56 protein-coding genes and 1 pseudogene (1 of these 57 cut by a window edge) are annotated in these 57502 nt (G+C 54.6%); 46 read left to right on the top strand and 11 right to left on the bottom strand.

Going from position 1 to position 57502, the window contains the following annotated elements; translation table 11 throughout:
- From J7J49_RS00285 to J7J49_RS00230, 12 genes are all read left to right on the top strand, one after another.
- On the top strand, window positions 1–372 hold the 3' portion of the coding sequence (locus J7J49_RS00285; protein WP_215089253.1) for a class I SAM-dependent methyltransferase. Its footprint begins 273 nt before the window's first position; 372 of the gene's 645 nt are visible here — the last part of the coding sequence; the start codon falls outside the window, past its left edge; the stop codon is at window positions 370–372.
- Window positions 373–553: 181 nt separating this feature from the next.
- Window positions 554–1927 (top strand): MFS transporter, encoded by a 1374-nt coding sequence (locus J7J49_RS00280; protein WP_215089252.1) that lies wholly within the window; start codon window positions 554–556, stop codon window positions 1925–1927.
- A gap of 124 nt (window positions 1928–2051) precedes the next feature.
- A complete protein-coding gene (locus J7J49_RS00275; RefSeq protein ID WP_215089250.1) occupies window positions 2052–3839 on the top strand; it encodes an acyl-CoA dehydrogenase in 1788 nt (595 codons plus the stop codon).
- A gap of 139 nt (window positions 3840–3978) precedes the next feature.
- Complete coding sequence (locus J7J49_RS00270; protein ID WP_215089248.1) at window positions 3979–5607, top strand: acyl-CoA synthetase; 1629 nt, start codon at window positions 3979–3981, stop codon at window positions 5605–5607.
- A gap of 24 nt (window positions 5608–5631) precedes the next feature.
- Window positions 5632–6480, top strand: coding sequence for a 3-hydroxybutyryl-CoA dehydrogenase (locus J7J49_RS00265; RefSeq protein ID WP_064234604.1), 849 nt, complete (start codon window positions 5632–5634; stop codon window positions 6478–6480).
- Between the two features lie 117 nt (window positions 6481–6597).
- Window positions 6598–7371, top strand: coding sequence for an enoyl-CoA hydratase/isomerase family protein (locus tag J7J49_RS00260; RefSeq protein WP_215089246.1), 774 nt, complete (start codon window positions 6598–6600; stop codon window positions 7369–7371).
- Window positions 7372–7514: 143 nt separating this feature from the next.
- A complete protein-coding gene (locus tag J7J49_RS00255; protein WP_215089244.1) occupies window positions 7515–8132 on the top strand; it encodes a LysE family translocator in 618 nt (205 codons plus the stop codon).
- Between the two features lie 51 nt (window positions 8133–8183).
- Window positions 8184–8885 (top strand): glutathione S-transferase family protein, encoded by a 702-nt coding sequence (locus J7J49_RS00250; RefSeq protein WP_215089243.1) that lies wholly within the window; start codon window positions 8184–8186, stop codon window positions 8883–8885.
- A gap of 70 nt (window positions 8886–8955) precedes the next feature.
- A complete protein-coding gene (locus tag J7J49_RS00245; protein ID WP_064234608.1) occupies window positions 8956–9495 on the top strand; it encodes a YaeQ family protein in 540 nt (179 codons plus the stop codon).
- A 250-nt stretch (window positions 9496–9745) separates the two neighbouring features.
- Window positions 9746–10735: a lipid A deacylase LpxR family protein gene (locus tag J7J49_RS00240; protein ID WP_215089242.1), complete on the top strand. Its 990-nt coding sequence runs from the start codon at window positions 9746–9748 to the stop codon at window positions 10733–10735.
- Window positions 10736–10884: 149 nt separating this feature from the next.
- Window positions 10885–11418: a DUF421 domain-containing protein gene (locus J7J49_RS00235; protein ID WP_215089240.1), complete on the top strand. Its 534-nt coding sequence runs from the start codon at window positions 10885–10887 to the stop codon at window positions 11416–11418.
- Between the two features lie 72 nt (window positions 11419–11490).
- Window positions 11491–11805 carry a DUF6693 family protein gene (locus J7J49_RS00230; protein WP_064234611.1) on the top strand — a complete coding sequence of 105 codons (315 nt, stop codon included), beginning with the start codon at window positions 11491–11493 and terminating at the stop codon, window positions 11803–11805.
- Between the two features lie 123 nt (window positions 11806–11928).
- On the opposite strand, the gene yghU is transcribed toward J7J49_RS00230, so the two are convergent.
- Entirely contained in the window at window positions 11929–12801 is an 873-nt protein-coding gene (yghU, locus tag J7J49_RS00225) for a glutathione-dependent disulfide-bond oxidoreductase (protein WP_215089238.1), read from the bottom strand.
- Window positions 12802–12910: 109 nt separating this feature from the next.
- Between yghU and J7J49_RS00220 the strand changes: the two genes are divergently transcribed.
- Window positions 12911–13606 carry an aspartate/glutamate racemase family protein gene (locus J7J49_RS00220; protein WP_215089236.1) on the top strand — a complete coding sequence of 232 codons (696 nt, stop codon included), beginning with the start codon at window positions 12911–12913 and terminating at the stop codon, window positions 13604–13606.
- Window positions 13607–13619: 13 nt separating this feature from the next.
- On the opposite strand, the gene J7J49_RS00215 is transcribed toward J7J49_RS00220, so the two are convergent.
- Window positions 13620–14054: an organic hydroperoxide resistance protein gene (locus tag J7J49_RS00215; RefSeq protein ID WP_064234614.1), complete on the bottom strand. Its 435-nt coding sequence runs from the start codon at window positions 14052–14054 to the stop codon at window positions 13620–13622.
- Window positions 14055–14173: 119 nt separating this feature from the next.
- The gene (locus J7J49_RS00210; RefSeq protein ID WP_064234615.1) at window positions 14174–14617 is read right to left on the bottom strand and encodes a MarR family winged helix-turn-helix transcriptional regulator; all 444 of its coding nucleotides are present in this window, start codon (window positions 14615–14617) and stop codon (window positions 14174–14176) included.
- 236 nt (window positions 14618–14853) lie between these two features.
- Between J7J49_RS00210 and J7J49_RS00205 the strand changes: the two genes are divergently transcribed.
- The 9 genes and pseudogenes from J7J49_RS00205 (at window position 14854) to J7J49_RS00165 (ending at window position 22833) form a co-directional block, all read left to right on the top strand.
- Window positions 14854–15927, top strand: coding sequence for a TRAP transporter substrate-binding protein (locus J7J49_RS00205; RefSeq protein WP_215089234.1), 1074 nt, complete (start codon window positions 14854–14856; stop codon window positions 15925–15927).
- Window positions 15928–16000: 73 nt separating this feature from the next.
- Complete coding sequence (locus tag J7J49_RS00200) at window positions 16001–16606, top strand: TRAP transporter small permease (protein ID WP_064234617.1); 606 nt, start codon at window positions 16001–16003, stop codon at window positions 16604–16606.
- A gap of 2 nt (window positions 16607–16608) precedes the next feature.
- The gene (locus tag J7J49_RS00195) at window positions 16609–17889 is read left to right on the top strand and encodes a TRAP transporter large permease (protein ID WP_064234618.1); all 1281 of its coding nucleotides are present in this window, start codon (window positions 16609–16611) and stop codon (window positions 17887–17889) included.
- Window positions 17890–17904: 15 nt separating this feature from the next.
- The gene (locus tag J7J49_RS00190) at window positions 17905–18432 is read left to right on the top strand and encodes a gluconokinase (RefSeq protein ID WP_121499388.1); all 528 of its coding nucleotides are present in this window, start codon (window positions 17905–17907) and stop codon (window positions 18430–18432) included.
- A gap of 103 nt (window positions 18433–18535) precedes the next feature.
- Window positions 18536–19531, top strand: coding sequence for a gluconate operon transcriptional repressor GntR (gene gntR, locus J7J49_RS00185; protein WP_064234619.1), 996 nt, complete (start codon window positions 18536–18538; stop codon window positions 19529–19531).
- 71 nt (window positions 19532–19602) lie between these two features.
- Window positions 19603–20451: an MOSC domain-containing protein gene (locus J7J49_RS00180; protein ID WP_215089386.1), complete on the top strand. Its 849-nt coding sequence runs from the start codon at window positions 19603–19605 to the stop codon at window positions 20449–20451.
- Between the two features lie 147 nt (window positions 20452–20598).
- Window positions 20599–21387, top strand: a pseudogene (locus tag J7J49_RS00175) (MotA/TolQ/ExbB proton channel family protein).
- A 3-nt stretch (window positions 21388–21390) separates the two neighbouring features.
- On the top strand, window positions 21391–22260 hold the full coding sequence (locus tag J7J49_RS00170; protein WP_215089232.1) for a flagellar motor protein MotB: 870 nt from the start codon (window positions 21391–21393) through the stop codon (window positions 22258–22260).
- Between the two features lie 150 nt (window positions 22261–22410).
- Window positions 22411–22833 (top strand): OsmC family protein, encoded by a 423-nt coding sequence (locus tag J7J49_RS00165; RefSeq protein WP_064234622.1) that lies wholly within the window; start codon window positions 22411–22413, stop codon window positions 22831–22833.
- 191 nt (window positions 22834–23024) lie between these two features.
- Here the strand turns inward: J7J49_RS00165 and J7J49_RS00160 are convergent, their stop codons facing one another.
- Complete coding sequence (locus tag J7J49_RS00160) at window positions 23025–23444, bottom strand: PRC-barrel domain-containing protein (protein ID WP_064234623.1); 420 nt, start codon at window positions 23442–23444, stop codon at window positions 23025–23027.
- Between the two features lie 437 nt (window positions 23445–23881).
- Between J7J49_RS00160 and J7J49_RS00155 the strand changes: the two genes are divergently transcribed.
- Complete coding sequence (locus J7J49_RS00155; protein ID WP_064234624.1) at window positions 23882–24838, top strand: L,D-transpeptidase family protein; 957 nt, start codon at window positions 23882–23884, stop codon at window positions 24836–24838.
- A 46-nt stretch (window positions 24839–24884) separates the two neighbouring features.
- Here J7J49_RS00155 and J7J49_RS00150 read toward each other — a convergent pair whose 3' ends face one another.
- Window positions 24885–25553 carry a 2OG-Fe(II) oxygenase gene (locus tag J7J49_RS00150; protein WP_215089229.1) on the bottom strand — a complete coding sequence of 223 codons (669 nt, stop codon included), beginning with the start codon at window positions 25551–25553 and terminating at the stop codon, window positions 24885–24887.
- Window positions 25550–26221, bottom strand: coding sequence for a CoA pyrophosphatase (locus tag J7J49_RS00145; protein WP_215089227.1), 672 nt, complete (start codon window positions 26219–26221; stop codon window positions 25550–25552). Before J7J49_RS00145 ends, J7J49_RS00150 begins: the two co-directional genes overlap by 4 nt.
- 94 nt (window positions 26222–26315) lie before the next feature.
- On the opposite strand from J7J49_RS00145, the gene J7J49_RS00140 reads away from it, so the two are divergent.
- Complete coding sequence (locus J7J49_RS00140; protein WP_215089225.1) at window positions 26316–26873, top strand: NUDIX hydrolase; 558 nt, start codon at window positions 26316–26318, stop codon at window positions 26871–26873.
- A 16-nt stretch (window positions 26874–26889) separates the two neighbouring features.
- On the opposite strand, the gene J7J49_RS00135 is transcribed toward J7J49_RS00140, so the two are convergent.
- A complete protein-coding gene (locus J7J49_RS00135) occupies window positions 26890–27201 on the bottom strand; it encodes a YqfO family protein (RefSeq protein WP_064234627.1) in 312 nt (103 codons plus the stop codon).
- A gap of 167 nt (window positions 27202–27368) precedes the next feature.
- On the opposite strand from J7J49_RS00135, the gene J7J49_RS00130 reads away from it, so the two are divergent.
- The 15 genes from J7J49_RS00130 (at window position 27369) to J7J49_RS00060 (ending at window position 41874) form a co-directional block, all read left to right on the top strand.
- On the top strand, window positions 27369–28319 hold the full coding sequence (locus J7J49_RS00130; RefSeq protein WP_215089223.1) for a sugar-binding transcriptional regulator: 951 nt from the start codon (window positions 27369–27371) through the stop codon (window positions 28317–28319).
- A 180-nt stretch (window positions 28320–28499) separates the two neighbouring features.
- A complete protein-coding gene (locus tag J7J49_RS00125; protein ID WP_215089221.1) occupies window positions 28500–29819 on the top strand; it encodes an ABC transporter substrate-binding protein in 1320 nt (439 codons plus the stop codon).
- 67 nt (window positions 29820–29886) lie between these two features.
- Window positions 29887–30777, top strand: coding sequence for a carbohydrate ABC transporter permease (locus J7J49_RS00120; RefSeq protein WP_064234630.1), 891 nt, complete (start codon window positions 29887–29889; stop codon window positions 30775–30777).
- Window positions 30778–30806: 29 nt separating this feature from the next.
- Window positions 30807–31673, top strand: coding sequence for a carbohydrate ABC transporter permease (locus J7J49_RS00115; RefSeq protein ID WP_215089219.1), 867 nt, complete (start codon window positions 30807–30809; stop codon window positions 31671–31673).
- Window positions 31674–31685: 12 nt separating this feature from the next.
- The gene (locus J7J49_RS00110) at window positions 31686–32837 is read left to right on the top strand and encodes an ABC transporter ATP-binding protein (protein WP_215089217.1); all 1152 of its coding nucleotides are present in this window, start codon (window positions 31686–31688) and stop codon (window positions 32835–32837) included.
- On the top strand, window positions 32834–33505 hold the full coding sequence (locus tag J7J49_RS00105) for an HAD family hydrolase (RefSeq protein ID WP_215089215.1): 672 nt from the start codon (window positions 32834–32836) through the stop codon (window positions 33503–33505). The genes J7J49_RS00110 and J7J49_RS00105 overlap by 4 nt, the downstream gene beginning before the upstream one ends.
- A gap of 42 nt (window positions 33506–33547) precedes the next feature.
- Entirely contained in the window at window positions 33548–34333 is a 786-nt protein-coding gene (locus J7J49_RS00100) for an L-iditol 2-dehydrogenase (protein WP_064234634.1), read from the top strand.
- A 7-nt stretch (window positions 34334–34340) separates the two neighbouring features.
- Window positions 34341–34961: a nucleoside/nucleotide kinase family protein gene (locus J7J49_RS00095; protein WP_215089213.1), complete on the top strand. Its 621-nt coding sequence runs from the start codon at window positions 34341–34343 to the stop codon at window positions 34959–34961.
- A gap of 70 nt (window positions 34962–35031) precedes the next feature.
- Window positions 35032–36519, top strand: a complete 1488-nt coding sequence (locus J7J49_RS00090; RefSeq protein WP_215089211.1) for a mannitol dehydrogenase family protein — start codon at window positions 35032–35034, stop codon at window positions 36517–36519.
- Complete coding sequence (gene xylB, locus J7J49_RS00085; RefSeq protein WP_215089209.1) at window positions 36519–38009, top strand: xylulokinase; 1491 nt, start codon at window positions 36519–36521, stop codon at window positions 38007–38009. The genes J7J49_RS00090 and xylB overlap by 1 nt, the downstream gene beginning before the upstream one ends.
- Before the next feature lie 34 nt (window positions 38010–38043).
- Entirely contained in the window at window positions 38044–38997 is a 954-nt protein-coding gene (gene tal / locus J7J49_RS00080) for a transaldolase (protein ID WP_215089207.1), read from the top strand.
- Between the two features lie 84 nt (window positions 38998–39081).
- Window positions 39082–39924 carry a fructosamine kinase family protein gene (locus tag J7J49_RS00075; protein WP_215089204.1) on the top strand — a complete coding sequence of 281 codons (843 nt, stop codon included), beginning with the start codon at window positions 39082–39084 and terminating at the stop codon, window positions 39922–39924.
- A gap of 350 nt (window positions 39925–40274) precedes the next feature.
- Window positions 40275–40544 (top strand): helix-turn-helix domain-containing protein, encoded by a 270-nt coding sequence (locus J7J49_RS00070; RefSeq protein ID WP_165603378.1) that lies wholly within the window; start codon window positions 40275–40277, stop codon window positions 40542–40544.
- Window positions 40541–40864, top strand: a complete 324-nt coding sequence (locus J7J49_RS00065; RefSeq protein ID WP_215089202.1) for a HipA N-terminal domain-containing protein — start codon at window positions 40541–40543, stop codon at window positions 40862–40864. The genes J7J49_RS00070 and J7J49_RS00065 overlap by 4 nt, the downstream gene beginning before the upstream one ends.
- Window positions 40861–41874: a HipA domain-containing protein gene (locus tag J7J49_RS00060; RefSeq protein WP_215089200.1), complete on the top strand. Its 1014-nt coding sequence runs from the start codon at window positions 40861–40863 to the stop codon at window positions 41872–41874. The genes J7J49_RS00065 and J7J49_RS00060 overlap by 4 nt, the downstream gene beginning before the upstream one ends.
- 149 nt (window positions 41875–42023) lie before the next feature.
- Here the strand turns inward: J7J49_RS00060 and cynS are convergent, their stop codons facing one another.
- Together cynS and J7J49_RS00050 are read right to left on the bottom strand one after the other, a co-directional pair.
- Window positions 42024–42464, bottom strand: coding sequence for a cyanase (gene cynS, locus J7J49_RS00055; RefSeq protein ID WP_064234643.1), 441 nt, complete (start codon window positions 42462–42464; stop codon window positions 42024–42026).
- A 58-nt stretch (window positions 42465–42522) separates the two neighbouring features.
- The gene (locus J7J49_RS00050) at window positions 42523–43335 is read right to left on the bottom strand and encodes a formate/nitrite transporter family protein (protein WP_215089198.1); all 813 of its coding nucleotides are present in this window, start codon (window positions 43333–43335) and stop codon (window positions 42523–42525) included.
- Window positions 43336–43685: 350 nt separating this feature from the next.
- Here J7J49_RS00050 and J7J49_RS00045 point away from each other — a divergent pair, with 350 nt between their 5' ends.
- The 5 genes from J7J49_RS00045 (at window position 43686) to J7J49_RS00025 (ending at window position 52696) form a co-directional block, all read left to right on the top strand.
- A complete protein-coding gene (locus tag J7J49_RS00045; RefSeq protein ID WP_215089196.1) occupies window positions 43686–45605 on the top strand; it encodes a sigma-54 interaction domain-containing protein in 1920 nt (639 codons plus the stop codon).
- A gap of 228 nt (window positions 45606–45833) precedes the next feature.
- Complete coding sequence (locus tag J7J49_RS00040) at window positions 45834–47303, top strand: TolC family outer membrane protein (RefSeq protein ID WP_215089194.1); 1470 nt, start codon at window positions 45834–45836, stop codon at window positions 47301–47303.
- Window positions 47304–47380: 77 nt separating this feature from the next.
- Entirely contained in the window at window positions 47381–48652 is a 1272-nt protein-coding gene (locus J7J49_RS00035) for an efflux RND transporter periplasmic adaptor subunit (protein ID WP_215089192.1), read from the top strand.
- The gene (locus J7J49_RS00030; protein WP_215089190.1) at window positions 48652–51840 is read left to right on the top strand and encodes an efflux RND transporter permease subunit; all 3189 of its coding nucleotides are present in this window, start codon (window positions 48652–48654) and stop codon (window positions 51838–51840) included. The genes J7J49_RS00035 and J7J49_RS00030 overlap by 1 nt, the downstream gene beginning before the upstream one ends.
- A gap of 169 nt (window positions 51841–52009) precedes the next feature.
- Complete coding sequence (locus J7J49_RS00025; protein WP_215089188.1) at window positions 52010–52696, top strand: hypothetical protein; 687 nt, start codon at window positions 52010–52012, stop codon at window positions 52694–52696.
- Window positions 52697–52747: 51 nt separating this feature from the next.
- Here the strand turns inward: J7J49_RS00025 and J7J49_RS00020 are convergent, their stop codons facing one another.
- Together J7J49_RS00020 and J7J49_RS00015 are read right to left on the bottom strand one after the other, a co-directional pair.
- Window positions 52748–53680, bottom strand: a complete 933-nt coding sequence (locus tag J7J49_RS00020) for an alpha/beta fold hydrolase (RefSeq protein WP_215089186.1) — start codon at window positions 53678–53680, stop codon at window positions 52748–52750.
- Between the two features lie 77 nt (window positions 53681–53757).
- Window positions 53758–54369 (bottom strand): TetR family transcriptional regulator, encoded by a 612-nt coding sequence (locus J7J49_RS00015; protein ID WP_064234650.1) that lies wholly within the window; start codon window positions 54367–54369, stop codon window positions 53758–53760.
- A 215-nt stretch (window positions 54370–54584) separates the two neighbouring features.
- Here J7J49_RS00015 and J7J49_RS00010 point away from each other — a divergent pair, with 215 nt between their 5' ends.
- On the top strand, window positions 54585–55616 hold the full coding sequence (locus J7J49_RS00010; RefSeq protein WP_064234651.1) for a succinylglutamate desuccinylase/aspartoacylase family protein: 1032 nt from the start codon (window positions 54585–54587) through the stop codon (window positions 55614–55616).
- Window positions 55617–55825: 209 nt separating this feature from the next.
- The gene (locus tag J7J49_RS00005; RefSeq protein WP_215089184.1) at window positions 55826–57295 is read left to right on the top strand and encodes a catalase; all 1470 of its coding nucleotides are present in this window, start codon (window positions 55826–55828) and stop codon (window positions 57293–57295) included.
- Window positions 57296–57502: the final 207 nt, after the last annotated feature.

The following is a 57502-nucleotide window of genomic DNA, read 5'->3' as shown; positions in this document are numbered from 1 at the left end:
CCGACGCTGTCGGTGATGTTCGCAGAGCAAGGCTTCCCGATGGCTATCTACGACCCTTTTTACGACCCTGATGCCTCGGTTCTCACCCAGACGTTTGATTTTATCACCGCCACAGAAGTCGTTGAGCACTTGTCGCAGCCTGGTCAAGTGCTTGCTCAATTAGTCGCTCAACTGGCACCCGGCGGCTATCTGGGGCTGATGACCAAGCGCGTTGCTTCGCCAGAAGCGTTTGCCCGCTGGCACTATATTAGCGATCCCACGCATATCAGCTTTTTTAGTGAGGAGACCTTTCGTTGGTGGGCACAAAAGAATAGTTTAGTAGTGGAATTTCCTGGGCCCGATACCGTTATTCTATACAAAACGCTAACGTGAATAATTGTAACGTTAGAAAAGCATTGACTTTGCTCGCTTGAGGGCAATAATTGCGCGCCGCTATCCCTGCCTAACTCGATGTGCTAGGTGAGATAACGGTTCCTGTGAACACGTTTATCAGCGTTTTCACGCCTGTTTTCAGCCCCTGTTTTTCACCACTTTTAGGCAAGACGAGGTTTTCATGTCGCGGCAACTGCTAGCCATGGCGCTGGCGCCCCTTTTAGGGCTCTTCATTCTCGGGATTGGCAATGGTTTTCTCGCCACCTTAATTACTGTGCGCTTGGATGCCGCCGGTGAGTCGGCTACGGTCATCGGTATCGTATCGTCGGCTTACTTTATCGGCTTAGCCCTAGGCGCGTTGGTGAATGACCGTTTGCTGCTGCGAATTGGCCATATTCGCGCCTATGGCAGTTTTGCCTCATTAGTGGCCGTCACGGTGCTGCTACAAGGCTTGTTCTTCGACCCCTGGGCCTGGTTTGTACTGCGCTTAATTGGCGGCTGGGCAACGGTTGGGGTTTATCTGGTCATCGAGAGCTGGCTGCTTACGTCAGGTGATCAGAAGGTTCGTGGCCGCCTACTGGCGTTATATATGATTTCACTGTACGCCGCCGGTGTGTTGGGCCAACTGCTGCTGGGCGTTACCAATGCCATGGGTGTAACCGCACCCTTTATGGTAATTGGCCTGCTGGCCTCGCTCTCTGTACTGCCCATGGCGATGATCCCCCGCGTATCGCCAATTATAGAACACGCCGAGCCGCTTCCTCCGCATCGTCTGATTACTCTGACGCCTACTGGCGTAATGGGCAGCTTAGGTTCTGGCATGGTAGTAGCCGCGGCGTACTCACTGTTGCCGCTTTATCTTCAGCGTATTGGCATGACGGTCAGTCAAGTGGGCCAGATGATGGCGGTGGTGATTCTGGGTGCCATGCTACTGCAGTACCCGATTGGCCGCTGGTCGGATCGCCATGATCGACAGATGGTACTGATCGGTATTAGCGGTTTCTGCGTGCTGATCTCGGCGGCGATGCTCTGGTTGCCGCTGTCGACGCCAATGCTGGCGGTGCTACTGTTCTTACTTGGCGGTGGGGTATTTGCGCTCTACCCGGTGGCGGTGAGTCACGCGGCCGATCGCGCTCCCGCAGGGGCGCTTGTGCGCATGAGCCAAGGCTTGCTGCTGATCAACTCGATTGGCGCCACCATCAGCCCGCTAATGATTTCCCCGGTGATGACCGTGATGGGCGATGCGGGTTTGTTCTGGGCCTTCGGCTCACTCAGTCTCTTCTTCTTAATGTTCTTCTCCTGGCGGCGTAGCGTACGTCCAGCACCGGTACCCGTGGCACCGTTTACGCCGACTACGCCAATGACAGCGGCAGGTGCTGAGCTGGTGGTGACAGAAGAGCTGATGCAAGGGGCGCTAGAGCATGAGCATTTAGAAGATTTATCCGATGCCGTGTGGGACGTTGAAGCTGCCGAGCCAGTTGTTGGGCCTCCTGCGCAAGATGAAAGCCACATCGCTTACTATGATGATGTGGATCAAGCTGGTGAGCGAAAATAAAACCGAGAGGAGACGTTATCGGTAGCGGGTGATACCTTGGGCTAATGGTGTACGTGAGAGAGTATTACTACTATCTAGGGCATGCTTTCAAACAATCGTTTAATTTTTCAGCCCGAGGTTCGCCATGAATGTTTACGCCGCACCGGTACGCGATTTGCGCTTTGTGCTCGAAGAGCTGCTAGCGCACCGTTCGCTCAGCCTGCCGGGCTTTGAAGAAGCCACACCCGATTTAGTTGAGGCGGTACTCGAAGAGGCCGCAAAACTGGCCGGTGACGTCTGGGGGCCGCTCAATAAGAGTGGTGATCAGCAGGGGGCCAAGCGCCACACCGATGGTCGCGTGTCTACCCCGGAAGGCTTCGCGGCGGCTTACCAGGCTTATGTCGAGGGTGGCTGGAACGGTATTGGCGTCTCTGAGGCGTTGGGTGGCCAGAACCTGCCTGAAGTCGTCGCCAGCGCGGTGCAGGAGATGCTTCACGGCGCCAATATGGCGCTAGGTCTCTGCCCTATGCTGACCGCCGGGGCCATCGAGGCGCTGGCTCATCACGGCAGCGATGAATTAAAAGCGACTTACTTGCCCAAACTGGTGGAAGGCACCTGGACGGGCACCATGAACCTTACCGAATCCCAAGCGGGTTCGGATCTCTCCCAAGTGCGCTCCCGCGCCGTGCCTGAAAACGATCACTACCGCATCAGCGGCCAGAAGATTTATATCACCTGGGGCGAACACGACGCTGCCGAGAATATTATTCACCTGGTACTGGCCCGGAAGCCCGACGCGCCGGAGGGTAACAAAGGCATTTCGCTGTTTCTGGTGCCCAAGTTTCTGGTTAACGACGACGGCTCGCTGGGCGAGCGTAACGATGTCACCTGCGCGTCTATTGAGCACAAGTTAGGCATTCACGGCTCGCCCACCTGTACCCTGAGCTTTGGCGAAAACGGTGGCGCGATCGGCTACTTGGTCGGCGAAGAGGGGCGTGGTCTTAACCATATGTTCACCATGATGAACGAGGCGCGTCATAAAGTCGGCATTCAGGGCATTGGCGTGGCCGAGCGCGCCTGTCAGCACGCCTTTGCCTACGCCTTGGAGCGTACCCAAGGCCGTTCCCCTAAAGCACGCGGCGGTGAGAATTGCACAATTAGCGATCACTTGGACGTGCGCCGTATGCTGCTCTCCATGCGTTCGCGTACCGATGCGCTGCGCGCCCTGGCGCTCTATTGTGCCGCCGAACTGGATACCGCCCGCCACGCCGAAAGTGGTGATGCCCGCCATGCCGCTCAGGCTCGCGCTGATATTTTGATTCCGGTGATCAAAAGCTTCTCCACCGATCAAGCGGTGGATATCGCCTCCATGGGCATTCAGGTACATGGTGGCATGGGCTACGTGGAAGAGACCGGTGCCGCCCAGTTATTGCGTGATGCGCGTATTGCGCCGATTTACGAAGGCACTAACGGTATTCAGGCGCTGGATTTGGCAGGCCGCAAGCTTCAGCGTGACAGCGGTGAAGCGCTCTCCATGCTCTTAAAAGATGTGGCCGCGACGGTGGAGCAGCTTAACGCCGAGCCTACCTTGGCAGCATTGGGCAGCGGCTTGGCCGCAGGTCTAGAAGATCTAAAAGCCGCTCAGGCGATCGTGCTTGAGCAAGGCAGTGATCCTGAAAACGGCGCAGATGCGGTGCAGGCCTACGCTACGCCGTTTCTCACATTGGCAGGTCACGTGCTGTGTGCATGGCAAATGGGTCAGGCGGCGCTTAGTGCCCAGGCCGCCCTTAACAACGGCAGCGATGATCCCTTCTATACTGCCAAGATGCGCAGCGCCGAATTTGCCATCACCCAATGGTTGCCAATAGGTCGTGCCCAGCGTGCGGTGATTGAGGCGGGTATGCAGTGTTTAAGCGACTTTGAGGTTCACTAACGCGAATGTTTTCAGTCAGCACCGCCGCCCTTTGAGGCGGCGGTGCTGTTTCTAGGCGATCAAAACAACTATTTAAAACGAACGCTTTTAATAACACCGACGTCAACAATACGCTTAATAATAAGACCAGGAGCTAATTATGACCTCCATATTTGAGCAGGGCTTGCCCAAAACCGTCGCGAACCACGTGGCGCTTTCACCGCTGACCTTTATCGAGCGCTCGGCATCGATCTACCCTGACTATCCTGCGATAGTGCATGGCGGCACGCGGCGCAGCTGGAATGACACCTGGACGCGCTGCCGTCAGCTTGCCTCTGCGCTCAAGCGGCGAGGCATTCAGCCGGGCCAGACCGTAGCGGCGATGCTGCCCAATATTCCGGCAATGTTTGAAGCGCACTTCGGCGTGCCGCTGGCTGGCTGCGTATTAAACACGCTGAATATTCGCCTGGATGCCGAGGCGATCAGCTATATGCTGGAGCACGGCGAGGCCAAAGCCATTCTGGTCGATCCCGAGTTTGCCGACGTCATCCAGCAAGCAGTGGCCAAACTTGCCCATAAGCCGCTGATCATTGATGTGGCCGACGTCGAGTTTCTCGGTGACACCCAAGGGATTGGCGAGATTGAGTACGAAGCGCTGCTGGAAGAGGGTGACGCGGATTTTGCCTATCAACTGCCTGCGGATGAGTGGGATGCAATTTCCCTCAACTACACTTCTGGCACCACCGGCAAGCCCAAGGGCGTGGTTTATCACCACCGTGGCGCCTATCTCAATGCGGTGAGTAACATCATGGAGTGGGCAATGCCCCACCATCCGATCTACCTATGGACACTGCCCATGTTCCACTGCAACGGCTGGTGCTTTCCGTGGACGATTGCTGCCAACGCCGGGGTGAACGTTTGCCTTCGCCGCGTCGACCCCAAGAAGATCATGGAGCTAATTGCCGCTGAAAAAGTTACCCACTTCAGCGGGGCGCCGATCATTCTCAATGGCCTGGTGAATCTGCCTGCGGAAGATAAGCGCCAATTCGATCATCCGGTGAAAGTCACTACCGCTGGTGCGGCGCCGCCAGCCTCAGTGATTTCTGGGGTCGAGAAACTGGGCATTGAAGTCACTCACGTATACGGCCTTACCGAAGTGTACGGCCCGGTGACAGTGTGTGCCTGGCGCAAAGCGTGGGATGAGCTGCCTATTGAAGCGCGGGCCAAAATCAAAGCCCGCCAAGGCGTGCGCTACCATATGCTCGAAGCGCTGTGTGTCGCCGACCCGCTGACCATGGAGCCAGTCCCCAAAGATGGCCAAACCATGGGTGAAATACTGATGCGCGGTAATAATGTCATGAAAGGCTATTTAAAGAATGCTGAAGCCACCGAGCAGGCATTAGCAGGCGGCTGGTATCACACCGGCGATTTGGCCGTATGGCACTCGGACGGTTACATCGAGATAAAAGATCGTTCCAAGGACATTATTATTTCCGGCGGTGAGAACATTTCGACTATTGAAGTGGAAGACGCTATTTACGGCCATCCTGCGGTCGAAGAGGCGGCGGTCGTGGCCAAGCCCGACGAGAAGTGGGGCGAAACGCCTTGTGCCTTTGTGAAGCTTAAAGTCGGTTATGGTGAAGTGACTGAGGCCGATATTATCGCCCACTGCCGCGAACATCTGGCGGGCTACAAAGTCCCTAAAACAGTCATTTTTAGCGAGCTGCCGAAAACCTCAACGGGCAAGATCCAAAAGTTCGTCCTGCGCGAAGAAGCTAAGAATCATTGATAATGCATTTTAAGGAGCGGGTGTATGAGCGACAAAACGATTGGTGTAGTAGGAGCGGGCACAATGGGGCAGGGGATTGCCCAGGTAGCGGTGGCGAGTGGCTTCACCGTTAGGCTTTACGATGTGGCAGAGCAGCAGCTTAGTCGCGCTGAGGCAAATATTGATAAAGGGTTGAGTAAGCTGGTAGCGAAAGAAAAAATCAGTGATGCGGATAAAGACGCTGCCTTGGCGCGCCTTTCGACGACCACGACGCTAGATGCTTTGAGTGATTGTGCGGTAATTATTGAAGCTGCTCCGGAACAGCCTGAACTGAAAGAGAAGTTGTTCCGCGACCTAAGCCGTTTAAGCAGCGAGGCCATCTTGGCTTCCAATACATCGTCGCTGTCATTAACTCGCTTAGCGGCCGTTTGTGAACGCCCTGAGCGCGTAGTGGGTATGCATTTTTTCAACCCGGTACCGGTGCTCAAACTGGTGGAGGTGATTCGTGCGGAACAAACGTCAAATGAAACCGTTGAGCGCATTGAACAGCTCGCTATCGCGTTAGGCAAAACCGCTGTTCCCGTGGGTGATGCGCCAGGTTTCGCGGTGAACCGCCTGCTGGTGCCGATGATCAACGAGGCTGCGTTTATAGTTCAAGAGGGCACCGCGACGCCGGAGGCAGTCGATGACGCCATGAAGCTAGGCGCCGCCCACCCCATGGGGCCGTTGGCGTTGGCAGATTTAATCGGCCTGGATGTTTGTCTAGCGATTATGGAAGTGCTTCAGGAAGGCTTTGGCGATCCCAAGTATCGCCCCTGCCCACTGCTCAAGCGCATGGTGGCCGCGGGCTATCTGGGGCGTAAAAGCGGACGGGGGTTTTATCACTACGATTAGCTTGCACTAACGTGAAGAGCGCGGCATAAATAAGTCATTGCCACTCAACCAAGCGTTCGCTAGGGTTGAGTGGTACCCACTTTGATATTCCATAACAAATCAAATAAGGAGTCCGCCATGAGCGAAGCAGTGATCGAGAAGGTTGATAACGATGGGATGGTACGTCTGACCATCAATCGTCCTAAAGCGCTTAATGCCCTGAACAGCGAAGTGCTCGCCGCGCTGGAAGCGCACCTGGTAGAACTTGAGTCTCATCCCACTCTACGCGGCGTAGTGATTACCGGCGCGGGTGAGAAGTCTTTTGTAGCGGGTGCTGATATCACCGAAATGCGTGAAAAAACGCCCGAAGAGGCGCGCGCCTTTGCCAGCCAAGCGCTGCGCACCATTAAACGCCTAGAGACACTACCCGTGCCGGTGGTCGCGCTGGTGAACGGGTTTTGCCTTGGCGGCGGCTGCGAACTGGCACTGGCCTGCGACTGGGCTGTAGCCAGTGACAACGCGATGTTTGGTCAACCAGAAGTGCTGCTGGGGGTCATCCCCGGCTTTGGCGGTACCCAACGTCTGCCACGCCGCGTTGGCCCTGCTATGGCGATTGATCTGGTTACCACCGGGCGCAAAATTGATGCCCAAGAGGCGCTGCGTATCGGCCTGGTGAACCGGGTAATGCCGCAAGCGGAGCTAGAAAACTACGTTGAAGAGTTAACCAAGCAGCTCAAGGGCAACGGCCCGCAGTCGGTGCGCGGAGCTAAGCAGGCGGTTCACGACGGGTTGGATCAAGACCTTGATAGCGCACTGGCGCTGGAAACCAGTCTGTTCGCCTTATGCTTTGCCGGTGAAGAGCAGAAAGAGGGTATGGCAGCGTTTGTCGAGAAGCGTAAAGCCAGCTTCTGAAGCCATTTTTTAAAGCCAATTTCTTAAAACAGGCTGCTAAGCCTTTATTCGTTCCAGTTTTACTTATTTAGGGGGTGGCGCTTGCGTCACCCCCGTTTTATGCTCAAAGGCTTCTTACTACGAATCTCTTCGGAGTCGCCACGATGCAATGGGCTGCATTTATCCTCGCCGCGCTTGGTTTTGCCTACTTACCTGGACCTGCGATGCTGTATACCGCAGCGCAAACCCTGGGGCGTGGCCGACGAGCAGGGTGGTTAGCGGTCATGGGGGTGCATATGGGCTGCTATGTCCATGTGATAGCCGCCGCACTTGGGCTGGCGCTGCTGTTTGCGGCGATCCCGCCTGCTTATATCGCCATGAAAATTATCGGCGGGCTTTACTTGCTCTGGATGGGGCTACGGCTATGGCAGCAGGGCATCCGCGCCCATGGCGATGAAGTGCCGTTGGCCACCACTAAACGCGTGCTGCGCGACAGCTTTCTGGTGGAAGTGCTTAACCCTAAAACCGCACTCTTTTTCGTCGCCTTTTTGCCCCAATTTGTGCAGCCCGAGAGCGCGATGCCGGTGGCATGGCAGTTGCTCTGGCTGGGGATTGCCACCAATGTGCTATTTTCCTCTGCGGATGTGATGGTGGTGCTACTGGCGAGTCCCTTACGTAAATGGTTACAAAAATCCCACGGCTCTTCCCGCCTGATTCAGCGCATTGGCGGTGGCGTATTAATGGGACTGGGCGGTAACACGTTGGCTCAAGCGGCGCGATAAGGATGCCTGCCCAAATCAGCTAATTCTGTATCTTCTTATAAGGAGCGCTGCATGTTTGATCTGTATATTGCCAACAAGAATTACTCGTCCTGGTCACTGCGCCCTTGGGTGCTGATGAAGGCGCTGGAGATTCCGTTTAAAGAACATCTAATGCCCTTTGAAGGGGGCACTGGTGCAAGCCATGATACCTTTACTCGTTTTTCTCCCTCGGGCTTAGTGCCCTGCTTGGTAGATGTGGCAGGCGCAGGTGAGCTGGCCGTGTGGGACTCCCTGGCGATTGTCGAGTATCTGGCCGAGCAACACGCCAACGTTTGGCCAAGTGATAAGACTGCCCGTGCCTGGGCACGCTCAGCCACTGCCGAAATGCACAGCGGTTTCGGTACGCTGCGCGACGAATGTCCGATGAACTGCGGTATGCGGGTAGCACTGAATAGCTTATCGGCCAAACTCAAAGCCGATGTGGCTCGCTTGGATGCACTATGGCAGCAGGGACTTGAACGTTTTGGCGGGCCTTTTTTAGCCGGCGAGCGCTTCACTGCGGTCGATGCCTTTTATGCCCCTGTTGCGTTTCGCGTACAAACATTCAACTTACCGCTCAGTGACGCTTCCCAAGCGTATGTTGAACACTTATTAGCGCTACCTGCCATGCAAGCGTGGTATCAAGCCGCGCTTGAGGAACCATGGCGCGAGTCCATGCATGAAGCTGATACGCTGAAAAATGGCAAAGCAACGGCGGATTACCGTCAACCTTAACCTACTTGGCAAATCCACCAGAGATACCCTGCATCGGGTACACTGACGCAAATTTCGTTTGGAAACGTCCATGGCTCTTAGCGCAACGCCCTACAAAGTTGATATTAACCTGACCGATCTGGATCGCGGGGTGTATGAAACGCTTCGTTTCACCGTGGCTCGCCACCCATCAGAGACCGAAGAGCGCATGACCGCGCGCTTACTGGCTTATGTGCTGTGGTATAGCGAAACGCTGGCCTTCGGGCGTGGGCTTTCCGATGTAGACGAACCGGCACTGTGGGAGAAAAGCCTGGATGGGCGTTTGCTGCACTGGATTGAAGTAGGTCTGCCGGATGCCGAGCGCATCACCTGGTGCTCACGGCGGGCTGAACGTGTCTCGCTGCTTGCCTACGGACGGGTCGATATGTGGGAAAGCAAAGTACTGCCCAATGTGGCATCGCTGAAAAATGTCCATGTGGCAGGGTTACCCCAGGAGGCGCTCGCGACCATTGCTAAAGACCTGCCAAGGGCGATTAATTGGGCGGTAATGATCAGCGAAGGGTCGCTATTTATTACCGATGAAAACGGCCAACATGAAATTACCCCGCAGTGGCTGCTACGTGACAGATAGTGGTTTAACTTGATCATTAGCCTACAAACTTTCGTCTAGTCGACTACGCTATAAATCTAAGCAATCAACACCATAAGGGTGGCCTATGAGCCATCCTTAATTTTTAGTATCTCAGCCTTTTTGTGTAGAAGTTTGCAAAAGTATGCTTGCTATCTTTTTGCACAATTACATACAATCAACAATGTTTGTTGATGCTCATCAAAAAGCAGCCTCCAAAAACACTCCCTAGAAAAATCTCAAGGAACGAGTCATGAAAGCAATTACCCCTATACGATGGCAACTACTCCCGCTGGTGGCTGTAGTAAGCCTGCTGTCTACGCTGGCGCAGGCCAACGACAGTGTCCTCTCGATTAAGCACGCAAATGATGGGATGGCCAGCAGTGACGATGGTCACTTTACCAGCGGTTTTGAGCTTAATTGGGCGTTTGAACCTGAAGCGCAAAACTGGACACAGCGCTTGGCAACTGCTTTGCCTGACAGCATTATCGGCAGCGCAGATATGGCCGCTTTTCGGCTGGTACATCAGATTTATACGCCCAACAATATTGAGCAGCGTGGGTTGATTGAAGACGATCGCCCCTATGCAGGGATTGTTTACGGGGGTATGTCGCTCTACGAAGATGTGCCGATGGGACACTGGCGCCAAGCAACTGATCTGCACCTGGATATTGGGTTGGTAGGGCCGTCGTCACTTGCCGATAGTATTCAACGCGAAGTGCATCGCATCACCGAAAGTGACCGACCCAACGGGTGGAATAATCAGCTTGGCGATGAAGCGATCGTCAACGTCGCGATGCGGCGCCAGTGGTGGCATAGCTCCCCATTGATCGGCAAACAGTTTGCCCATGGCCCTAGCGTCAGCGCTGCTTTGGGCAACCTCTACACCTACGCAAGCGCTGGGTATAGCGTTCGCTGGGGCGATGAGGCGCCAGGCATACCTACGCTGACACCCAACCCCGGTAGCCGCTACCATATGACCGCTAAAGAAGGCTGGCAGTGGTACCTGTTTGCCAGTGTAGAGGGCTACTATATGGCGCAGAACCTAACGCTTGATGGCAATACATTTAGAAATAGCCACTCGGTTGACCGTAAAGAGTGGGTAGGTGACGTCTCCGCGGGACTGGCGCTGGCCTGGGAAGATTGGCAGGTCACTTACGCCGTAGTGCAGCGCTCACGCGAATTTGATGGGCAAGAAGAGCAGGATAAGTTTGGCTCTATCGCGCTATCCAAGCGCTTCTAACGCCTTAACGGTAGCGAATGCCCAACTAGTTCCTAGGCAGAGTGGCGGGATTCAATACCCTCCTAGCGTATACAACAGACTCAGGGCTGCTAGCCTAAGCAGAGGAGTGTGATGTTCATATACCAATCGGCGTTTAGGAGAAAGGCTCAATGGAACTGGTTTTTTTCAATAGCTGGGGCAGTTTATTACGCATTGTGATTGTTGGGCTACTGGCATACGCAATGCTCGTTCTTTTTCTGCGCCTGTCAGGCAATCGAACGCTTTCGAAAATGAATGCCTTCGACTTAATCGTTACGGTCGCACTGGGTTCCACGCTAGCAACTGTATTGTTATCTAAAGATGTTGCCTTGGTGGATGGAGCGGTTGCTTTAGCACTGCTGATCTCTCTTCAGTTTGCGATTACGTGGACAAGCGTTCGATTTCTTTGGGTTCGTCGATTCGTCACTGGCGAACCGCTGATGTTGCTCTATCAGGGGGAGTTTCTATTAACGTCTTTGCGTCAAGCGCGGGTAACCCAAGACGAAGTTCTCTCGGCCATTCGCAGTAGTGGGCTGAGTGACGTGACCGCAGTAGAAGCGGTGGTGTTAGAAACCGATGGTTCGTTAAGTGTCGTCAAGCGTCAGGCAGAGAGCCGTCATTCGAGCCTAGAGGGCGTTCGTGGGGAGCATCGTTCAGACCCCTAAATAATCCGCCATTCGCGTTTGAGGTCGGCGGTGTTACTCTATGCTGCTTTCCACGCATGCTAAGGGCAATTTGTGAAAATCAAAGCGGATCTCTCTATTCTAGATATTATTGGCCATCTGATTATTTGGGTGGTATTGAGCATTATTACCTTGGGTATAGCGCTATTTTTCTTCCCCTACTCATTTTCACGGTTTGTTATTAACCGTACCTCGGTCGTTGACACTGCTGGCGTAGAGCGAAAAATGATTTGCGATATAAATCTGTTCAGCAATATCGGCCATATCATTCTATGGATGCTGATTTCGCTGGTTACCTTTGGTTTAGGGTATATTTTCTACTTCTATCGGGTTTGGAACTACGCTTTGAATAACTCGCGCTTTGAATAATTCGCGCGTTGAATAACTCACGGGTTGAATAGCGTTTAAGCGTGCAAACCTGTATTTAGCATACCTTAGGGCCTACGTTGAGAGATCAAGCGTAGGCCCTTTTTTGATGGCTATTTACTCAGATCACTCACTATCAGTTAGTTTGTCCTGCGTTTTGAGCTCGAAGTCGCTGGCGTCATGACGCTCGTGCAACTGCTCATGAGGTTCGCCAAAGCTGCGGTTGACCATGCGGCCGCGTTTAACGGCGGGGCGTTCGTCAATCTCTTCGGTCCAACGCAGAACGTTCTTGTAGGTGTGTGCCTCTAGGAATTCGGCTGCTTCATAAACGCGGTTTTTCACCAACGCGCCGTACCAGGGGTGAATCGCCATATCGGCAATGGTGTACTCATCCCCCGCCATAAAGCGGTTCTCGGCTAGGTGGCGGTCAAGTACATCAAGCTGGCGCTTTACTTCCATGGTGTAGCGGTCAATCGGGTACTGGTATTTCTCCGGCGCGTAGGCGTAAAAATGGCCAAAGCCACCGCCTAGCATCGGTGCGCTACCCATTTGCCAGAACAGCCAGGAGAGGCACTCGGTGCGTTTCACCGGGTCGCTGGGTAAGAAAGCGTTAAATTTTTCAGCCAAATAGAGCAGGATGGCGCCAGACTCAAATACCCGTTGAGGCGGATTAGTGGAGTGATCCATTAGCGCGGGGATTTTGGAGTTGGGGTTCACCTCGACAAAGCCGCTGCTGAACTGATCGCCTTCACCAATTTGAATCAAGTAAGCGTCGTACTCGGCACCTGTTACACCTTTCTCCAGCAGCTCTTCCAACATCACGGTGACCTTGACGCCGTTGGGGGTAGCCAACGAGTAAAGCTGCAGCGGGTGTTTACCCACCGGCAGTGCCTTGTCATAGGTAGGGCCGGCGATGGGGCGATTGATATTGGCAAATTTACCGCCGTTACCCGGTTCCCATTGCCAAACGTTCGGGGGCGTATAGGTGTTGTCGCTCATGCGTATCCTCGCTATAAATAGGTTATCGGTGATGTGGTGGCTCATATCATAGGCGGATGGCTGTTAGCCTGATAATAAAGTAGTCCATTTTCCCTAAATGAGGTGGCGGATGCGTGTAATTGGTGTGCTAGGCGGTATGAGCTGGGAGTCGACCCAGGGCTACTACCGGGCGTTAAACGAGGGCGTCAAAGCAGCGCTAGGCGGTTTGCATTCAGCTAAAATCGCGATGATTAGCGTGGACTTTGCCGAAATCGAGGCACTGCAGCAACAGGGTGACTGGAACGCGGCCGGGGATCTGCTGGCCAGTGCCGCCCAAAGCGTTGAGCGCGCGGGTGCCGACTGCCTGCTGATTGCCACTAATACGATGCATAAGGTCGCGCCCGCTGTCGCCAAGGCTATCACGATTCCATTGCTACATATTGCCGATGCCACTGCCGAGCAGTTACAGACCGACGGCATTACTCGCGTCGGGCTATTGGGTACGCGCTTTACCATGGAGCAGGACTTTTATATCGGCCGCTTAGAAGAGCAGTTTGGTATTGAGGTCGTCGTGCCGGATCAGCCTGAGCGCGATGTCGTTCATCAGATTATTTACCAGGAACTCTGCCAGGGCCGAATCGAAGATGACTCGCGGCAGCGCTATTTGGCCATCATTGATTCACTGCATGCCCAAGGCGCTCAGGCGGTAATTTTAGGCTGTACCGAAATCGCCATGCTGGTGAGCCAGCGCGATACCCCGGTGCCGCTTTACGACACCACCGCTCTGCATGCGCAGAAAGCGGTGGCGTGGGCGCTAAGTGATTAATCTAGCTAACAGCTTAGACCAATGTCAGAGTGACGTTGATATTGCCACGGGTAGCGTTGGAGTAGGGGCAGACCACATGGGCTTTATCAACCAACTGCTGGGCAACGTCTTGCTCAAGGCCGGGCAGGCTGATTTTTAGCTCAACTTCGATACCAAAGCCTGTCGGAATGGCGCCGATACCCACATGTCCATCAATCTTCGTATCCTGGGGAAGTGTTACTTTTTCCTGGCTCGCCACGTGCTTTAGTGCGCCTAAAAAGCAGGCTGAGTAGCCTGCGGCAAAGAGTTGCTCAGGATTGGTGCCATCACCGCCTGCACCGCCCAGCTCTTTAGGCGTGCTGAGCTTGACATTCAGCGCGCCGTCGGATGATTTGGCCTGTCCTTCACGGCCGCCGGTAGCGGTGGCGTGAGCACGATAAACAACGTTCTCAATAGTCGTCGTAGACATTCTGTATCTCCTGTTAACGTTAATAATTATGATCCTACGCTTTTAATTTAGCGCAGCTTTATTTTGCGCGCAATATAAATTGCAAATAAATCTACTGCCTTTCACCAGAAAGCGAATGACTACTGGTTTTTTTGCAGGCTATCGCGTAGCTGCACCAAATCCTCTTTCAACGTGGTCAGTGCCTCAATCGACTGCTCGCTGGCATGCACTACACAGCTAGGAATATGGTACGCCTGTTCGCGCAATGCTTTGCCTTTGTCGGTGAGATAAAGCTCAACCACACGTTCGTCTTCATGGCTGCGTTTGCGATTTAACAACTGATCGGCTTCAAGACGCTTTAGCAGCGGCGTCAGTGAGCCAGGATCAGTTAGTAGACGCTTACTCATAGTGCCAACTGTGATGCCATCGTTTTGCCACAATACCAACATGGCAAGGTATTGCGGGTAAGTAAGCCCCAGCTCTTTGAGTAGGGGCTTATAAACTTTGGTCATCATCAACGAGGTTGAATAGAGCGCAAAGCAAAGCTGGTGATCAAGCTCTAATTCGCTACAAGATGGTTGCACAAGTATGGGTTCCGATCCGAAATACGTAGCCTAATGTAGCGCGGGAAGCAGTAAGTGGCTATCCCTAGACGTTGGTCGTAAGTTGGCAGTTTTGTTTTGACACGCCCAGGGGAGGTGGCTAGCCTTCGCCTACTGAATGTTACCGGTAACAAGTTGCCGGTCTTTAAGTTCTCTATAACAGCAGTTCGCTACAAACAACAATTCGCTACAAACAATGAGTATTTGGAGATAACGCTATGACCACTATTTGGCGCAACACACTGACCTTCGTTGGCGCGACCACGCTGACATTGGGTATGGCTCATGCTCAGAGCCCTGAGCTCTCTGATCCGCCTGAGATCGAAGGCGAGGTCGTTGGTGATCATGGTTCGCATACTTTGCGAATGGGTATTGGCCTTGCGGAAAGTTCGCCTCAATTCCTCTCCAGCAAATACTTTGGTGAGATTCTGGAACAGCGCACCGACGGTCGTATCAAGGTTAACGTTTTTCCTAACAGCCAGTTAGGTGACGATGTGCAGATGCTGGAAATGCTGCAAACCGGCACGCTGGACATGACCTATCCGTCTAGCTCCGCGACCACGGGTTACGTTGAAGAGCTGGCCGCCTTTGACCTGCCTTTCCTGCTGCCTAGTCGTGAAGCCGCCGTAGCCGTTATGCAGAGCGATGTGGCTCAGGGCATGCTGGACGCCTTTGAAGGTACCGGCCTGAAGGCGCTCGCCTTCTCTGAAAATGGCTATCGTCAGCTTTCTAACAGCGCACGCCCGGTGGCTAGCCCTGACGACGTTGCCGGACTTGATGTGCGTGGTTTAAGCGTACGCACGATGGAAAACCCGGTGCACTTGGCAATTTGGGAAGCGTTAGGTGCCAACCCAACGCCAATGGCGTTTGGTGAATTGTTCTCTGCCATGGAGCAGGGCGTTGTTGATGGCCAGGAAAACCCTTGGAGCACCATCCTGACCTCTAATTTTAACGAAGTACAGGATTACGGCACTGAGACGCGTCACGTCTATACTCCCTTTATCATGATGCTTTCCGAGCGTACCTGGGATCGTATGGCGCCAGAGTATCAAGCACTTGTGCAGGAGGCCGCGCGCCAGTCCGCAGAGTACGAAATTCAGCTCTCTGCTGAATACGATGATTGGTCTCGCGACCAGCTAGCCGAGCGGGGTATGGACATTACCCGCCTGGACGAAGAGCAACTAGCCGCGTTTCAAGACGCCGTTCAACCGGTATACGAAGAGTGGGCGCCGCGCATTGGTGAAGATTTGATCGCCGAGATTCAAAAGATAGTTGAAGAGAGCAGCAACTAAACCTTACGTTTAGCGCACGACTGGGGGCAGGCCACATAGGCCTGCCCGACGCGTCAGTGCCCTTGGAGCTCCTATGTCACTCTCCTCTACACCCCCCAGCTCATCTCCTTCTAGCCCCACGCCGATAGAAGATCCATCGGTGTATCTGGACGACCCCAACCGCAAACTGCTGGAAATTGATACCGATACCCGCCAAGGCCCAGCGTTGTTTCGCTGGCTGACGTTAGGCATGGAGTATCTGATCGGCGCTATTTTAGTGGCGTTGATTGTGTCAGTTTCCTGCAATGTGGTGGGGCGTGCGCTATTTAATTACTCGCTGCCCTGGGCAGATGAGCTAGCGCGTATGCTGTTTATATGGCTGGTGTTTATCGGCGCTGCTGCAGCTTTTACGCGCTACGAGCATATTGCCGTTGACGCCCTGGTGCGGCGTCTGCCGCTGCGTTGGGCGCATATGCTATATCTGCTGCAGCATCTGATTATTACCGGCTTGATGGTGGTAATGATTTGGGGCGGCTACCAAGTGCTGTCGCGTTCAAGTGGGCGCTCAGCGATTATGGGCGTGCCGCTGAGTTTTATCAGCCTTTCGCTGGTGCTGTGCGTTATCTTTATTGCGGCGGTTTCGATATGGCGGATGTGGGTCAGCCTGAACGTTATTCGCCACCCTGAGCGGGAGCGCTAATCATGCTATGGATTTTTCTGGCTATTTTATTGGCCTCCATCATTATTGGGCTGCCGATTGCCTTTGGTTTAGGCGTGGCAGCGTTGGTGATGGCGGTACTCTCTGATATTCCACTGTCGATCATGATCGAACAGTCTATTCGTGGGGTGAACAGCTTTCCGCTGCTGGCGATTCCGTTCTTTATTTTAGTTGGCGAGGTGATGAGTAATGGCGGCATTGCGCGTCGTTTGATGGAACTGGCGGCCGCCTTGGTCGGCTTTATGCGCGGCGGGTTGGGACAGGTCGCGATTACCGGTTCGATGTTCTTTGGCGGTATCAGTGGCTCTGCAGTGGCTGATACGGCCGCCACCGGCGCGATGATGATTCCCTCGATGAAAGAGCAGGGCTACACGGCGGCCAATGCCACCGCGATTAATACCGTTTCGTCGGTGATCGGTATCATTATTCCTCCCTCCATTCCGCTGATTCTGTTCGGCATTGTCACTGAAACCTCCATTAGCCGCCTGTTTATCGCCGGTATTATCCCCGGCCTGTTGATTGGCTTTGCCCTCATGGTGACCACCTATATTCTTGCTAAAAAGGATGGTGGTGGCGTGCAACAGTTCCGCTGGGACCGTCTCTGGAGAGCCTTTAAAGATGCCTGGCTGGCGCTAGTGCTTCCAGTCATTGTGATTGGCGGTATTATTTTTGGCGTGTTTACCGCAACCGAAGCGGCCGTTGCGGCCCTGCTCTATGCGCTGGCTATTTCGCTAGTGGTCTATCGCGAATTCAAGCTTAAAGAGCTGATCGGTATGCTGATTCGCACTGCCCGATTGACCGGTATGGTGATGATGCTGCTGGCGTTCGCGACGGTGATTGCTTGGTTTCTTACCATCAATATGGTGCCGCAGACCCTGGTCAGTCAGGTACAGGCGATCACCCAGGATCCGTTTATGCTGCTGCTGATTGTGGCAACGTTGCTGCTTTTGGTGGGTTTCGTAATGGACTTGACCCCGGCGATGGTGATCATGGCGCCTATGCTTGCGCCCATCGTGACGTCGGTAGGGGTGGACGCGGCTTACTTCGGTGTTCTGATGGCATATGTATTAGGTATTGGGCTATTAACGCCGCCAGTGGGCACTTGCCTCTACGTGGGCTGCGGTGTGGGTAAAGTCTCCATGGAGTCGCTGGTCAAAGCAATGTTGCCTTACTATGTGGCGCTTTTGGTAGTGCTAGTGATCCTGATTGCTTTCCCCGGTATCGTCACTTGGCTGCCTGATCTCACTGCCGTACGCGGCAATTAATATAGGAGAGCCTCTGTGAAGAACCTCTCACAGCGTATTTTAGTGATGGGCGTATCTGGTTGTGGGAAGTCGCATATTGGTCAGCAGTTGGCGGATACCCTGGGCTCGACCTTTATTGACGGTGATGATCATCACTCACCGGCCAACGTGGCCAAAATGGCCAGCGGTACGCCGCTCAACGACGATGACCGGCGTGAGTGGCTGGATACCTTGGCGGCTCTGTTCGCCGAGTATCGAGCAAGAGAGACGTCCCTGGTGATTGCCTGCTCAGGGTTAAAAAAACGTTACCGTGATCGTCTGCGGCAAGGCGATCCAGCGCTGCATATCCTCTATTTGGAGGGCAGTCGGGAGCTACTGCTTGAACGGCTTGAAACCCGTGCAGGCCATTTCTTCAAAGGCGATACCATGTTGGCCAGTCAACTGGCCGACCTGGAGCCGCCCAGTGAAGAGGAGGCCTTCACTGCTTCGATCGCCTTATCGCCCCAAGAGATCGTTACCCAATTTGCTGCTACGCTGCCGGCGCCCAGCGGCTCACCCATTTAGAGGAAAATGCGCGAAAGAGATGTAAATGAAAGAAAGAATGGGCATTGTGGCCGCCCCTTGTGGGTAGGCCTCAATGCTATACCTTGTATAAGGCAGTTACTTTTTGAAGAAAAAACGCCCCACCCTACAGGATATTGCTGATCACGTAGGGGCTACCAAAATGACGGTAAGCCGCTGCCTGCGTGACCCTGAAACGGTCTCGGAAGGCCTGCGTGAACGCATCTTCTCGATTGCCGAACAGATTGGTTATATTCCCAATCGTGCACCGGATTTGCTCTCCCGAGCGACCAGCCACTCCATAGGGGTGCTGGTACCATCGCTCACTAACCAAGTATTCGCCGACGTGATCCTTGGTATCGAAAAGCTAACGGAACCAGCGGGCTATCACCTGATGCTTTCTCACTATGGCTATAGCCCCGAGCTTGAAGAGCGCAGCTTGGCCTCGTTGCTCTCCTACAACGTTGACGGGGTGATTTTGTCAGACCGTGACCATACCCCGCGCAGCCTGCGTATGCTGGAAACAGCCGGCATCCCGATTGTGGAAATCATGGATACTCACCGCCCTCCGCTGCAGCAGGTGGTGGGCTACGATAACGTTCAAGCCGCGTATGACATGGTGAGTGAGATGATCAAGCGCGGGCGGCGCCAAGTGATTTACCTGGCGGTGCGCTTGGATGAACGTACCCGCCAACGTGAGCATGGCTATCGCCAAGCCATGCAAGAGCACGACTTAACACCTGTTACGCTACAAAGCACTCAGCGCTCTTCTTACAGCGTGGGGGCGGCACTGCTGCAACAGGTGGTCGCTGATTACCCTGCAGCGGATGGTCTATTTTGCACCAACGATGATGTAGCGGTAGGCGCCTATTTCGAGTGTCTGCGGCGGGGGATTGACGTGCCTGGGCGGATGGCTCTAGCTGGCTTTCACGGCCACGATGTAGGCCAGGTGATGACCCCCCGGCTTGCCAGCGTGGTAACCCCGCGCCAAGCGATTGGTGAAGTGGCAGCGAAGGAATTGCTGGCGCGAATTCGTGGCGAGTCGCTGACCCGCCAAGTAGTTGATTTGGGCTATCGTATTGAAACAGGCATGACACTATAAGGTTCGTTTTCGAGTAGCCGCCAAGGCTGGGAGTGGCTAAAGTAGCCTTTTTCATTTGTCGCGAGGCCGCCGTGGAGATTACTCAACTCAACATCTACCCTGTTAAATCCTTACAAGGTATCAGCGTTAATCACAGCAAGCTGCAAGAGCATGGGTTAGCCTGGGATCGCCGCTGGATGCTGGTGGATGCACAGCAGCGTTTTGTTACCCAGCGCCAACTCCCGGCGCTCGCCACCGTTGAAGTTGCGCTGACCGACGAATACTTGGTGCTGTCGCATTCCAATGTCGCGCCGTTGAACGTGCCGCTGGCCGAGCCAGAGGGAAATTTGCGCCTAGTTAGCGTATGGAATGACCACTGCAAGGCGCTGCCGGAGAGCGAAGAAGTATCGCGCTGGCTGCTCGCCGCCCTGGGCGAGCAAGCCCAGGGGCTTAGCATGGTTCGCTTTGCCAACGAGTTTACCCGAGCCGTTGAAGAGGATTTTCTGAACGGCGGGTCAGCGCATACCTACTTCTCCGATGGTTATCCTTTTTTGATCACCACCACGGGCTCATTAGATGCCCTTAATCAGGCCTTGATAGCGAAGGGGCAGGCACCTATCCCCATGAACCGCTTTCGGCCTAATATCGTGGTAAAGAGCGATGAAGCATGGGCTGAAGACCGCTGGGCTACCCTGACCGAGGCGAGCGGTACTTTTCAACTGGCACTGCGTAAGCCCTGTAAGCGCTGCAAAATCACCACCATTGATCAGCATACAGCGGCAGTGCCTGCCCCTGCAGAGCCGCTGAAAACGTTGATTGAGCTCAATACACAGCCCACCCATAAGGGCGCGCACTTTGGCCAAAACGCCACGCTGCTCAAAGGCGCAAATAGCGTTATTAATGTGGGGGATAAACTGTCGGTAACAGCCCGCAGCGTCTAGATCGCCCACATGCCTATCGTTGAAGGTATGTTGTTTTTAATTAGTCAAGATGGGAGGTGTCATTAATTTAACGTTGACGCTTTTATAGGGAGTCTCTAGTGTCTTTGTTATTAGCATAATAGTTTTTTTACTCCGTGGGGAAGCGCTGTGGATCTCGCAACATTGATTGGCTTAGTAGGGGCTGCTGTATTAGTGGGCGCCGCTGTGATTATGGGCACCTCGCCAGAGGTGTTCATGAACCCTACGGGGCTGCTGCTTGTGGTGGGGGGGAGCCTATTTGTTGTATTGGCTAAGTTTAGTATTACGTAATTCAAGTTCGTCTTTAAAGCAGCGGCACGAGCTTTTAAGTTTCAACTGCCAAGTATTCAAGAGAGTATTGACGAGCTGGTCGAGTTGTCAAAAGTGGCGCGTCGAGAAGGTATGATCGCTCTTGAAAGCCGTGAAGTTAGTTCGCCATTTTTGCAGAAGGGGCTGCAAATGCTGGCCGACGGCTACAGTGTCGAGATGATAAGAGACATGATGGAAAAGGAGCGTCTGCTTACGTTAGAGCGTAATCAGGCGGGAGGGCAGGTATTTTCAGCGCTCGGTGAGGTGTCTCCTGCCATGGGCATGATTGGTACCTTGGTTGGTTTGGTGCAAATGCTTTCCAACATGGGCGACCCGTCACTCATTGGCCCTGCTATGGCTGTTGCTCTATTGACTACTTTGTACGGTGCGATGATTGCAACGATGATCGCGAGTCCTATCGCAGATAAGCTTTGGGTACGCATGAATCAAGAAGCCAAAATGCAGGAGCTGTGGATTGACGCAGTACTGGCCATTAAAAGCGATAAGAACCCGCGTGTCCTGGAGCAGATGTTGACAATATATCTGCCGCCAGAGCATCGCAGCGCGGCTGAAGCAGAAGCAAGCAATACCGCAGGCGAGCAGACGTAAAACATGGCGCAAAAACAGACCAACATCCCAGCCTGGATGATCACCTATGCCGACCTAATGTCACTGCTGCTGTGCTTTTTCGTGCTATTGCTATCGTTTGCTGAAATCGATGCAGAAAAGTTCCGCCGGGTGGCGGACGAATTGTCCAAAGCATTTGGCGTTCAGCGCGAAGTTGAAGCTATGCAAGTACCTATGGGAACCAGCGCGGTAAAACAGCATTTTTCCCCTGCGGTGCCTGACCGCACATTGATAGACGAGGTCCGTCAACAGACGACGCAGCAGAAGCCGCAGTTGGAATCAGTGCGAAACGTATTGGAAACCCAGCGGCACTCGCAAAGCCTCCAATTAGCTCAGAATGTTGAAAAGCTGCTTGAAACATCGTTGCCGGAGGGCGCGGCGGAGATTGATATCGATCAGTTCCGCGTGGTGGTGCGGATTTCCGAAAATGGCACCTTTGGGTCGGGGAATGCCACCGTTACTTCCGCTTTTGAGGACTTATTACAGTCGCTGGCAACCCTTTTGGCCGACGTGCCTGGGACGATTTCCATTGATGGGCATACTGATGATGTGCCTATCCGGACATCCCACTTCCGCAGTAATTGGGATCTTTCGGCAATGCGAGCCGCTTCAGTGGCCAACGTTCTCACTGCAACCGGTGCGCTTGCATCAGAGCGGCTAATCGTTCAAGGCTTCGCGGATACTAGGCCATTGGCCTCTAATTTGACCAACGAAGGCCGTGCCAAAAATCGCCGTGTCGAGCTGATGATCGATCTGGATGCCGCTATCGAAGAGCGAGGCGAGCGCTCGGTGGAGTCATTGCAACCTGTTTCATCCGTCCCTGTTGAGTCTGCCGAGACCTATCCATCGCCCTGATTTGGCATAAGCAGTTCGGCATAAGTAGTTCGGCATAAGTAGTTCGGCATAAACAATGGAATCAGCTACGCTAGTAACTCGGTAATCGTAGTTACCGTGTCTTATCGGAGCTCTATCGATAAGCTAACTATCATAGGAAAGGAGAACAGTATGGATAGTAAAGCAAGTGCACGCTGGGAAGGTGGGTTAAAAGACGGTAAAGGCAATGTGTCTACTGAAAGCGGTGTATTAGATGCGGGCTACTCGTTTAAACAGCGCTTTGAAGGTGAGCCTGGTACTAACCCCGAAGAGCTGATTGGCGCAGCGCACGCCAGCTGCTTCTCAATGGCCCTGTCAATGATTTTGGGCGAGAAAGGCTATACCGCTGATTCTATCGAAACCAGTGCCAAAGTGACCCTTTCCCAAAGCGATGCCGGGTTTGATATCTCGAAAATTCACTTGGACGTTGTGGCTGAGATAAGCGGCGCCGACGATGCCGCTTTTCAGGAAGCCGCGGAAACGGCTAAAGCTAACTGCCCTGTTTCCAAGGTTCTTAATGCAGATATAAGTATGACGGCTAAATTAAAAGGCTGACGATAAGCTTTTTGATAGTTTACATTTTTTAATAGCTTACGTTTTTTAATAACATAAGTTATGGTGCCGCTGCATTGAATGATGTGGCGGCATTTTTATTGTTTTTTTTGATTTTTCAAAGAGTGTTAAATATAGTGCTGGCAATAAAAAAGCCTTGGCAAATGCCAAGGCTTTTCAGAGCTAATTAGCGCTTATTTTTCTTCGCTGCGGTTATACTCTTCAGCGGCTTCAAGTGCATCCTGTGATGCATTAACGGTAATGACGTAATCTTCGCCATTTTCATCTTTGGTTAGTTCAAGAGAGTCCCATTCGATGGCGACATTTTTTTCGCCCATACCGAGGAAACCGCCAACGCCGACGACAACAGCATTAATTTGACCATCTTCATCGATTACAAGGTCAGTAATGGTGCCGATATCTTCATCTTCTTCGACGCTGCTTTTGACTTGGTTGCCGGTTAACGCATCAGAATGGAAAGTACCTGCTGGCGTTTCAGTCAGGTAAGTCGCTTCCATGGTAGTGGTGTTTTCTTCGGCGTTAACAGTGCCTGCGGCGAACATAACGGCCGGTACCATGAGAGTACCTAGAATAGCGGGTTTGATCATTTTCATTTTGCTTGCTCCTTGCGATTTTATCGAGGCGTAACGACTCCGCGTAACAACCCAAATAAATCAATAGCGACGGTGTTAACTTTTCTTTGTGTCAGCGATGTCAACGTCGATGCTATTATTCCTGGTTGTGTTAATTGCGCCTCTGCATTTAATACATGGTATTTAATGCGTTGGCTTAATTAACGCTATCTTGCGCGTCACTGCGCTAAGATAGTTATTAGGTTAGTCGCTGTGCTCAGAAATACAACTGCTCAATGTGAAATTTTTTGGTAACAAGTTCGCTTTGGTCTCACGCCAAGCGGCTACAATGGCCCGCCGTGCGACAGTCTGTCGAGTTGACCTGTTCTCGCCCAGTGTTCATATTCATCTCCAAATGGCTCGCTTTTCATCCCCGTTTTGAGAAAAGTGAGGTCGCATAAAAAGGAGACCCCGTGACCATGACTTCCCACCCATTGCGGTATTTAAAACAGTTCTGCGTCAGCAGTGTTGCGCTTGGCGCGTGGCTGTTAGCCTCCAGCTCGGTGGCTGATGGTAGCGAGCTGCCCAAAGGCCATTTTTTACTGCCTGAAGAGGGCAATATGGTGGGCCAGGTGTATACCGTCACGGCGACCGAAGAGGATACGTTGCTGGATATTGCCCGGGCACACAACGTGGGCTACGAAGAAATTCGTATGGCCAATCCGGATACCAGCCTGTGGGTGCCGGGTGAGGGAACCGAGGTCACGATCCCCGGTCAGTTCATTCTGCCTGATGAGGCGCGAACCGGGATTGTCATCAACGTGGCGGAGCTGCGCCTTTATTATTACCCGGAGGTAGAGGCAGGCGAGACACCGCGTGTTGAGACTTACCCCATTGGTATTGGGCGAGATGCTTATAACACGCCGCTGGGGATTACTGAGACCACCATGCGACTTGAAAACCCGGCATGGTACCCACCTGAGTCGATTCGCCGTGAAGCCGCCGAGCGGGGTGACCCCGCGCCGGCCGTTGTTCCTCCTGGTGCTGATAATCCTCTAGGCCAGTACGCTATTTTGCTGGATATCCCTGGCTACCTGATTCATGGCACAAACCAGCCGGACGGCATTGGTATGCGTGCCAGTCGCGGCTGTATCCGCATGCATCCAGAAGATATTGAGTCCGTCTTCTGGCGGGTACCAGTGGGTACTCAGGTCAATATTATCGATTCGCCGATCAAAGTAGGCTGGAGTGAAAGCGGGAAAAATTACATCCAAGCATTTACCGCTACAGATGAGACCGCTTATGGGATGGATACGCTGCTAAACGTCGTTGGCTTGATTGAGCAGCATGAGGGTGGCCACTCCTCTAGCGTTAATTACGAACAGGTGCGAGAAGTGCTGGAGCAGGCTAACGGACAAATCGTCCCGCTTAGTTAGTCGGTTGGGGTTAGTCTATTGGGGAGCCTGTTGGGTGCCGAAAGCGCTAGCGAGCGGGATCTAGCACGCCACCCAGTGAGGCATTGCGCCTGAACCAGCCGGCGATGCTGGTACGTTGGCAGCGGGTAGGCAGCACTTCGTGGGGAATGGTTTCCGATAAGAAACAGGCGAAAGTGCCTGCTTCGGGTACTACCCGGGCGACTTCCTGGCTGGGGTCGTCCGGGTGGTAAATCACCATTTCACCGCCGCCGTCGCTTGGCCAGTTGGGCGTCAGATAACCGACGGTGGAGATCACACGGTTAGCGCGACCGCGAAAGCTATCCAGGTGGCGCTGATAAAAAGCCCCCGGCGGGTAGTGGGCAAAGTGGGCTTCGTACTCGAATAAGCCCAAAAAAAGCGCATGGTTGAGTGCCTGCTGTAGCTCACTCATGGCGTCCAGGTAACGCCTTTGGGCGGCGCTCTCGCGATCCAGCCAGTGAATAGCGTCGCCACGGATATCTTTACGCAGCAGGTGCTGCTGGCCCCGGCCAATCCCCGCTTCATCCAGACCGTTATAGGCCGCCCGGTGCAGAAGTTCGTGATTTAGCGCCTCGCATAGCCCAAGGTCGATCACCTCGCGGCCCACATACCAGCCTTGTTCAACCAGCGCATCCACAAGGGAGACCTGAGTTGCTGGCTGAAGGATAGGTGACGAAGTAGCAACACTGGGGGTCATTTGCTGGATCTCGATGGCGTCGGGCGAGAAGTGTTCGTAGAGGATTTTGAGAGCCGGCTGGTGCGTTCAGGGTAGTGGCGGAGCGGCCCAGCAGGCCGCTGGTACAAATCAATCGGCATACCAAAACCTTCGGCCAGTAACTCAACTAGCATCATCGCCGAGAGCCCCCAGATGACGTGTCCGTCTACGTGGTAGCTGGGCACGTAGTGGGCAACGCCATCTACGGTAATCACATCGGTATGGGTACGGTGGTCGTCTAAAAAGTGACTCAGCGGTACTTCAAAAATGGCGTCTAGTTCGCCGGGGTCGGCAATCAGCGGTAAATCGGGTGGAATAATGCCGACCCAGGGGGTAACGCGTATACCGTGCAACGAAAGGACATCCGACAGCCGCCCGAGGGGTTGCACCAGACCGGGGTCGAGGGCAATCTCCTCTTCTGCCTCGCGCAGCGCCGTGGCGTAAAGGTCGCTATCGTAGGGCTCGCGCTTGCCGCCTGGGAATGCCACCTGGCCGCTATGGGTGCTCAAATGGCTGGCCCGGCGGGTAAACAGTAAGGTAGGTGCTGGGCGTTCAACAATCGGCAATAGCACGGCTGCTTCGGGCATCACAATGTGATCCAAGCGTTGAGGCGTCAGTTGTTGCAGCTGTTTACGCAGTTTCTCTAACATGGGGCATCCCGTTACTTTGTTCTCTTTTACCCAGCAGCGGTCGTTGACGTCAAGCACGTCGAGGCTTCTATTCACTAGCCGTTGAGAATATGCGATGAACTTTTGCAGCCAATGTGGTGATAAAGTACGTTTTGCCGTCCCGGAAGGCGATGACCGCCCGCGCTACCTGTGTGATGCCTGCGGCACGATTCACTATCAGAACCCACGCATTGTGGCCGGTACACTGCCTGTTAGCGGTAGTAAAGTGCTGCTCTGTAAGCGGGCGATTTCACCGCGCAAAGGCTACTGGACGCTGCCCGCTGGCTATATGGAAAATGCCGAATCAACCCAGCAGGCCGCTTCCAGAGAGACCCGTGAAGAGGCCTGTGCCGAAGTCGAACTGGCTAACCTCTATACCCTGATTGACCTGCCGCATATCAATCAGGTGTATATGATTTTTCGCGCCGAATTAGTCGGTGGCTTCAGCGCCGGGCCGGAAAGCCTGGAAGTCGCGCTGTTTGAAGAGCATGAAATCCCCTGGCATGAGCTTGCCTTCATGACCATTGAACGCACGCTCAAACACTTTTACGCTGACCGCCCCCGCAATGAATTCCCGCTGCATATCAGCATGGTAACGCCTGAAGATCGCGAGCGTTACTTTGGCAGTGCGTAAGACATTAAAGATCGGGTTATAAATCTGCGAGCTGCCATACATCATAAGCGACTTCTTCGTAGGGGTGGGCAAGTTTCAAGGCCGCGATGGCGCCGTGAATATGCGCCTCATCGCACAGCAACTCAACTTTGAACTCTTCGACCGTCTCTAAACTGCCCACTGAGCCGATATGCGGGTGGGCGCCTTCCGTGGGGCGAAACTGCCCCGTGCCACGGGTTTGAAAACAAACGTTTTCGTAGGCTCCCATGTGGCCGGCACCGGCTTCAAACACCGCTTGCTTGACGCTTTCGGCATTTTCTATGGGAACAAAAAAGGCGAGTTTATACATGCTGTACCTCCAAGCGAACAATCCATTTTGTAAAGTGTAACGCTGGCTATGTTAGCGGATAGGCGACTACTGGTCGCGGGCTTAGCTTTGTATGATGATGCTTTTGTGACGTTTATCTACGACGGTTATCTATGACCGTTAGCCACGACTGATACGAGAGCCGCCCTATGGATAAATTTGATGTAAAGCTTGATCAAGCGGCAAGAGCCGCCTGGATGTCCTATGTCGGTGGCATGACTCAGGATGAGATCGCCAGCCAGTTGGGTGTTTCGCGGCCAGGCGTGCAGCGCTTATTGGCGTTAGCTCGTCAGGAAGGGTTGGTAAAAGTGCATATAGATCACCCCATTTCTAACTGTATGGCGCTGGGCAGCGCGCTGCGCGATCACTTTGGCTTGACCTACTGTGAAGTGGTACCCGCCGATAACCATGCCGCTGACAGTGCCGCTTCCTACTTGGCGGTCGCGGCCGCTGAGCGCATTGCGCAACTGGTTGAGCGCAGCGAGCCATTGACGCTGTCGCTGGGCACCGGGCGTTCGGTGCGGGCAGCGGTAGAAGCGCTTAGTCGTGTCGAGCGGCCCCAGCACCGCTTTGTGTCGCTGGTGGGCAATGTCGCCCGGGATGGTTCGGCCAACCGCTACGATGCGGTGATGGTGATGGCGGATAAAACCGGCGGCGAACGCTTCTTATTGCCTGCACCGGTGGTCGCTGAATCACTGGCGGAAAAAGAGGCGATGTTGGCGCAGCGTCTCTTTAAAGCCATTGCTGATGTGGCGCGGGAGTCGGAAGCTGCGTTTATCGGCATTGGGCGCATTGACCGCCAGGCAACACTGTTTCAAGACCACTTTATTAGTGAAAGCGAGCTGGATGAATTGCTGGGCCTAAAAGCGGTAGGGGAGTTGCTTGGCTGGCCGCTTAACCGTGACGGAGAGGTGATTGACTGCTCGATAACGCGGCGAGTCACTAGCCTTCCTCTGGAGCGCTTTGGTAAGCACCACATGGTGGCCATTGCGGGAGGACACGAAAAAGCCTCGGCGATACATGCTGCGCTGCGCGGCGGCTGGCTAAAAGGCTTGGTTACCGACGAAGTAGCCGCACGGCAGATTGTTGAGGCACTATAAGTTGAGAAGGGTTGGCGTGGTAGCGCGTGCACTGCAATATGCGTCAAGAGTGATAAGTTAGCGTAAAGTCTAAGCCAATCGGCTTTGCTTTTTTTTGGCTTACGTACGATCATTTGTTCGATAGATGATCAATAAGATCAAGGCGACAACAATGCCAATACAAGCCCACTAGGAGTTCTTATGCGACTCGCACGTCACTTGCCCGTCTCCACGCTAGCGGCCGCCATTGCCATCTCAGGCCATGCCCAGGCGCAAACTGAAATTACCGTGGCCACGGTTAATAACAACGACATGGTGATCATGCAGAGCCTCACCGAGGCTTTCGAAGAAGCGCACCCCGATATCACCTTGGACTGGGTGGTGCTTGAGGAGAATGTGCTTCGTCAGCGCATGACTACTGATATTGCCACTGGTGGCGGCCAGTTTGACGTCATGACCATTGGTACTTACGAAGTGCCTATCTGGGCAGAGCGCGGCTGGCTGTCACCGCTGAATAGCTTGCCCGACGACTACAACGAAGACGATCTGTTGGCCTCCGTGCGCGATGGTTTGAGCCTGGAAGGCACCCTCCACGCGCTGCCGTTCTACGCCGAAAGCTCGATGATGTACTACCGTCAGGACCTGTTTGAGAAAGCGGGTATTGAGATGAGCGAGCAGCCCACCTGGGAAGAGGTGCGTGAGTGGGCAGGCGAGCTGCACGGCAGCGAAGACGGGTTAGCGGGGATCTGCCTGCGCGGCAAACCTGGCTGGGGCGAAAATATGGCCTTCGTTTCCACCCTGGTGAACACCTACGGTGGCCGCTGGTTTGACGAGGAGTGGAACCCAGAACTCAACTCTGAGGCGTGGGTTAACGCTATCCAGTTTTATGTCGATTTACTCAATGACTACGGCCCGCCAGGCGCAAGCTCCAACGGCTTTAACGAGAACCTGGCACTGTTCTCTCGTGGTAACTGTGCGATGTGGGTGGACGCCACCTCCGCAGCGGGCAAACTGTATGAAGGCAATGAATCCGATGTGGCGGACAGCTTAGGCTTTGCCCCGGCACCGGTGGCTGAGACACCTAAAGGTTCACACTGGTTATGGTCATGGGCGTTAGCGATCCCGGCTTCTTCAGAGAACCAGGAAGCGGCGCTTGAGTTTATTACCTGGGCCACTTCGCAAGAGTACATTGAACTGGTCGGTGAAACCCAAGGCTGGACCAGCGTGCCGCCAGGCACCCGTGAGTCGACCTACGCCAATGAGCAGTACACCGAAGCAGCCCCCTTTGCTGACTTCGTGCTAAAGGCTATTCAGGATGCCGACCCCACCGACTCTACCCTGGAGCCAAACCCCTACGTGGGTGTTCAGTTCGTCGGCATTCCAGAGTTTCAGTCGATCGGCACCCAGGTTGGCCAAACCATTGCCGCGGCGCTAACCGGTGACACCACGGTGGAACAGGCGCTAGACAGTGCCCAGCGCGCCACTGAGCGCACCATGCAGCGGGCTGGTTATCTAGACTGATGGCCGCAATGCCTGCCTTGACTAGCCAGGCAGGCATTGTCCCCACACTGTTTCTGCAGGTATTCCCATGACTAAAACTCGCGCTTCCGGCCGTACCGTCGGCGGGCTACGGACGCTGTCGCTGCAAGCGCCGGCCGTGACGCTACTGCTGCTATGGATGATTGTGCCGTTAGGCATGACGCTATGGTTCTCCTTTCAGTATTACAACCTGCTAATGCCCGGTATGACCGGCTTTGCCGGGTTGGAAAACTATCAATACCTTCTCACTGACCCAGCCCTTTGGGCCGCCATGGGCAACACGCTGCTGCTGGTGGGCTGGGTGCTGGCGATTACCATAGTAGGTGGCACCCTACTGGCGGTGCTGTTCCAGCAGGAATTCGCCGGGCGCGGGATCGCGCGCGTGCTGGCGATCTCGCCATTTTTTGTGATGCCCACCGTGAGTGCGCTGGTGTGGAAAAACATGATGATGCACCCCTCTAACGGGGTACTGGCGTGGCTTGCTGAGTCCATCGGTCTGCCAGCTGTCGACTGGTTCTCCTCGCTGCCGCTGACCTCGATTGTGATCATCGTGGCCTGGCAGTGGCTACCGTTTGCGCTGCTGATTCTGCTCACTGCGATGCAGTCGCTGGATGAGGATCAAGTGGAGGCCGCCAGAATGGATGGGGCAGGGCCAGTGGCGATCTTCTTCTTTATTACGCTGCCGCACCTAAAGCGTGCCATCAGCGTGGTGATCATGATTGAGATGATCTTCCTGCTGACTATTTTTGCCGAGATTTTTGTCACTACCTCCGGTGGCCCAGGCTTGGCGACCACCAATCTGGCCTACCTGATTTACATTCGTGCGCTGCTGGATTTTGACGTCGGCACTGCCTCCGCCGGTGGGGTGATCGCGATCATTCTCGCCAATATCGTGGCGATCTTCCTGGTCCGTATGGTGGCCAAAAACCTGGAAGAGTAGACCGGCACTTGTCTCCTGGGAGTACTTCGATGACAACATTAAGTTCCAAAACCGCAGCGCCCCGATCAGTGTCGGGATGGCGGTCGGCGCGAAGCAAGCGAGCCATCATAACGGTGCTGGGCTGGATGGTAGCGTTGGTGATCTTCTTTCCGATTTTCTGGATGATCCTAACCGGCTTTAAAACCGAAACCGCGGCGATTGCCGATCCCACGCTAATTTTTTCGCCTACCCTGGAAAGCTATCAGGCGGTACATGCACGTTCGGGCTATACCCGATTTGCACTCAACAGCGTAGCGGTAGCATTTGGCTCGACGTTCTTCGCACTGCTGATTGCGATTCCCTCAGCCTACGCCATGGCCTTTCTGCCGACTAAACGCACTAAGGGCACCTTGCTGTGGATGCTCTCAACCAAAATGCTGCCCTCGGTGGGTGTGCTGGTGCCGATTTACCTGATCTTTCGCGACGTTGGGCTGCTCGACACCCGCACCGGGCTAATTATTGTCTATACGCTGATGAATCTACCGATTGTGGTGTGGATGCTTTACACCTTTTTTAAAGATATGCCTAAAGACATTCTTGAAGCGGGGCGGATGGACGGTGCCTCGACGCTGCAGGAAGTGTGCTTTCTGCTGCTGCCGCTAACGCTGCCGGGCATCGCCTCAACGGGCCTGCTCTCGGTGATTTTGAGTTGGAACGAGGCATTCTGGAGTCTCAACCTAACGACCTCAAAAGCCGCGCCGTTAACCGCTTATATCGCCTCCTTCTCAAGCCCTGAGGGGCTGTTCTGGGCCAAGCTGTCAGCCGCATCCACCATGGCCATTGCGCCCATTTTGATACTCGGTTGGATGACCCAAAAACAGATGGTACGTGGCCTGACCTTTGGCGCCGTCAAGTAAAGGATATTCCTCATGGCAACACTACAACTGCACAATATTACCAAGCGTTTTGGCGACACCGAGGTGATCAAGGGTATCGACCTTGAGGTCAATGACCGCGAATTTGTGGTCTTCGTTGGCCCCTCCGGCTGCGGTAAATCGACGTTGATGCGCATGATTGCCGGGCTGGAAAGTGCGACTGACGGCGATATTTTGATCGACGGCCAGCGGATCAATGACGTCGGCCCCGCCGATCGCGGCCTCGCCATGGTGTTTCAGAGCTACGCGCTCTACCCGCATATGACAGTAGAGGGCAACATGGGCTTCAGCATGCGTCTTGCGGGCGTACCCAAAGAGGAGCGCCGGGCCAAGGTGCTGGAAGCAGCCAAAATTCTGCAGCTAGAGCCGCTGCTGGATCGCAAGCCCAAAGCACTTTCCGGCGGTCAGCGTCAGCGGGTGGCGATCGGCCGCGCGATTGTGCGTAACCCCAGTATCTTCCTGTTCGACGAGCCGCTTTCCAATCTGGATGCCGCACTGCGGGTGCAGATGCGCATTGAGCTTGCGCGCCTGCACGACGAGCTTGACGCCACCATGATCTACGTTACCCACGACCAGATCGAAGCGATGACCATGGCGGATAAAATCGTTGTCCTCCACGACGGTGTGGTCGAGCAGGTGGGCTCACCCATGGCGCTCTACCACCATCCGCGTAATCGCTTTGTGGCGGGATTTATTGGCTCGCCGAAAATGAATTTTCTACCGGTAACGTTGACCGGAGTGTCGCCTAGCGGGGTGGTCATTCGATTACCTGGCGGCGGCGAGCGCAGTGTGCCGGCCGAGGGGCAGCACCTGGAAGCCAATGCCCCCCTTGAGCTGGGTGTTCGCCCCGAACACTTAGTGCTCGATGAGCAGGGGCCGTTGAGTGGGCAGATCAAAGTGCTTGAGCGCCTCGGCGGTCAAACCTCGCTCTACGTCCAAATGGACGATGAACTCATCACTATTATGGCCGATGGCGATGTGGCCTACCGGGTCAACGATACGGTGCGTTTTGGTTTTGCCCCCGAGCGCGCCCACCTGTTTGACGCTGGCGGCCTGGCTCTGCCGAGCCTGCAACAGCACCCGTTGGCAGGGCTAACCCGTCACGATAACCGCGCCCCTGGCTCGCCTTCTGAGGAGCCCGCATGAGGACACTTATCTTTGACTGTGATGGCGTGCTGGTCGACAGCGAGGCGCTGGCGGAAGGCACGTTGGTGGAGTACCTCTCCCGCTGGCTGCCCGATCTGAATATCGACCAGGAGCTGGGTCAAGCGCTAGGTATGACTACAGCGGCTATTCTCGCTCATCTCGAAGCATTAAGCGCTCACACGCTGCCACTGGATGCCGCCGAGCAGGTGGATACCGCCATTGAGGCGCGCTTGGAGAGGGAACTCAAAGCCATCGAGGGAGCCGATAAGGCGATTCGTGGCATTAGCCTGGAAAAGGCCGTGGTTTCCAACAGCCGCCGTAGCCGCGTGGTGGCATCACTGGCGAGCACGCGCTTGGCCGAGGCGTTCGGCGAGGTACCCATTTTTACCGCTGAGCAAGTCGCCAACCCCAAGCCTGACCCTGCGCTCTATCGCTTGGCAGCCTCTCAGTTAGGCCAAGTGCCGCGAGATTGCCTGGTAGTGGAAGACAGCGTGGCCGGCGTCACCGCCGCCCATGCCGCAGGGATGTGTGTGATTGGTTTTGTCGGTGCTAGCCATGTGGATGCAGAGCAATCGGCGCGCCTTACTCAAGCCGGTGCCTGGCGCATTTTAGAGCATATGCACGGCCTGGAAGCCTTGGTGGATGAGTGGCAAAGCAGAGGCCAATAACCTGCCTAATACAGCATTCTATGTAACAGTGAGAACATTAAGATGAAACTAAACAATAAAATCGCGGTGATTACCGGAGGCGCTCGGGGTATCGGTTTAGCCATTGCCCAGCGCTATTTAAGCGAAGGCGCCAGCGTGGTGGTGGCCGATATTGATAGTGCTGCCATTGAAACCGCCGTGGCAATACTGGGCCAGCAAGCCCGCGCTGAAAAAGTCATGGGCATTGAGCTGAACGTCTGCCACCAAGCCTCAATTGACGCCATGGTGGACGCAGTAACCCGCCGTTTTGGCGGCATCGATATCTTAGTTAATAACGCCGCTATCTTTGATATGGCACCGGTGCTTGAGGTGACCGAAGCGAGCTTCGACAAACAGTTTGCGGTGAATACCAAAGGCATGTTTTTTACCCTGCAGGCGGTGGCCCGTTCGATGGTGAACCGCGGGCAAGGCGGCAAAATTATCAATATGGCCTCCCAGGCAGGTCGCCGCGGTGAAGCGCTGGTAAGCGTTTACTGCGCCAGTAAAGCCGCGGTTATCAGCCTGACCCAATCCAGCGGTTTGGATCTCATCAAACACCGCATCAACGTCAACGGCATCGCCCCCGGCGTGGTGGATACGCCGATGTGGGAAGAAGTCGACGCGCTGTTTGCCCGTTATGAAAACCGCCCGCTTGGCGAGAAAAAACGACTGGTGGGCGAAGCGGTGCCGTTCGGGCGTATGGGGCTACCGGAGGATCACACCGGTGCGGCAGTGTTTTTGGCCAGCCAGGACAGTGACTACGTGGTCGCCCAGACGCTTAATGTCGATGGCGGCAACTGGATGAGCTGAGGTCTCTATGAGCCCTGATCTTGATACCTTAGCCGATCAGATTATTGGCGCCGCCGAAGGCGCCTCGCGCTACCTGGTAGCGCTGGCCGGGCCGCCAGGGGCGGGTAAATCTTATCGCAGCGCCCAGCTCTGCGATGCCATTAATTTACGCCTGCCAGGCCAAGCTGGGCTAGTGCCCATGGATGGCTACCACTTCGACAACGCCGTGTTGGGCGAGCAGCAGGTGCCAGTCAAAGGGGCACCCCACATCTTTGATGTGGAGGGCCTGCGCTGCGACCTTGAACGCATCCGCCAAGCTAATCACACGGTAGCGGTGCCGGTGTTTGATCGCCCGCTGGATTTAGCTCGTGCTGGTGGACGCCTGATCACCCTTGAACATCGCATCGTGATTGTCGAGGGCAACTACCTACTGCTTGACCGCTCCCCTTGGCGTGAACTGCGCCCGCTGTTCGATTGGACGCTGTTTATAGATGTCGACGATGTCGTGCTGGTTGATCGGCTGATCAATCGTTGGCTCGAAATGGGCCAGGATCGCACTGGGGCGCTGGAGCGTACCCACCATAAAGATATGCTCAACGCGCAGTTAGTGAAAAGTTGCTGTTTACCGCCTGACCAGCGCTGGCGCTAGTGCTCGGATATCGCCTTTATCCGCTTTTATTCACCCAATCGCGCCAAGTAGGCCTTGGCTGGAGAGTCCCATGACCCGTCTTAACAATCACAACCTGGGCACGCTAACCGACGATGTTGCCAAACCAAACTATGACCGCAAAACGCTTACCCCCGGTATTGTGCATATCGGCGTAGGCGGCTTTCACCGCGCCCACCAAGCGATGTACCTGGATACGCTGATGAACCAGGGCGAAGCGCTGGACTGGGGCATCGTGGGCGTAGGCGTGATGCCCGGCGATAAACGCATGCAGCAGGCGCTGGCAGCGCAGGATCATCTCTACACCCTGGTGGTCAAACACCCGGACGGCCAGTACCATCCAAGAGTCATTGGCAGCATAGTGAATTACCTGTTTGCACCGGAAGAGACCGAGACGGTGATCGAGCAGATGGCCGATCCGGCGATTCGCATTGTGTCGCTGACGGTGACCGAAGGCGGTTACAACTTTCACCCGGTGAGCGGCGAGTTCGATCTCGAAAACCCTCAGGTCGAGGCTGATCTTGCTAATCCCACACAGCCCACCACCAGCTTTGGGCTGGTAGTAGAAGCGCTGGCTCGCCGCCGTGCCCGAGGCATTGCACCGTTTACCGTGATGTCCTGCGATAATATTCAGGGCAACGGGGATGTGGCCAAACGCATGTTCGGTGCCTACGCCCAGGCGCGGGATGCCGAGTTAGGCGACTGGCTGGCAGCCGAGGTGGCGTTTCCCAATGCCATGGTGGATCGTATTACCCCAGTGACGTCGACCACGGATATTGATGAGCTGAGTCAGCGCTTTGGGGTAGAGGACGCTTGGCCGGTGGTCTGTGAACCCTTCACCCAGTGGGTGTTGGAAGATCACTTTCCGCTGGGTCGCCCTGCGTTTGAAAAGGTCGGTGTGCAAGTGGTTGAGGATGTCGAGCCCTACGAGTTGATGAAGCTGCGTCTGCTTAATGCCAGCCATCAGGCGCTGACCTATTTTGGCTATTTAGCCGGATACCGCTACGCCCACGAGGTGTGTCAGGATTCGCTGTTCGTCGATTTTTTACTGGGCTATATGCGCGAAGAGGGCACGCCCACTCTGGCGCCAGTGCCAGGGGTCGATCTTGAAAACTACCGTTTAACGCTGATTGAGCGTTTCGCCAACCCGCAGATCAAAGATACTTTGGCGCGACTCTGCGCCGAGAGTTCTGATCGTATTCCCAAATGGCTGGTGCCGGTGATTCGCCAGCAGTTGGCTCAGGACGGCGAGATAGAACGCAGCGCTGCGGTGGTGGCCAGCTGGGCACGTTACGCCGAGGGGGTAGACGAGCAGGGCGAGCCGATTGAAATCGTCGATCGTTTAAAAGCACCGTTAATGGCAATTGCCGCTGAGAACCGCGCTCGCCCCATGGCGTTTATCGAGAACCGCGAGCTGTTTGGCGACTTAATCGACGCTCCGCGTTTTGTTGAAGCCTACTTAAGCGCCCTGAAGTCACTGCACGAACGTGGCGCACGCGCTACGCTAGAAGGTCTGGCGGCATCTAAGGGGACGTTGTGATGTATATCGGGGTAGATTGCGGTACTCAGAGCACCAAGGTAGTGGTGGTAGACGTTGAACAGGGCAAAATACTCGCTGAAGCAAGCCGTGGTCATCACCTGGATGAAGGTGAAAATGGTCGTCGCGAGCAGTCGCCTGCTGAGTGGCTGGCGGCCCTGAAAGAGGCGTTTTTTGCTGCCCTCGACAAAGCGGGTGTCTCGGCGAGCCAAGTGCGCGGCATCGGCGTTTCCGGCCAGCAGCACGGTATGGTGGCGCTCGATGGCGACGGTGTGCCGGTCTATCCCGCCAAACTTTGGTGCGACACCGAAACCAGCGCCCAGAACGCCGATTTAGTCGCCCGTTTGGGCGGCGAAGCGGGATGCTTGGAGAAGCTGGGGCTGGTACTGCAAACCGGCTACACCGCCTCTAAAGTTGCTTGGCTGCGCGAACAGCACCCAGCTGCGTATCGGCGAATCGAGAGCCTGCTGCTACCCCACGACTATTTAAATTTCTGGCTCACCGGCGAACGGGTCACCGAGGCGGGTGACGCCTCCGGCACCGGCTACTTCGATACCCGCAAGCGCTGCTGGCAGTTAGACGTATTTGCTGAAATGGCCCCCGAATTAGATCCGGCGCGAGTATTGCCCCGGGTGCTGGAAGCCCATGAGTCGGTAGGTGTTGTGTGCCCAGCGGTGGCCCGGGAACTTGGGCTGGGCGATCAGGTGGTGGTCTCCTCCGGCGGTGGCGACAATATGCTCGGCGCCATTGGTACTGGCAATATTACCCCAGGGCTGATTACGCTGAGTTTGGGCACCTCCGGCACCGTATGCGCTTACTCGGCTACTCCCGTTGAGTGCGACAGCGCCATGGTGGCCAACTTCTGCTCCAGCACCGGCGGCTGGTTGCCGCTAATCTGCACGATGAATGTCACCTCGGCCACTACTCGGGTACGCGAGCTGTTTGGTTTAGACTTGGTGGCTTTTGGCGAGAAAGTGGCCAGCGCGCCCATAGGCGCTGAGGGTGTTACCGTGCTGCCATTTTTCAACGGCGAGCGGGTTCCCATGCTGCCGGATGCCTCAGCGGACTTCCTCGGCCTGACCAGTCTTAATACCACCCAGGCTAATCTATGCCGGGCGGTGGTGGAGGGGGCCACTTTCGGGCTACGCTATGGGCTGGAATTGCTGGGTGATTTAACCGCCGGGGCCAGTCAGATTCGGCTGATCGGTGGCGGCGCTAACAGCCCCGTATGGCGACAGATGGTGGCGGATATTACCGACACCCAGGTGATTTGCCCCGAGATTACCGACGCGGCAGCCCTGGGCGCTGCGATACAGGCGGCTTGGTGCGACCAGCGTGCGGAGGGCGTGACGCTAGAAGCGCTGTGCGAGCGCTTGGTTCATCTGGACGCCCAGTCGCTGGCCGACCCCCATCCGGAACGGGTGGCCGCCTACCAACCGATTTATGCGCGCTACTGCGCAGCACTTGAACAACGCCATGACGGCGTAAAGTGATTATTAAGCATTAGACGAATATCAAGGAGATTTTATGACCAGCCAGCTGCAACAGTTGAAGCAACATTCGCTTGTCGTCGCCGACACCGGCGATCTTGACGCTATTCGTCGTTATCAGCCTCAGGATGCCACCACCAACCCTTCGCTCATTCTCAAAGCGTTTGGTTTGGCCGGTTACCAAGGACTGATTGATGAAGAGCTGAGCAGCGTCAAAGCCTCCGGTAGCAGCCGTGAAGAGCAGGTCAAACATGCTGTTGACCGCCTTTCGGTGGCCATGGGCAGTGAGATTTCCGCGGTTGTACCTGGGCGTGTCTCCACCGAAGTGGCAGCTCGGCTGTCGTTTGATACCCAGGCCAGCATTGCCAAGGCCCACGAGTTAATTGAGCTCTACGACGCCCGCGGCGTGTCGCGGGATCGCGTACTCATCAAATTGGCCTCCACCTGGGAAGGCATTCGTGCTGCAGAGGTACTTGAGCGTGAGGGTATTCAGTGCAACTTGACGCTACTGTTCAGCGATGCCCAGGCCCAGGCCTGCTTTGATGCCGGGGTATTTCTGATCTCGCCCTTCGTTGGCCGTGTGACTGATTGGTACAAAAAAGAGACGGGCAGTGATTACACGCCGGAAAACGACCCAGGCGTTCAGTTTGTTCAAGGCGTTTGCCAGCGGGCCAACCAAGGCGGCTATGAAACCGTGGTAATGGGCGCCAGCTTCCGTAATACCGGACAAGTACTTGCTCTGGCAGGCTGCCCACGGCTGACGATTTCGCCAGCGTTATTAGAAGAGCTGGATGCCACCGAAGGCAGCGTTGCTGCGCAAATCCAAGCGGGCGAAGGCAATGGCAAGCCTACCGAACCGCTGAGCGAAGCCGCCTTCCGTTGGGGCCACAATCAGGACGCCATGGCCAACGACAAGCTGGCCGATGGTATCCGCCGTTTCCACGACGACCAGCTTGAGTTAGAGAGCCTGATCGATAAACGGCTAGGCTAACATACAGGTTAGCCCATGGCGTCGGGGTTAGGGCGCACCCTAACCCCGACGCAGTTATTCATTCGGGGACAGGGAGAAAGTCTTATGGATGCCACCCTGAGCCAGCTATTAGAATCTATCGACTTAATCCCCACTGGCGATTTGCAGTCGCTCAGTGGGGGAGATATCGCCGCGGTGTACCGTCTGGATACGCGCCAGGGGCAGGTGGTGATTAAACACGACGATGCGGCGCGACTGCTCGGTGAAGCAGAAGGGCTGCGTACCTTGCGCAGCGCCTGCGAGCAGCTTGTGGTGCCTGAGGTATTAGGTTTGTCAGCGGGGTGGCTGGTCATTGAGTCGCTGAATACAGTGCCCGGTGGGCCGCAGAGCTCGGCAGCGCTTGGCGAAGGGCTGCGCGGCTTGCATGGTGTGATTGGCGACGCCCACGGTTGGCATCAGGATAATGCCTGTGGGCGCACGCCCCAGTCTAATGCACCGCTCAGTGACGGGCGGGCCTTCCAGCGCGAGCGCCGTTTATTACCCTTGTGTGACGCGTGTTACCAGCAAGGGCTGTTAGATAGCGAACTGCGAGGACGAATCGAGCGCTTGGCCCAGGATTTGGAGAGCTGGCTACCCGACGCACCGCCCAGCCTGCTGCACGGTGACCTATGGTCGGGGAATGTGCTCTTCACGACAAAGGGGCCAGCGATTATCGATCCAGCGGTGTATCGCCACTATCCAGAAGTCGACCTAGCGATGCTGACGCTATTTGGCTCGCCGGGGGAGGCGTTTTTTGACGCCTACTGGAACGGCGACGCCCCGGCCGATTGGCCGAGGCGTGAAGCGCTGTTTCAGCTTTATCCGTTGCTGAATCACCTCTTGCTGTTCGGTGGCGGTTATCGCTCGACGGTTGAACGCAGTGTGATGAGGCTTGCCACTTATGCTTAGGCGCGACGTTCTTATCAGCACGACCCTAACCGGTTTGCTGCTAAACTGCGTGGTCTACACTTTTAAGAAGGTTTTAATCGTTGACCTAGCGTAAATGACATAAATATAAATAAAATAGAAAAAATATCTGCTAAAGTGAATGAAACTGTTATTCGGTGGCAGATATGGACATAAACACGAAGGATGAAGCGGGTTTTCTTGAAGACTTGAATCGGCTTCTGAACAAGCACTTCCGAGAAGAGCCCTTTGCGGACAATAAGCGCGACGTTAAGCGTTATAGTAAATCTCAATTCTCGACTGTTGCTAAACCTAAGCAAGGCGCGGATCTGCCGACAGCAACAGCATCACTAATGGGTCTCTTGTCCCATCTTGTCGACTTAGAGAACCGGGTGCGGGTGGCCGAGAGTCGAGGTGAATTGAGGCCCTTGTCCAGCGTCGGCCAGGTCATCAACGAAGCCCGCACAAGACAGAAGCTGACCGTTGAGGCGCTAGCCGATCTAGCGGGCGTGGGTACGGTGACCATCCACAAGGTTGAGAAGGGCAGCCTCCAGGTACAAGTGCCTAAACTTGTGCAGATCGCTGAGGCATTAGGTCTGGAGCTGTTGGTGAGTGCACGGTGAGAAAAGCCAGGGTCTATTACAAGGGGCGATACGCTGGGCTGCTGCAAGAGGACGAAGAGGGCCTTTTTCAGTTTAGCTATGACGCTCTCTACCGGATAGATGGCTATCCAATCGCCTTCAGTATTCCGCTCTCTGCTGAGCCCTACGTCACACAAGGGCTGCCCCCTTTCTTTGAGAACCTGGTCTCTGAGGGCTGGCTACGCCGGGTACAGTCCACCACTCAACGCATTGATGAGAAAGATAGTTTCGGCCTGCTATTGCTGAACGGTCGTGATCTGATCGGCGCTGTTTCTGTTCTATCGCTAGAGGATCACGCATGAGCTATCGTCGATGCCTAGCCACGTTAGCACCACTAGCGGCCAACGAGATGGAACTCGGCTATCGTAAGACCGCGTTGAAAAAGCTGTTTGGCACAACCGATATCAAACTGCCGCTGACCTTTAGCCGCCGGGAATTTTTCACCAAAAGTGCCCAGTACACCAGGGGGCTATCGATTTCAGGTGTCCAGCAAAAACTCTCTTTACGGCTGAACCCGGAGACGCGGGAGTTAGAGCCGACAGCCGAAGGTGGGGAGTTCATCCTCAAGCCCAGCCCAGAGGAGTATCCGCATGCGGCTGAAAATGAACATGCGGCAATGCTGGCGAGTGAGCGTATCGGTATTGAGACGGCTAATCGCACGCTGGTTGCGTTTAAGGACGGAGAGTTGGCTTACCTTACCCGTCGCTTCGACCGCCAAGCTGACGGTAGCAAAATTCACCAAGAGGACGTCATGCAGATAAGCGGGATGCCTCCCGCGGGCAAATACGCTCTTTCTTATGAGCTGGCGGGAACACAAATTGACGCAGCGACGTTCGGGAAAATGGCTGTCAAGCTGGATCTCTTTAAGCGAGTGCTGTTTTCCTATGTGATTGGCAATGATGACCTACATATGAAAAACCTGAGTCTGCAACGGGTAGACGATGCCCCCGGGGGCTATTTCGACAAGCTCACACCTAGCTACGATGTGTTGTTTGTGCAGGCGTTTGAAGCCAGTAAAAATGGCCAGTTTCTTGCCTGTGATCTATTGACTGATCCTGAATCAGGAGAAGAGGCATTTACCGAGCACTATGCCCATTATGGCTTCTATACGGGGTATGACTTCCTTGAGCTAGGGAGACGTTATGGATTGCGTGCTGCCACGGTAATCAAAGCTATTCGTGACCAGGTGAAAAAACAAGATGAAATTCTTGATGTTATAGCGTCCAGCTACATGCCGGAGGTAATGAAACAAGAGGCCGCTAGCTTGGTCAAGGGGCGCACCAGGGCGATATCGACGGGAGTGGATAGATAGTCGGTACTAGATCGTTAAATGATATGCTGTTAATTAGCGCTGATTAATGTTCCAACGTATAAGGTGTGCAACACAGCCGCGACGAAGGCCTCTGGGCACCCGCCGCGGATCTACTACTGAAGTTTTGCTTGAACGTTACTGGCGATGTTTCACCAGGATTTATAAGGCAAGAACTTACCGTTAAGAGTGAGCAGAACTCGGTCGCCTTTGGGGTCTTCGACTTTGTCGACCTCCATGGTGAAATCGATGGCGCTCATAATGCCGTCGCCAAATTTTTCCTGCACCACGTCTTTCAAGGTCTCCCCGTACACACCGACGACCTCATATAGGCGGTAGATAAAAGGATCCTGGGGGATCGCTTCATCCCAGGCCTTGGTGGGGAAAGCCACCAAAGCCTCGGCGACATCGTTCTCCACACCTAGAGTATCGCAAATCTTATGGGCGATATCGGCGCTGGCGCTGTTCATGCCGTAACAGGCGGAGGCCACCCAAACCGGCGACATGCCAACCGCTTTGCCAATATCATCCCAGCTCATTTTCTTGCGCGCTTTGGCGGCGAGCAGGGTGTGACGCATTTCGAGCTTATCCATGAGAGTTCTCCCGTTAAATGGAGGGCGAATAACGCCCCGATCACCGACTGGTCGTCGATCAAGATAAAACCTTTTTAGGCTGCGTACGGACGTGGGTGGTGTAGAGAACCAATCCAACCAAGGTCAAGCCACCGACCAGGTTGCCCAGCACTGTGGGGATTTCGTTCCACATAATGTATTGGTACAGAGTGAAGTCGGCGCCCATCATTAGGCCAATGGGGAACAGGGACATGTTGACCACGGAGTGCTCAAAACCGAGATAGAAAAACACAATAATCGGCATCCACATGGCCATGATTTTGCCGGAAACCGTCGTTGAAATGGCGGCTCCAACGACGCCCATGGATACCATCCAGTTGCAGAACATGCCTCTCAAGAAGAGCACGATCCAACCGGCAAAACCCGCCTCCTGGTAACCTACCGTGCGGCTTTCACCCACGGCCATCATCGTTTGGCCGACAGCGTTGATCTCCTCGGTACCGCCCATGGTGAAATTCAGGTAGCCGAAGATGGCGATAAACAGGGCGCCCCCGAGGTTACCAAGCCCCACCAACCCCCAGCACTTCAGCATTCGCGGTAGAGTGACGCCAGGACGCTTATCGAGCCATGCAATAGGCACTAGCGTAAAAACCCCGGTGAGCAGGTCATAGCCCATCAGATAGAGCATGACGAAGCCCACGGGAAAGAGCAGTGCCCCAATCAAGAAGTTGCCTGTTTGGGTCGTGATGGTGATGGCAAAAATAACCGCCAACGCTAGGGTGGCCCCGGCCATAAAGGCACGAATAAGCGTATCCCGGGTGCCCATATAGACTTTTGACTCACCCTGATCCACCAACTTAGTGACGAACTCACTGGGCATTAGATAAGACATAAGTATGTCTCCTGTGTCATTTCGGTTTATTAACGCCTGGCCCAAGAGTTTTAGTGTTTCTCGAACGGAACAATAAAACCGATGGCTGCGCCATCTTGGTGCGGAAGGGATTCAGCGTGCGACGCTATTGCGCTATCCGTACATGTAGTGCGATTTGTGTGCCAATTCACGCCTTATGAGCTTATCTTATTGTTTTTAAAGATTTAAATTTTATTGTTGTTAACGTTTCTGAAGGGGGAATGGGTTACGAAAAAACGTAATTAACGATATTTCGTTGTTTTAATGACGAAAAGTCGTAAGTGGCGTGGGAATTGAATGCTTATGGGGAAGTAACCTATAGGCATGCGCCAATGTATGAGCATGAACGCACTCACACCGAGGCGCTAATGGGCGGTTGTTCACCCCTTGCAATGATCGTGGTCGACCCCTTTGCTGATCAGTTATTGGCCGCTAATCCTGCCGCCCGCGAAATGCTCAACATGCATGAAACGCTCCCTCTCCAGGCCCCGTTTAGCCACCGCTTGAGTGCGTCGCTGTCGCTCTGGGTGAGCTTTACCGATGAGGCGCTGGTTCAAAAAATGGCTTGGTCGGATGATTTGGTGATGCTAGATATGCTTCGCCAGCCGTATCGAGTTGAGGTTTATGCGCAGCGTATCGACGACTCTGGGCAGCTGTTATTGACGTTGATTGACCGCCATAAAGCCGAGCAGCGGCGGGCAAAAGCGGAACTAGGCCGCCAGCACCGCCAGGGGGAAGTGGGCTGGCAGCGGGTCGAGCAGGTGTTTGAGCGCATTGAGAAGCAAAACCAGCTCATTCTCAGCGCGGCGGGCGAGGGTATTTATGGCCTGGATGCCGAGGGTAAAACGACTTTTGTTAATCCCGCCGCCGAACGTATTTTAGGCTGGAGCACCGAGGATATGGTGGGCCACGACGCGCACCTGATGTTCCATCACACTCACGCCGATGGCAGTCATTTTCCGGTACAGCAGTGCCCAATCCACGCCTCGTTTAGCGATGGCCAGGTGCATCACGTCGACAACGAAGTGTTTTGGCACAAAAATGGCGAAGCGATTCCCGTTGAGTACACCAGCACGCCGATTTTTGAGATGGGCCGTTTGGTCGGGGCAGTGGTGCTGTTTCGCGATATACGTGAACGTAAGCGCGCAGAGCAGCAGTTGCGCGACGCCCTCGCAGAAGTGGAGTCGCTTAAACAGCGTTTGGAATTAGAAAATGAGTATCTTCAAGAAGAGATAAAAGCGGAGCTTAACCATCGTGATATTGTCGGCAACAGCCCGGCGGTGGCAAAGTTAATCCAGCAGATTGAACTGGTCGCTCCCACCAGCGCCAACGTGCTAATTAGCGGTGAATCGGGCACTGGTAAAGAGCTGATTGCCCGCGCCATTCATGCCGGAAGCACGCGTAGCGACCGACCGCTGATTCGGGTGAACTGTGCGGCGATTCCACGCGACTTGTTTGAAAGCGAATTTTTTGGCCATGTTAAGGGGGCGTTTACCGGCGCTGTGCAGGATCGCACCGGGCGTTTTGAACTGGCCCACGGCGGCACGCTGTTTTTGGATGAAGTCGGTGAAATACCCCTGGAGCTACAGAGCAAGCTGTTGCGAGTGTTGCAGGATCAGCAGTTTGAGCGGGTGGGCGATAACCGTACTCGGGAGGTCGATGTTCGCGTGATCGCCGCCACTAACCGCGAGCTGCGTGACATGATTGACGAGGGCCATTTTCGTGAAGATCTTTATTTCCGTCTTAACGTGTTTCCGATTGATTCGATACCGCTGCGCAAGCGAATTGAAGATGTACCACTGCTGGCGCGGCACTTTTTGCAGCGCGCCTGCCTGAAGTTTAATAAGCCCGGGGTGCGGATCCCCCCCGCTCAATTGGAGATTCTTCAACACTACCCCTGGCCTGGCAATATTCGTGAGCTGGAGAACATTATTGAGCGACAAGTCATTGTCACCCAGGATCGGCGCTTGATGTTTGATGACCTACTGCTGGGGGAGACGCCGCGCTCAATAGGCGCTGCTAAACCGATTAACGCCAGTGCGGAGCAAAGTGAAGCAACGCTGCTTACCGAGCATGCGCTGAGTCAACGCCAGCGTGAAAGCACGATTGCTGCTCTGGAACAGGCGGGGGGGAAAGTCTCGGGAGCGGGCGGGGCGGCGGAGCTACTTGGCATAAAGCCTACTACGCTGGCCTCGCGGCTTATTAAATGGGGTATCGACACGCGTGAATTTCGTAAAAGAGCGCCGCATTAATCGCCAGGCCATCATGCTTTGGGCTAAGGTAAGCTGGAAGCGACTTGACAATAGGCTGTACACACATTTTTAGATTGTTCAAGGCTAGCATACATACATGAATGTAACTATAATGCTCATCTTTCTGAGTGACATCGTACTTTGAGCGACTCCGCGCTTTGAGTGATTAAGTGCGCTGATTGATTGAGTGCGTTCGCCAACCTGACGTTGATACCTAGAGGCAATCCCATGCGACTGGCACACTGGGCAGTCAATGCCCCTTTACGACCCCTACTGTTAGCGGTATTAACCGCTTCTTTTGTATTGCCTGCTCAAGCTGCCGACCTCATCACGATTACCCGTGATGCGTTGGACAATAACGCTGCGCTTGCATCGGCGCGCTCCGAATATTTGGGCGTTGAAGCAGGTCGAGATATTGTGCGAGGTGGGCTGCTCCCCCAAATCAATGCGTCGGGCAATGTGACGCATAACCAGCAGTATGAAAGTCAGGGATCCTCCCAAGCGGGAGCAGGTGCTGGCGCTGGCGCAGGTAATGTGAGTGCCGGTGATGACCGCTACAACACCGCGTCACTCACCCTTGAAGCCACCCAGGCACTCTATGATGAGGTGACGCGCCGACAAGTCAGCCAGGCCGAGCGCCAGATCGATCAGCAGGTCTATTTGCTAGCGGCGACCGAACAGCAGCTGTTAATTGATGTGGCCAGCGCCTATTTCGACATTCTGCGTGCATACGAAGTTTTAGAAGCGCGTCTTGCCCAGGAACGTGCTATCGGGCGCCAGCTTGAGCAAGCCGGTGAGCAGTTTGAGGTGGGTTTGATTGCGATTACTGAAGTCGAAGAGGCTCGCGCTACCTTTGACCAGTCACGTGCTGATCGGATTGCCGCGGAGAGCAATCTACAGGTGGCTTTTGAGGCACTAGAGCAGTTGACTGGCCAGCGCTATGCCAGCATTGAAGCGTTGGGTGACAGCATGCCGATTGCCCTCCCTGAGCCAAGCAGCCGCGACTATTGGGTAGAGCAAGCCCTTGAGCTTAATCCGCAAGTATTGGCCCAGCAGGCGGCTATTGAAGTTTCCCGTAGCGGTGTAGACATTGCCCGCGCGGGTCGTTTGCCTACCCTGCAAGCCTTTGGCAACTATCAATATGGCGACAGTGACATTGATGGCACCACCGGGAATGATTCCTCCAGCCAGGTGGGTATCAGCGCTAATTTACCGATCTATACCGGTGGTAGTACCAGCGCCAGCATCCGCCAGGGAACCTATCAACTGGAGAGTAGCCAGTACGATTTCGAGTCTCAGCGTCGCTCGTCGATCCAGCAGGTGCGCTCGCTGTACACCCAAGTCAGCAACGATGTGGAAACCGTCGAGGCTCGGCAGCAAGCCATCGTTTCTAACCGAAGTGCGTTGGAAGCCACGCGCGCCGGTTACGAGGTCGGCACCCGGAATATTGTGGATGTTTTGAACGCTGAGCAGAATTTGTATAACGCCATCGCTAATTACGCCGAGGCTCGCTACGACTATGTGGTGAATCTGCTCTCGCTGCGTCAGCAGGCCGGTCGCCTGGATGTAGACGCCATTGAGGAAGTCAATGCGTGGTTAACCGGTGATGAGGTGAACTTTACCTTGCCCGAAACCAGCGGCAACGACCGCTATGAACCCGCGCTCAACATCGGTGCGCCGCCCCAGCCTGGCACTTAATTGCTTGTCGATTGTGAGTGATCCAGGTGCGCGCGTGCTATCGGTCACCTTAAAAAAGATATATGGGAATTCAACGTATGAAGAAGATGATTCACTCACGCCGAGCCAGTCTGGTGACGCTGGTAGCTGCGTTGGCGCTTTCAGCCTGTGGTCAAGAGCAAGCCGAGGCACCCCAGCAGGGGGGTGGGCAAGAAGCCCCGCCCCATAAGGTCGAAGTGGCTGAAATGGCGCGTCAGGATATACCGCTGGATAAGTCGTACCCCTCGCTGCTGCGCAGTGATGATGAGGTCACCTTGGTTGCCCGTGTAAATGGTTTTCTTGAAGAGCGCCACTTCGAACCCGGCCAGTTGGTCGAAGAGGGTGATCGCCTTTACACCATCGAGCCGGATCTTTACCAGGCAACGGTCAATCAGCGTGAAGCGGATCTTCAGAGCGCCCGTGCCGAGCTTTCCAGGGCCCAGCGTGATGCCCAGCGTTTTGAGCAGCTACTCAGCCAAAACTCGGTGAGTCGTCAGCAGTATGACCAGGCACTAGCCGACCAACGGGTTGCCCAAGCGAGCGTAGCACAGGCAGAAGCGGCACTCTCCAGCGCTAACCTTGATCTCGGCTACTCCCAAGTGACAGCCCCTGTATCGGGCATGATCGGGTTGAGCCAAATTAACGTGGGCAATCTGGTTACCTCTGGTACGGAATTAGCAACTATCACCCCGCTGGATCCGTTGGAAGTGCGTTTCCAGTTGCCCCAGCGTGATGCTTTTGAGCTGCGTCGCCAATTGAGTGACGGCGGTGATACCTCGGATATTCGTGCGCGGTTGAGTATCCCAGGCGTAAGTGGTGGCAGCGATTCTGAATTAGAAGGGCATTTAGACTTTCTGGGCTCGCGGGTCGATAGCGGCACCAGCACCGTGCAAGCGTCAGCCACCTTTGAAAATCCCGACGCAAGCATACTGCCTGGGCAATTTGTGCGTGTACGTATTGAGGGCCTGAAACGCTTTGACGTAATAGCAGTGCCTGAAATCGCGGTGACGCAAGGGTTGATGGGCCCGCAGGTGTTTGTCCTGGATGAAGATAACAAAGCCCGCGAAAGGACTGTTTCATTAGGCGAAGTTGCTGGCCCTTGGCAGTTGATTCGTGAAGGCATTGAGCCAGGCGATCGAGTAATTGTCGGCGACCCGGCGGGTTTACAACCGGGCATGGTTATTGATCCTCAGCCGTTTAGTGGCGATGCGGAGGCTGTGGTCGAAGAGGCCGAGCAAGAAGAAGCGCAAGAGCAGGCAGAAGCGGCGCAACAGATGGAAGAGGGGGCTGCTGATGGCCAGCCCGCTGAAGGGGAAGAGGGTGCGCAATAATGAATTTCTCTAACTTCTTCATCAGCCGCCCGATATTTGCCACAGTACTGGCAATTATCGTGACGCTGGTGGGCGTGATGTCGATGCGCGTTCTGCCCATTGAGCAGTACCCAAGCGTAGTGCCGCCCACAGTCTCGGTTCAGGCGCAGTTCCCAGGTGCGGATGCGGAAACCGTGGCGCAAACGGTGGCAGCACCGATCGCAGAAGCCATTAACGGCGTTGAGGACATGCTCTACATGACCTCAAACAGCGCCGATAACGGCACCATGAGCCTGAGTGTGGCGTTTAATATCGGCACCGATGGTGATATCAATACCATTAACGTCAATAACCGTGTTCAAGGGGCGCTATCCCAGCTCCCCGAGGCTGTGCAGTCCCAAGGTGTTACCGTTGAGCTGCGTTCCGACTCTATTTTGATGTTTATCGCGTTGACCTCGCCTGATGGCGACTACGACAACATCTATATGCAGAACTACGCAACCCTCAACGTGCTTGACGAACTGCGTCAGGTTCCGGGGGTGGGTAACGCCGAAGTGTTAGGTGGTGGCGAGTTCGCCATGCGAGTCTGGATGGATCCAGATAAGTTGGCCCAGTACGACCTGACGCCCAGTGAAGTGGCCAGTGCGATTAGAGCACAAAATACTGAGATCCCGGCCGGTAGTCTGGCCTCAACGCCGCAAAGTGAGCCGCGGGCGTACACTTATACGATTACCGCAGGCGGCCGTCTGAATGATGTCGACGATTTCCGTAATATTTACCTACGCACCAATAGCGATGGTTCTTCATTGCGCCTGGAAGATGTAGCGCGGATTGAGCTTGGAGCCTCTTTCTACGGCGTTGACGCACGTTTGAACGGCTCTACCATGACGCCAATTATTATCAACCAACAGCCCGGAGCCAACGCGCTGGCAACGGCTGAGGGCGTGCGAGTCACCATGGACGAGCTGGCCGAGAGGTTTCCGCCTGGGCTTGAATATGTTGCTCCCTATGACACTACGCTGTTTATAGATGCATCGGTTGAGACGGTTCTACATACCTTTGTTGAAGCCTTCCTGATCGTTATCGTCATTTTGTTTATTTTCCTGCAGAACTGGCGTTTCACCGTGATTGCCATGTCGGTGGTGCCGGTTGCGGTGGTAGGCACTTTTGCCGGTTTCTACATGTTTGGCTTCTCGATCAACCTGTTAACGCTATTTGCGCTGGTGCTATCGATAGGCATTGTGGTTGACGATGCCATTCTGGTGGTGGAAAACGTGGAGCGCGTGCTGAGTGAAGAGGAAGATATCAGTGTGCGCGACGCCACCATCAGGGCGATGAAAGAAGTCGGTGGACCGGTTATTGCGACCTCACTGATCATGGCCGCGGTATTTGTACCCGTGGCTTTCCTGGGCGGCTTTACCGGGCAGATTTACCAGCAGTTTGCGATCACCGTGGCGATCTCGGTGGCCATTTCAGCGTTAATGGCGTTGACCTTTACGCCCGCCCTGTCTGCGATTTTTATTAAACATAAAATTGCCGGGGCCGGTCAGACCAAGTTTAAACGCGCCTTGAATACACCGCTGCGGCTGTTTGACCGGCTGTTTGCGGGTATCACCGCCGCTTATATGTGGCTAGTGAAAGGCTTGGTGAGGTTTTGGGTGTTGGCGCTGGCACTCACGGTACTTACCGGGGTGGGCTCGTACTGGCTATACGCCAATACGCCTTCAACACTGGTGCCTGAGACGGATCAGGGGGTCGTGCTGGTAAGCGTCTCACTGCCTGATGCCGCGTCGCTGGATCGTACCCAACGCTATATGTCGAAACTCAGTGCGGCGATTGAAGATATCCCCGGTGTGGAATACTCCTCAGCGGTGGCGGGCTATGACATTTTGTCGAGTGCCGTTAACACTGCTCGGGGGGTTATGTTTATAAACCTAAGCCCTTGGTCTGAGCGTGAGCTGACTGCTACCGAACTCGTTGGTCGCATTATGGGGCTGGGGGCCAGTATTGATGGTGGCTCTGCGATGGCCTTTAATTTGCCACCGATCATGGGGCTTTCGACCACGGGTGGTTTTACGGGGTATTTGCAATCATTTGATGGTGCATCGACTCGTGAGCTCTATCAAGCCTCACTGCAAATCATGCAGAAGGCCAACCAACATCCAGCGTTGAACCGGGTGTTCACCACCTTTAACGTTAATGTGCCGTCCTACCGTGCCAATATCGACCAGCAGAAAGCGTTAAGTTACGGCGTTGCACTGGAAAATATTAACTCTGCCCTGTCCAATACATTTGGTAACGGCTTTGTTAACTATTTCAGCTATCAAAACCGTAATTTCCAGGTGTATCTGCAAAACGAAGCTGAATTCCGCAAAACGCCAGAAGACATCAACAGCGTTTATGTGCGTGGTGGAAATGGCGAACGTATCCCGCTTTCTGAATTTGTCGAGCTTGAGCGCCAAACCGGCCCATCGGTCGTATCGCGCTTTGGTGTTTACGCTGGCGCTATGTTCCAGGGTGAACCCGCTGCTGGCTACAGTTCCGCTCAGGCGATAGAAGCGATGAACGAGGTGGTGCAAGAAACACTGGGCGATAACTGGGGGATGGGTTGGACCGGTACGGCTTATCAGGAGTCCAACATGGGCAGTGCCGCGACGCTGGCAATTGTCTTCGGTCTGTTGATGGTGTTCCTGATTTTGGCGGCCCAGTATGAAAGCTGGTCGTTACCGCTGGCGGTACTGACGGCAACGCCCTTTGCTTTCCTCGGCGGTATTGGCGGGATAGTTCTGCGCGGGCTGGATACCAGTGTGTATGTCCAGATCGGCATGCTGGTAGTCGTTGGTCTTGCGGCGAAGAACGCGATCCTGATTGTGGAATTTGCTGAGCTGCAGCGTAAAGAACAGGGCAAAACCATTCGTGAAGCGGCGATTACTGCGGCTGAGCTGCGTTTCCGCCCCATTGTAATGACCTCCTTGGCGTTTATCTTCGGCACTTTGCCGTTGGCCTTAGCCACCGGTGCCAGCGATGTGAGTAGCCACCACATCGGTACCACAGTGGCGATGGGTATGTTCTCGGTTGCTACTTTGGGTAGTCTGTTTATTCCCAGCTTCTATGCCATGATTGCAACGGCGTCTGATTGGCTAGGTCGTAAGATGAAAGGAAACAAGCATGGTTCTGCTAAGCCAGCACTGGAGCATGACAACCACTAACCCTTAGCAATTAACCTAGGGCAATAATAAGCGGGTGCTACCTTCGGGTGGCACCCGTTTTTTTTAGTACGATGACCCAGGTCAAGTTAGAAGTGGCATTCCAAAGCTAACCTGGACTAAGCTGGAAGTAACAACACATCACCGGCTAAGTACCGGGGGAGGACACGCCATGCAATCTCTACTGCACGCTGCTACGCAATTTCCGGGCATTGTTTTTACCCTATTACTGGGGCTACTCGCCCTCTACTGGCTATTAGTGATTATCCGCCTGGCGCCCTTAGAGCTGTTTGAGCGCGATAGTCTAAAAGAGGATCATCTTGCCAGCACGCTGGTCTCTTTAGGCTTCGCGGGGGTTCCCGCCACGCTGGCATTAACGGTAATTTTAACCATTGGTGCCGTGCTCACCTTGGCAATCGAACTGCTGGTATTGCGTTGGTTGCCACTGGGCTTGATACGTATCCCGGTAGGGGTACTGGTGCTATGGGTTTCACTAGTGGTTGCCTCGCCCGTAGCGGCAATGCTCTGCCAAGCGTTGCACCGTGGGTTGCACCGTTACCGCCCCTTCACCCGGCGCTGTTTACTGGGCCAAACGGTCATCGTGACTGAGCGCCAAGGTGCGGGGGAGCAGGCGTTTGCAGTGATTGATAATGAGCCCAACAGCACGGTGAAGCTACTAAGCAAACGCGATGCCCTGCCTGTGCAGGGAGAACGCCGGGTGCTGGTGAAGTACTTACCTGAAGAAGGGGCTTACCGCAGCGTCTCTGAACAGGCGTATCTTGAAACACGGATTCGTTTGAACAAACTGCGACTCAATCAGAAAAACCGCACTTCAGCCCATTACTCGCCTTCGCACTAATACGCCACTCTCGCTGGGGTGCAGGGAAGCGCAAATTTACCGCGTCCCGGTTTATTTCCACCACCGACGCCACTGCTGCGCCAGCCACTGCACTGAACGCTGCCAGCCAGTGGCGTTTTGCGTTTTATTATCTGGCGTTGGGCGAGGTGCGGGGCGGTTTAAAAAGTGGCGAATGGGGTCAACTTGTGCCGGTTTATCCAGCATGGGGGCGTGACCGCAGTTAGGCACACTCAGCGTTACTAGCTTAGGCTGTGCCTCGGCCATCTTCGGCAATGTTTCAGGGTCTAATAATGTAGACTCTTCCCCGCGAATGACCATCACCGGACAGCGAATATTCGCCCAGTCGGCCCACATATCGCGCGGCGTATCATGCACAAACTGTTCGCCGATGCGTGGGTCAAAGTGGTACGTCCAACTGCCATCCGGCAAGCGACGAGCACTGTTTAGCGCGAGCTCACGGCGTGCGGATTCAGCGGTAATGCCGAAGCTAGCGTAGTGCTGATTAAGCTCTTGTTGAAGTTCGCTAAAGGTAGAAAACCGATGGGTAACGCCGAAATAACTGGAAAGACCAATCAGGCCTTGTGTGTTCAACTCAGGGCCAACGTCGTTAAGAATCAGCCGGGAAATACGCGCGCTGTGCTGTGGATCTGCGGCGATCAGCATGCCTAGTAGTCCACCCATTGAGGTGCCCAGCCAATCAACGTTATCAAGTTCAAAGTGATCGAGTAGCGCGATTGCAACAGTTACGTAATGGCTATAAAGATAATCATGGGCAGGGAATAGCGACCAGCTAGATAACCCGCGGCCTGGAGTGTCTGGAGCGAGCACCCGCCACTCACTACCGAGTTCCCGCGCCAACGCATTAAAGTCGCCCCCATGGCGAGCAAGGCCATGCCAGGCGATAAGTGTGCGGGGGGCGGTAGGGTTCCAAATACGTACGGCCACTTCTAATTCGCGTACGCGGATAAACGCTAAGGCATCCATAGTCGGCTCACACGGCTGTAACGGTATGGCCAGTATTAGCATACTTGCTGCACTGCAGCGATAGCTGAATGAGGTGTTTAGCGCTGCATCATACGAATAGCGGCATCAATCAGCTCGCCACCACGTTCACGAATCGAAAAAGCTTCGGGGTTACGCAGCCAGTCGTGGAATAGACCACCCATCATTGATTGCATCAAGCGAGCTGCTATTTGCGGGCTTAAATCTTCGCGCAGTAACTGCTGCTGTTTAGCAAGGATAAATACGTCAAGCATCTCATCAAAGCACTCGTTGCCAATCTCTTCCTGCATTTCCAGCGGATTGATGTCGCTGAAAAACTCACAGCGATGCAATAAAATCGACAGTACCCGTTGGTAAGACGGTTGCTCAATGCGCACCAAGCCAGCATGGCAGGCTAGGCGTATGGCTTCTAGCGGCGATAGCTCGGGGTCAGCTTTGTCCACCTCATCCATCAACGACTGAAACGGCATACGCACCTGTTCAACCAGCGCCATGAACAGGTCGCCTTTATTCTTAAAATGCCAATACACGGCACCGCGGGTAAGGCCAGCATGGCGAGCAATTTGCTCTAGAGAGGTGCGTGCCACGCCTTTGGCAAAAAATACCTCTTCAGCAGCTTCAAGCAGCGCTTCGCGAGTAGCGGCGGCCTCAGCTTTGGTCTTTCTTGCCATGAAAGTGCAACCTCATAATCGACACAGTATGGTCACATTTTAACCTAAGCTTGAGCACATTTACATTCAAAACTGTATGGATAAATGTTTCATCTCATAACGTGGATTAACAAATTCGTCATTTCTTGACTGAAAGCGTATAAACAGGCAATGAGACTGGCTCACATCGTACGAATGTCGTGAGCATAACGGATTAAAAAAACAGGATAGAAAGCATGGCGCGAGCTCCTTTTCAGCTGGGCGAACATACCATTATGCCCGGCCAACGCTTACAAGTTGACGTGCCGGTGGCGCGTTTGTATACCCACACGCCCCTGCACATTCCTGTCGAGGTCGTTCATGGTCGCAAGGATGGCCCGGTGCTGTTGGTCTGTGGTGGCATTCATGGTGATGAGATCAACGGGGTGGAAATTGTCCGCCGGGTGCTACGCGCAAAAGCGATCAATAGTATCCGCGGCACCTTGATCGCTGTGCCGGTGGTGAATGTATTTGGCTTCTTACAACAAACGCGCTATTTACCGGATCGCCGGGATCTTAATCGCTGCTTTCCGGGCAGTGAGTCAGGCTCTTTGGGCGGTCGCATCGCAGCGTTATTTCGCGAAAAAATTGTTGATCACGCCACGCATATTATTGATCTGCACACCGGGGCTATTCACCGTACCAACCTGCCACAAATTCGTGCTCAGCTGCAAACCGGCAGTGAAACTGAGCGCATGGCCGATGCTTTTGGTGCACCGGTGGTGCTCAATGCGGAATTACGTGAAGGTAGCCTCCGCCACTACGCCCAGACGCGGGGGATACCGGTGCTCACCTATGAAGCTGGCGAAGCGCTGCGTTTTGACGAGTGGGCGATTGCCCCAGGGGTGCGTGGCGTTCTGCGAGTAATGCGCCGGTTAGGCATGCTGACCGGCGAGCAGCGCCGCCGCACGCCAGCTCCCGCGGAGCTGGCCAAAGGGTCAAGCTGGGCACGTGCACCTATCGACGGTATTTTGCGCCCTAAGGTGCGCTTAGGCGCCCGCGTTGCCAAAGGAGAAGTACTGGGCAAAGTCGCTGACCCTTTTGGTAATGACGAGGGTGAAGTGCGCGCCGCTGCCGATGGCATTGTGATTGGCATGAGCCGTTTACCGCTGGCCAACGAAGGCGAGGCGCTGTTCCATATTGCCCGCTTTGATGAAATTGAGGAGGCTGAAACCGCCGTTGAAAGCTTTAACTCAAGCCTGGTGCCGCCTCCTGATTCATTTTATTAATTGGCTTTCATAGTTAATTGCTATCTCTGTGATAGTTAAGAATTGGCTACTATAAATGGCAAGTTGGCCGCTGCTTGACTATACCTAGGGGTGGGCTTTGTTAGCGGCTACTGAAATAAGAATGTAAAAAACAAAAATAGCCAAGCTTTCATCGTGCTCGAATGAGTGGCGATAAATCGCCACGTCGACCGTGACATGGAGGAAATACGATGACGAGCGATACAGGTAAGCATACAACAACGGATGCAGGCATACCGGTTAGCAGTGATGAACACTCGCTAACGGTAGGCCCCGATGGGCCGATTGTTCTGCATGACCACTACTTGATGGAACAGATGGCTGCTTTTAACCGGGAAATGATTCCGGATCGTCAGCCCCATGCGAAAGGGAGCGGCGCCTTTGGTCACTTCCAAGTAACTCACGACGTCAGCCAATACACCAAGGCGGACTTTCTCCAGCAGGGCAAGAAAACCGAGATGCTGGCGCGTTTCTCGACGGTGGCTGGTGAGTCGGGTAGCCCAGACACTTGGCGCGATCCCCGTGGCTTCTCGCTGAAGTTCTACACCGAAGAGGGCAACTTCGACATGGTGGGTAATAATACCCCCGTGTTCTTCGTGCGCGATCCGCTCAAATTCCAGCACTTTATCCACTCACAAAAGCGTCGAGCGGATAACGGCTTGCGTGATCACGATATGCAGTGGGATTTCTGGACGCTTTCGCCGCAATCTGCACACCAGGTAACCTGGCTGATGGGCGATCGTGGTATCCCCGCCAGCTGGCGCCATATGAACGGCTATTCAAGCCATACCTATATGTGGGTTAACGCTGAAGGCGAGCGTTTCTGGGTGAAGTACCACTTCAAGACTGACCAGGGTATTAAGTGCATGACCCAGGAACAGGCCGATAAGATGGCGGGTGCGGATGCCGACTACCATCGCCGCGATCTGTTTGATGCTATCAAACGCGGTGATTATCCCACCTGGACGCTGCAAGTTCAGATTATGCCGTTTGAAGATGCCAAGACCTACCACATCAACCCCTTCGATTTGACCAAGGTGTGGCCGCACGCTGACTATCCGCTGCAAGAAGTAGGTAAGATGACGTTGGATCGCAACCCCGTCGATTTCCACTCGCAAATCGAGCAGGCAGCGTTTCAGCCCAGCAACAGCGTACCGGGCACCGGTTTCTCGCCCGATAAAATGCTGTTGGCGCGGGTAATATCCTACGCTGATGCGCACCGCGCGCGTTTAGGGGTGAACTACCAGCATATCCCCGTTAACGCGCCCAAGGTCCCGGTTAACAGCTATTCCCAAGGTGGTCGGATGCGTATTGCTCACTCCACCGACCCGGTGTACGCACCTAATAGCAAAGGGGGCGCGCACGCCAACCCGGAAAGGTACCCGGAAGATACGACATGGGAGACTGACGGCGAGTTGGTTCGCGCCGCCTACACGCTGCGCCCAGGCGATGGCGACTTCAACCAAGCCAATGACCTAGTCAATAAGGTAATGGATGACGCAGCCCGCGACCGATTGGTCAACAACATTGTGGGCCACGTTTCCGACGGCGTTGAAGAGCCGGTTCTGTCGAGAGTATTTGAGTACTGGAAAAACGTCGACCAAACTATCGGCGAGCGTGTCGAGCAGGGCGTAATGGCGAACCGCCGAGAAAACGGCTAGTAAGCCTACGCTACTAGGAACACGAACCCGCTACGCTTGTGAACTGCACCCCAAAAGTTGGACACTCCTCCAACGATTGGGGTGTTTTTCATGACGAAACATAATGAAGAGTTCAAACTGTTAGTCGTACAGCGTTACACAGAAGGACAGCTGGGTTATAGGAGTCTGGCCAATCAGTACGGTCTTGACCCAGCCCCCCTTCGGCGG

This window comes from Halomonas sp. ISL-56 (assembly GCF_018612805.1).
Lineage (GTDB): Bacteria > Pseudomonadota > Gammaproteobacteria > Pseudomonadales > Halomonadaceae > Vreelandella.
The sequence above is the reverse complement of the archived record's forward strand: the minus strand, read 5'-3'. Positions and strand labels throughout refer to the sequence as shown.

Excerpts from the sequence above, each read along its gene's own strand:
- J7J49_RS00280 (WP_215089252.1), top strand. The coding sequence starts at position 554 with ATGTCGCGGCAACTGCTAGCCATGGCGCTGGCGCCCCTTTTAGGGCTC.
- J7J49_RS00275 (WP_215089250.1), top strand. The coding sequence starts at position 2,052 with ATGAATGTTTACGCCGCACCGGTACGCGATTTGCGCTTTGTGCTCGAA.
- J7J49_RS00270 (WP_215089248.1), top strand. The coding sequence starts at position 3,979 with ATGACCTCCATATTTGAGCAGGGCTTGCCCAAAACCGTCGCGAACCAC.
- J7J49_RS00265 (WP_064234604.1), top strand. The coding sequence starts at position 5,632 with ATGAGCGACAAAACGATTGGTGTAGTAGGAGCGGGCACAATGGGGCAG.
- J7J49_RS00260 (WP_215089246.1), top strand. The coding sequence starts at position 6,598 with ATGAGCGAAGCAGTGATCGAGAAGGTTGATAACGATGGGATGGTACGT.
- J7J49_RS00255 (WP_215089244.1), top strand. The coding sequence starts at position 7,515 with ATGCAATGGGCTGCATTTATCCTCGCCGCGCTTGGTTTTGCCTACTTA.
- J7J49_RS00250 (WP_215089243.1), top strand. The coding sequence starts at position 8,184 with ATGTTTGATCTGTATATTGCCAACAAGAATTACTCGTCCTGGTCACTG.
- J7J49_RS00245 (WP_064234608.1), top strand. The coding sequence starts at position 8,956 with ATGGCTCTTAGCGCAACGCCCTACAAAGTTGATATTAACCTGACCGAT.
- J7J49_RS00240 (WP_215089242.1), top strand. The coding sequence starts at position 9,746 with ATGAAAGCAATTACCCCTATACGATGGCAACTACTCCCGCTGGTGGCT.
- J7J49_RS00235 (WP_215089240.1), top strand. The coding sequence starts at position 10,885 with ATGGAACTGGTTTTTTTCAATAGCTGGGGCAGTTTATTACGCATTGTG.
- yghU (WP_215089238.1), bottom strand. The coding sequence starts at position 12,801 with ATGAGCGACAACACCTATACGCCCCCGAACGTTTGGCAATGGGAACCG.
- J7J49_RS00220 (WP_215089236.1), top strand. The coding sequence starts at position 12,911 with ATGCGTGTAATTGGTGTGCTAGGCGGTATGAGCTGGGAGTCGACCCAG.
- J7J49_RS00215 (WP_064234614.1), bottom strand. The coding sequence starts at position 14,054 with ATGTCTACGACGACTATTGAGAACGTTGTTTATCGTGCTCACGCCACC.
- J7J49_RS00205 (WP_215089234.1), top strand. The coding sequence starts at position 14,854 with ATGACCACTATTTGGCGCAACACACTGACCTTCGTTGGCGCGACCACG.
- J7J49_RS00200 (WP_064234617.1), top strand. The coding sequence starts at position 16,001 with ATGTCACTCTCCTCTACACCCCCCAGCTCATCTCCTTCTAGCCCCACG.
- J7J49_RS00195 (WP_064234618.1), top strand. The coding sequence starts at position 16,609 with ATGCTATGGATTTTTCTGGCTATTTTATTGGCCTCCATCATTATTGGG.
- J7J49_RS00170 (WP_215089232.1), top strand. The coding sequence starts at position 21,391 with ATGGCGCAAAAACAGACCAACATCCCAGCCTGGATGATCACCTATGCC.
- J7J49_RS00165 (WP_064234622.1), top strand. The coding sequence starts at position 22,411 with ATGGATAGTAAAGCAAGTGCACGCTGGGAAGGTGGGTTAAAAGACGGT.
- J7J49_RS00160 (WP_064234623.1), bottom strand. The coding sequence starts at position 23,444 with ATGAAAATGATCAAACCCGCTATTCTAGGTACTCTCATGGTACCGGCC.
- J7J49_RS00155 (WP_064234624.1), top strand. The coding sequence starts at position 23,882 with ATGACTTCCCACCCATTGCGGTATTTAAAACAGTTCTGCGTCAGCAGT.
- J7J49_RS00150 (WP_215089229.1), bottom strand. The coding sequence starts at position 25,553 with ATGACCCCCAGTGTTGCTACTTCGTCACCTATCCTTCAGCCAGCAACT.
- J7J49_RS00145 (WP_215089227.1), bottom strand. The coding sequence starts at position 26,221 with ATGTTAGAGAAACTGCGTAAACAGCTGCAACAACTGACGCCTCAACGC.
- J7J49_RS00140 (WP_215089225.1), top strand. The coding sequence starts at position 26,316 with ATGAACTTTTGCAGCCAATGTGGTGATAAAGTACGTTTTGCCGTCCCG.
- J7J49_RS00135 (WP_064234627.1), bottom strand. The coding sequence starts at position 27,201 with ATGTATAAACTCGCCTTTTTTGTTCCCATAGAAAATGCCGAAAGCGTC.
- J7J49_RS00130 (WP_215089223.1), top strand. The coding sequence starts at position 27,369 with ATGGATAAATTTGATGTAAAGCTTGATCAAGCGGCAAGAGCCGCCTGG.
- J7J49_RS00125 (WP_215089221.1), top strand. The coding sequence starts at position 28,500 with ATGCGACTCGCACGTCACTTGCCCGTCTCCACGCTAGCGGCCGCCATT.
- J7J49_RS00120 (WP_064234630.1), top strand. The coding sequence starts at position 29,887 with ATGACTAAAACTCGCGCTTCCGGCCGTACCGTCGGCGGGCTACGGACG.
- J7J49_RS00115 (WP_215089219.1), top strand. The coding sequence starts at position 30,807 with ATGACAACATTAAGTTCCAAAACCGCAGCGCCCCGATCAGTGTCGGGA.
- J7J49_RS00110 (WP_215089217.1), top strand. The coding sequence starts at position 31,686 with ATGGCAACACTACAACTGCACAATATTACCAAGCGTTTTGGCGACACC.
- J7J49_RS00105 (WP_215089215.1), top strand. The coding sequence starts at position 32,834 with ATGAGGACACTTATCTTTGACTGTGATGGCGTGCTGGTCGACAGCGAG.
- J7J49_RS00100 (WP_064234634.1), top strand. The coding sequence starts at position 33,548 with ATGAAACTAAACAATAAAATCGCGGTGATTACCGGAGGCGCTCGGGGT.
- J7J49_RS00095 (WP_215089213.1), top strand. The coding sequence starts at position 34,341 with ATGAGCCCTGATCTTGATACCTTAGCCGATCAGATTATTGGCGCCGCC.
- J7J49_RS00090 (WP_215089211.1), top strand. The coding sequence starts at position 35,032 with ATGACCCGTCTTAACAATCACAACCTGGGCACGCTAACCGACGATGTT.
- xylB (WP_215089209.1), top strand. The coding sequence starts at position 36,519 with ATGTATATCGGGGTAGATTGCGGTACTCAGAGCACCAAGGTAGTGGTG.
- tal (WP_215089207.1), top strand. The coding sequence starts at position 38,044 with ATGACCAGCCAGCTGCAACAGTTGAAGCAACATTCGCTTGTCGTCGCC.
- J7J49_RS00075 (WP_215089204.1), top strand. The coding sequence starts at position 39,082 with ATGGATGCCACCCTGAGCCAGCTATTAGAATCTATCGACTTAATCCCC.
- J7J49_RS00070 (WP_165603378.1), top strand. The coding sequence starts at position 40,275 with ATGGGTCTCTTGTCCCATCTTGTCGACTTAGAGAACCGGGTGCGGGTG.
- J7J49_RS00060 (WP_215089200.1), top strand. The coding sequence starts at position 40,861 with ATGAGCTATCGTCGATGCCTAGCCACGTTAGCACCACTAGCGGCCAAC.
- cynS (WP_064234643.1), bottom strand. The coding sequence starts at position 42,464 with ATGGATAAGCTCGAAATGCGTCACACCCTGCTCGCCGCCAAAGCGCGC.
- J7J49_RS00050 (WP_215089198.1), bottom strand. The coding sequence starts at position 43,335 with ATGTCTTATCTAATGCCCAGTGAGTTCGTCACTAAGTTGGTGGATCAG.
- J7J49_RS00045 (WP_215089196.1), top strand. The coding sequence starts at position 43,686 with ATGTATGAGCATGAACGCACTCACACCGAGGCGCTAATGGGCGGTTGT.
- J7J49_RS00040 (WP_215089194.1), top strand. The coding sequence starts at position 45,834 with ATGCGACTGGCACACTGGGCAGTCAATGCCCCTTTACGACCCCTACTG.
- J7J49_RS00035 (WP_215089192.1), top strand. The coding sequence starts at position 47,381 with ATGAAGAAGATGATTCACTCACGCCGAGCCAGTCTGGTGACGCTGGTA.
- J7J49_RS00030 (WP_215089190.1), top strand. The coding sequence starts at position 48,652 with ATGAATTTCTCTAACTTCTTCATCAGCCGCCCGATATTTGCCACAGTA.
- J7J49_RS00025 (WP_215089188.1), top strand. The coding sequence starts at position 52,010 with ATGCAATCTCTACTGCACGCTGCTACGCAATTTCCGGGCATTGTTTTT.
- J7J49_RS00020 (WP_215089186.1), bottom strand. The coding sequence starts at position 53,680 with ATGGATGCCTTAGCGTTTATCCGCGTACGCGAATTAGAAGTGGCCGTA.
- J7J49_RS00015 (WP_064234650.1), bottom strand. The coding sequence starts at position 54,369 with ATGGCAAGAAAGACCAAAGCTGAGGCCGCCGCTACTCGCGAAGCGCTG.
- J7J49_RS00010 (WP_064234651.1), top strand. The coding sequence starts at position 54,585 with ATGGCGCGAGCTCCTTTTCAGCTGGGCGAACATACCATTATGCCCGGC.
- J7J49_RS00005 (WP_215089184.1), top strand. The coding sequence starts at position 55,826 with ATGACGAGCGATACAGGTAAGCATACAACAACGGATGCAGGCATACCG.